The organism is Parabacteroides bouchesdurhonensis (genome assembly GCF_900186615.1).
GTDB classification, from domain to species: domain Bacteria; phylum Bacteroidota; class Bacteroidia; order Bacteroidales; family Tannerellaceae; genus Parabacteroides; species Parabacteroides bouchesdurhonensis.
Genome location: NZ_LT896588.1, coordinates 2,384,780 through 2,442,450 on the forward strand (window position 1 = coordinate 2,384,780; position 57,671 = coordinate 2,442,450).

Below are 57,671 nucleotides of genomic sequence, written 5' to 3' on the forward strand. Positions count from 1 at the left end.
GTGGCGGTGAACTCGTTTAATTGCTCAACGTCTTGCTTAAATACTTTTTCTATTTTTACTTTAACTTTCTCATCAATAGTTCCTGTTGCTTCACTTTTTTCTCCGGAACATGATATCAACATAGCCAATGCCATTATTGGCACATAGAGCTGTATTTTATTAGTATTCATATTTCAACTTGTTTTGTTTTTACATTTTAATTTAATAAGACTGTTGACCTAAAACTTTTTCGAGTTCGGATTTTGCAATTATGTAATTGTAGATAGCCTGATTGAAATTTAATTTAGCTTGAGTCATTGCTAATTCGGAATCGTTCATCTCCAATAAAGTGCCGGCTCCTGTATCGTAACGTTTCTGAGCTATTATGTACCCGCGTTCTGCCTGTTCTACTCCTTTTTGAGCAGCATCAAATTGTTTTATGCAGGTATTCATGTTATCCATATATTGTTTTATTGCAAGCTGGAGATTACGTTCGGTATCTTCTCGCTGTAATTTTAGTTGGTCTATGGAAACTTGAGTTTGTTTCACTTTGTAGTGTCTATTACCTCCTGTAAATAATGGTATAGATAATGTTACACCTATCATGGAATATGGATTCCATTGATAATCTTTAAATTTGAAATCATTATTCATCGCATTCCATTGATAAAGCCCGGTCATGGAAAGTGTTGGTAAGAAGTCAAATTTTTGCATTGTTAATGTTTTCTCCAATTGTTTATTTTGCAGATCAATTAATCGTAAATTAGTATTGTTTATTAAAGATGTATCTGTTGATAAAAAGTCACTGAACAATTCCGATTCGTAATCAATTAATTGCCCTTCACATTTAATGTTTATTTCCAAATCCATGCCAAGTAGGGCTTTTAACTGCCATTTGGCAAGTGTTAATGAGTTTAAGGCCTGGAGCATATTGGGCTCACTGTTCTTTACTGTAACATTGGCACGTATAAGGTCATATTCAGCAACAGTTCCTTGTTCAAACTTCTGTTTTATATCCAGATAGTTAGCCATCGCATTATCATAGCTTTCTTTAAAAACCTGATATGAATCATTGGCAAGTAACACTGCATAGTAAGCTTTTTTTACTTGATTAACCATATCTATTTTGGAAGAGCGGGCTTGTTCTATCGCTAATTCTACATCAACAGCTGAAATGCTTAAACTCTTCCATAAAGAAGCATTAACCAATGGCATGGATGCATTGAAGCCTGTACTCCAATTATTGTCACGACCAACTTCAATGCCATCTTTCATTCCTCCGACGTTTTCCATACCTGGAATTTGAGTTTCCCCTAAATCCATATCCATATACATCACCTGTTTTTTTAGAGTGCGGTTGTAATCGGCAGAAAAACTTATTTGCGGAAATAAAGAAGCATACGAACCTTTTTGGGCGTATTTCTTCTTTTGAATTTCTTGATTTGCTACTTTTATTGTTGGATTTTCACTCAATGCAATTTCTAATGCTTGTTTCATGTCCAGCCTTAGTGTGTCTTGCGAATAAGCTGAACTGTTAATAGATAGCAGCGTGACTAGTGCTACATAGGCTATCTTTTTTCTAATCAATAATCGTCTCATCTTTTTGCTTGGCTTTATAGGCTTGCTTCAATGCAAACCTGTTTAAAATAATTCGTCCTTTCTCTGTACTGATACCTCTCAAAAATGTTAATAATATTGTGCTGTAAACCTCCGTTATAGAATATTTTTCAAAAATCCTGGAAGGACGGAGCATTTTTGCTTGTTCTTTGGCTAGTAAAGCAACGATTCCATAGTTGATATTGGATAAAAACACTCCTTCTTTTGTTCCTCGTTCAAATAACGAAAGGCATTTTTTTGAAATAGCTTCTTTATTTATTTCTGTAAGTTTTAAAGCCCTAGGATATTTTTTTAAATCTTCATAAAATCTTTTACTATACCATCTTGGACTTTTTAAAAGCTCTTCGTAAAATAGAAGTATAACATCCAATACTGTATAGGGTTCTTTTTCCAATTGTTCTAAAAAAAGCTTTAAACGGTTGTTGTTAATTATTATCCCTTCAACCAATAGCATTTCTTTATCTTTAAAGGATTCATAAATGGTCCGTTTTGAAATACCCATTTTATGGGCAATATCATCCATACTTACACTTTTTACTCCATATTGTGAAAAGAGATCAAAAGCTGTAATCAAAATTTGATCTTTCAGCATCTTGTTTTTTAAATGATTTTTGATTGATATGATTTGTAAGTTTATGGGGGCAAAGATGTCCTATATATAGAAAACCGGAAAGGTTTATTCTGTTACATGATTGGTCGAAAACGAAACTTTGAATTGAACTTTGGTTAGAAAATCTATATTTAATGTGTGAATTGGTTAAAAACGAAACAAAAATAGTTTCTTCTCAAAAAATACTTATCTTTGCCAACAGAGTTAAATTCTATTTATCGAATATGGAAAATCTTCCTCTTATTGAAATTGCAGAGTTGAATGAGTCTATTGTAGACTGTGATAGTTTCCAAAATGATTTCTCTATAGCTGATGTGGATGGTAAAGATTCTACAATTTGCGAAAATGCAAATCCAGAGTATTCCACACCAATGCGTTTAAATGCTTTATTGATGGTATTGGTAACAAATGGTTCGGCTAAAATAAATATAGATTATATTCCTTATACAATAAAAACGAATAGTTTTATTACTATAATGCCTACGCATACCATCCAGCTTATTACTGTAAGTAAGGATTTTAAAGCGCGTATTCTAGTTGCTTCACGAGCCTTTTTAGAGGAGTGTAATCCAAATAAGAAAGGTGCTTCGATGGTGCATTATATGCAGATTCGTAAGAATCCGTGTTCTGAATTGCTGCCGGAAGAAGCCAGGCATCTGGAGGATTATATTCAATATGTAAGAGAGAAAACAAAATTACGGACTCACTTATTTCAGAAGGAAGTTATTCAAAATGCACTGATAGGTTTCTTTCTGGAACTGGCTAATATATTTATTGGTAAGAAGGAACATGTAACCCCGCCGGTATTGTCTAGAAAAGAAGAATTATTTGAGCAATTTCTTCAATTATTATTTGAGCATTGTAAAGAACAGCATGTAGTAACATTCTATGCGGAAAAGCTTTTTATAACCCCTCAATATTTATCGTTGATATTAAAAGAGCTGACAGGTAAATCTGCGAATAAGTGGATTGATGACGCACTTATTATAGAGGCCAAAATGCTTCTTAAAGCTCCTCAAGCGACTGTTCAGCAAGTTGCCGATACTTTGCATTTCTCCGATCAGTCTACATTTGGTAAGTTCTTCAAGAAGCACATGGGTATTTCCCCGATGGAATACCGGAAGTCTTGATTTTATCTTTTTAATCTTTACGGCGGAATTTATACCAATTTATCAGTTCAAAAGCTCCGTAGAAAATACTTGCAATACCAAAAATTACAAATGTATTAGCCGCCGCTCCGAACGGATAAGCCAAAATCATTATACCTGTAAGAAGGATTAATACAGGCATAATATAAAATCCCCAAGGTATAAAAGTCCATTTACGGGCGGCAATAAGCGACACTAATTGTTGTACTCCGGCAATTACCAATAATGCACCTAATATATACATTAATATATTGACAAAAAAGGCAGGCATAATAACCAGCCATGCGCCAAATAAAATACTTCCCGCACCTTCAAGGGGAAACATCGGAGCTAACTCTCCTTCTTTTGTGTCACGCGTAAAATAGGCCAGCAGTGAAATAATTCCCGGTATAATAAAAAATATACCGATGGTAATAACCAAATATGTGACGGCTGCTTCCGGCCATAGTACCAATACAAATCCTAAAATCATTGCGAAAGCACTGCGTAATAGTGCATTATTAATTTTTTTCATATTACAATAGTTGTTTTTAATATGTCCTTTTATATATAACAACAAATATACGGTATTTTCTTACAGTGTACTCTGAATTTATTGATCTTGTAGAATCGATATTTCAAAATCATCGGGATGAATATGAAAAGACTGTTATTTTCCTTTGTGAATTATCTATAGAGATTGCCCCCAACGTAATTTAAAATCTTATTTGTAAGGTGAAATTATTATTCTGGAAGTATTTAATGCCGGATAAAAGAAAATCAGGTAGTTATTCATAGAAATAACTACCTGATTATCAAAAGAGCGGTAGGCGAGGCTCGAACTCGTGACCCTCAGCTTGGGAAGCTGATGCTCTACCAACTGAGCTACTACCGCGTTGGATGCTGCAAAAGTATATAAATCTTTCTTTTTTTAGTAACTTTGGAGCAAAAATATTGGTACGGACAAAATATGGAAAAACTTATTTTGATAAAAGTGGGTGGGAAAATTGTTGAGGAAGAAAAAACGCTTCACAATTTGCTTCATGATTTTTCTACTATTGAAGGATATAAAGTGCTTGTCCATGGTGGTGGACGTTCTGCTACAAAACTGGCTGCTCAATTAGGTATTGAAAGTAAAATGGTAAACGGACGCCGTATTACGGATATGGAAACATTGAAGATTGTTACAATGGTATATGGCGGACTGGTAAATAAGAATATAGTGGCAGGACTACAAGCTCTTGGCATTAATGCCTTAGGACTGACTGGGGCGGATATGAATTTGATGAGATCGGATAAACGCCCGGTTGCAGAAGTTGACTACGGTTACGTGGGAGACGTAAAAGAAGTAAATGCAGATTTGTTAGCATCACTTATTCATCAAGGGGTTGTTCCTGTGCTGGCTCCTTTAACGCATGATAAACAAGGACACATGCTGAATACAAATGCGGATACCATTGCCGGTGAAGCTGCAAAGGCTTTGGCAAAGCATTTTGATGTAACATTGATGTTCTGTTTTGAAAAGAAAGGTGTCCTTTTGGATGAGAATGATGATGAAAGCGTAATTCCTGAGATAAACAGAGAGGCTTTTAAAAGATATGTTGAGCAAGGTGTTATCCAGGGAGGCATGATTCCTAAACTGGAAAATTCATTTCAGGCAATTGATGCCGGAGTAAAGCAGGTTGTTATTACACAAGCATCGGAAATACACAGAGGAACGGGTACGAAAATTAGCTGAATTACGCATAAAATTATGGAAAACCCCAAAATGATAGCCTGTATACAAAACGTCATTACCCGTTTGCCGGAATTACGTTTTATAGACCCTGTTAATTGGAAAATAGAAGAAGGGCAACAATGGGCTGTTATTGGTCCGAATGGTGCTGGTAAGACTTTACTTGTAGATATACTGCAGCGAAAATATGCGATTAAAGAAGGTGATGTGGTGTATGGTTGCGAGGGTAAAGTCAATGAGTTGATAAAAAGTATTGCTTTTAAAGATATCTATTCATTGGCCGATTGCCGTAATTCCTATTATCAGCAACGGTGGCATTCTACAGAGACAGAGGATATGCCAACTGTTGAAGATATCTTGCATGATTACGTTGGCACAGAAGAATTAATGGAAATATTGTCTCTTTTTGGCATAAAAGAGCTTCTTCCCAAGAAGATCATCTTTTTATCAAGTGGCGAATTGAGGAAATTCCTGATAGTACGTACTTTGTTGAGTAGACCTCGAATACTTATACTCGATAATCCTTTCATCGGCTTGGATGCACCGTCTCGTGATCTTTTGGTGGAAATGTTGCAACAAATGACAAAGTTGAAAAATGTACAGGTTGTATTACTATTATCTAATCCGGATGATATTCCGGAAATGGTAACGGATGTATTGCCTGTATATAATAAAACTTGCCTTGCTCCCATGTCACGAATCCAATTTCTGGAAGATTCGGAACTAATTGTGAAATTATTTCCTTTCGGAAGAAATTTGGATTTCTCTCGAGAGGAATTTGATTTTCTTCCGAAAGGGAGCAAAAAAGAACCCTCAAACCATGAGGTCACATTCCGTATGGAACATGTATCTATTAAATATGGAACGCGTGTTATATTACAGGATTTGGACTGGGAGGTGAAGAACGGAGAAAAGTGGGCTTTATTTGGTCCGAATGGAGCAGGAAAATCTACTTTGCTAAGTCTTGTTTACGCCGATAATCCGCAATCGTATGCAAATACATTGTATCTGTTTGACAGAAAACGGGGATCTGGTGAAAGTATTTGGGAGATAAAGAAACGCATAGGCTATGTTTCCCCGGAGATGCATTTATATTATATGGAAAATGTTCCGACATTGAATATTGTAGGTTCCGGTTTTTTCGACTCAATAGGTTTGTATCGCAAATGCAATGAAGAACAGCAGCATGTAGCATTGGAATGGATGCGCGTGTTTGGAATAGAAAATTTAAAAGACCGTCTGTTTCTCACACTTTCATCGGGAGAACAGCGTTTGGCTTTGCTGGCTCGTGCTTTTGTGAAAGATCCTGATTTGATTATTCTGGATGAACCGCTCCATGGTTTGGATATAAGCAATAAAAAGAAAGCGGCAGCTATTATAGAACAATTTTGTTCCCGTCCGGGGAAAACGTTGATATATGTCACTCATTATCCGCATGAGCTACCTGCTTGTGTAGATAAACAGTTCCGATTAGTAAAACATACTTAATGTTTGCATACCATGAAAAAATATAAAAGTTTGGCCTTAAATGTATTCGTGTTTCTGTTTCTGTTTGTCTTTTTAATGATATACAGTAAATTTCACTTTTTCTGTGTTGAACAGAATCAGTTATTCCAGCAGTCTTGGCCTTTTATCTCGGAAAAATTGGTGCAACCGGGAGGTTTTGCTCTGGTTGTTGCCGAATATCTTGTGCAATTCTTTATTATTCCGAATGCAGGCGCTTTAATAACGGCACTTTTACTCGTTCTGGTGGGCATGCTTACAAATGCAATAATGAAGAGGATTGATCCGGATAACCGTTGGTTTTTGTTTGCTTGTTTACCTATCTTGACTTTACTCTTTATCCATTTGGATTATAACTACATAATACAAGGCACAGTTGCTTTTATTATGATGCTGTCCGCTTTATATGCCGTATTAGGAATACGCAATATCAATTATAGACTAACGGCAAGTATTATTCTTACAGTTCTGTTGTTTGTTTTGGCAGGACCTGTTTTTTCATTATTTGCCGTGTCGGTCATACTATGTGAGGCGGTAAACCGGACTCCCAAGTGGTATTATTCCCTGGTAACGGGATTAGTAGCCTTGTTACTGGGTATTTGCAGCGTTTATTATTCTTTTATCGGCGAATATCGTTTTGCGTTTTTGCCTGATGGATATTACCATATACGTTTACAACCGGATAACGTTATCTATTATTCCTGGTTATCGTTGCTTTTGGCAATATTAGCTGCTTTTGTTTTTCGAGGACGGAAAGTTCTTTCCCGCAAAATGTTGGTATTGGCGGATATAGCGCAACTATTAATCCTTGTTGGCCTGTTTTGGAAAGGTATCGAATTATATGGGGATGCAAAGTCGTATCGTTTAAAGATAATGGATTATTATGCCCGTACGGAACAATGGGACAAGATACTTGATATGTGCAAGAAACCTATGACGAATTATCTATATATATGTCATGCCAATATGGCTTTAGCCCAAAAAGGTTTGTTGGCGGATAATGCGTTTAAGTATGACCAGCGTGGTTTGCAGGGATTGGCTGTTACATGGAATAAATCGGCGAATGTGTCTACTTTATTAAGCGATATTTATTTTACAATGGGAAATGTTGCTATTGCGCAGGAAATGGCTTTCGAGAGTAATATCGCTTCGTTGTGTGATGGGAATCCCCGTATGGTAAAGCGCCTTATACAAACAAATCTTATCTATGGAGCTTATCCCATAGCCGAGAAATATATCTCTATTTTAGAAAACACGGCCTTTTATAAAGACTGGGCCAAAGAGCAGCGAAAGTTTTTATATAATGATGTTGCGGTAGAAAGCGATCCGTTATTGGGAGGAATGCGCAAAGGTTTGCTGGCAAATAATACATTGTCCCAGATAGATGGTTTTGCCATGGAGTTGAAGCAAATGGTAGATCAGAATCCTTCTAATAAAACGGCATTCCAATATTTAGGCGTTTTTTATTTGTTGGGTAAAGATATGGATGGGTTTAAGCAGTTTATTGAGACCTATTACGGTACGGAACTTCTGCCTTCTTTGCCTGTCCCATATCAGGAAGCAATTATTACTTTATCTGAAAGAGAACCGGATTATTGGAAACGTTTTGGAGTTTCGGAATCAATTGTACAACGTTTTGCCGATTATAAACAACAGGTACTTGCCAACCGGAATAATGTAAATTCACTGCCGGGATTGATGAGCCGTTCGTATGGAGATACATATTGGTATTATTTTATGTTTAAATAAGAGAGGGGAAAATGAATAAAAAAGCTTTATATCTATGTCTGCTTGCCGGATTAATGGCATGTTCCGGGACTGTGCAGGTAAATAAGAATTTGGATGTCCTGCCCGAAATCTTCCCGGATTATGCAAGAGTAACCATTCCTGTTAATATTGCTCCGTTGAACTTTGAACTGAAAAACTCATGTGACGAGGCGCGTGCTTTATTCACGTGTGGTTCTGAAACAATTACTGTTCAGGCTAAAAAAGGCAGTTTTATGATTCCTGCGTCAAAATGGAAAAATCTTTTGCAATTGGCTGCCGGTAAGAAAATAACGGTAACTGTACAGGCAAAAGTGGATGGAGAATGGATGGGTTATGCACCTTTTCAGATGGATGTTGCTAATGAACCGGTAGATGCCTGGCTGGCTTACCGTTTAATAGAGCCTGGCTACGAATTGTGGAACCGTATGGGAATTTATCAGCGAAATTTGGAGAATTATACGGAGGATGCTATTATCGAGAATAAGGTAAGTGGAAATAATTGCGTAAACTGTCATTCTTTTTGTATGCATAATCCGGAGAAGATGCTTTTCCATATGCGCGAAACGTATCCTTGTACGATATTGATAGACGGCGACCGGGTTGAAAAACTCAATACGAAGACGGAACAAACTATTTCTCCGTTGGTTTATCCTTCCTGGCATCCTTCTGGAAAGTATATCGCTTTTTCCGTGAATCAGACAAAACAATCATTCCATATGAATGATAAGAATCGAATAGAGGTATTCGATTCTGCCTCTGATGTAGTAGTTTATGATGTGGAAAGGCATGAAATTGTAACCACGCCTTTATTGTCTTCCCGGGAAGCTTTTGAAACATTTCCAACATTTGCTCCGGATGGAAAAACGCTTTATTTCTGTACGGCGGAAGCTCGTCCGATGCCTAAAGAATACGATCAGGTGAAATATAGTTTATGTTCTGTTTCATTTGACCCTTCCACACGTAGTTTCGGGACAGAAATAGATACATTGTATAATGCGGTTTCGGATAAGAGAAGTGCCTCTTTCCCCCGTGTTTCTCCGGATGGCAACTATTTATTATATACTTTATCCGGATATGGTAACTTTTCTATCTGGCATAAGGATGCGGATTTATATATGGTAGATTTGGAAAGTAAACAGAGCTACCCGTTGGAGAATGTGAATAGCAACGATGTGGAAAGTTATCATAGCTGGAGTAGCAATAGCCGTTGGATCGTGTTTAGCAGCCGCAGGATAGACGGGCTGTATACACGTCCGTTCTTTGCCTATATTGATGAAAATGGCCAGGCTCATAAGCCATTTCTGCTTCCGCAAAAAGAAACGGATTTCTATTTTCGTTTTATGAAGTCTTATAATATCCCTGAATTTATTACCGGCAAGGTAAAAACAAAAGGACGTGTACTTGGCTTGAAAGCGAAAGAAGATAAAGGTATAAATGTGAAATTTGCGAATTAAATTGTGAGATTCGGATTCTTATGTAATCGTCATCGGCGGCTTTATGCAGGGCGATCCGAAAAGTTTCAAGCCCGTGGAACAAACGTTTCAAGCTGGGGGAACAAGTGTTTCATGCCGGTGGAACAAACGTTTCATCTTGATGGAACAAGTGTTTCATCCAGGTGAAACAAAAGTTTCAAGCTGATAAAACTGAATGGAACTGTCTGTTAACGTTTTTAGTTGACTATATTTTGTCTTATTAATAAAAGAGGTAGACTCGGTTTAAACTTATTAATAAAAAAGGTTGCCTTGCTTCTTGTTTATTCATGAACGGGATTCACCAGACCGGTTGATTAACCTTCAAAAATAATTAGAAAATCAATTCATTCCCAATGAATTGTGAAAAACCATCGTGGCAGTTAGCCATGCGGCGAGAGGCCGGCTTTTTTTGAGAACGGTTCATTTATTGTAATAAACTTTTGACAAACCTTTTCATAAACAAAAAACATATTGTTGTTTCGTCGTGTTTTTAATCTGATAATAATAGTATATTATGGAGAAAGTTATTTACAATTTGGTGTTTAACCGGAAAAAACAATTGAATGCGGAAGGTAAAGCCTTGATTCAAATAGAGGCTTATCTTAACAGGCAGAAAAAGTATTTTTCGACAAAAATCTATATTAAACCATACCAATGGGATAATAAGCGGAAAGTGATAAAGAACCATCCTAATGTGGATGCCTTAAATCAGTATCTTTATAATTATATATCAGAACTGGAACGTATAGAACTTGATGCTATATATAGCGGGAAATCCTTTTCGTTGGTGAACTTGAAAGAAAAACAACAGGAAGTTGTGCCTTCTTCCTTTTCTGCCTTTATGGAGAATGAAATAATGCACAGTAATTTGAAACCTTCAACGTTGAAAAACCATTTATCTACTCTGCATCTTCTGGCTTTTTATAAGAAAGATATTGCATTTGATGATCTGAACTTTAATTTCCTTTACGACTTTGAATATTATTTGCTGAAAAAGGGGTATCATCGGAATACGATAGCAAAGCATATGAAACATCTGAAGCGCTATATAAACCTGGCTATCAATAAGGATTTATTCGATTTGCAAAAGTATCCGTTTCGTAAATATAAAATCAAATACATGGAAACGAAACGGACGCATCTTACCCCTGAGGAATTAAGCAAACTGGAGAATTTAAACCTGGAAGGCAAAAGAAGCCTGCGGAGATGCCTGGATATGTTTTTGTTCAGTTGTTATACCGGTTTGCGTTTTTCGGATATCGTAAGTATTACGGATGCTAATTTCTTACATATAGAAGATAACCTCTGGTTGATATACTCATCGGTTAAAACGGATGTAAGTGTCCGCCTGCCATTGTTCTTGTTATTTGACGGAAAGTCTATCCCTATTTATGAACGGTATCACAGTAAAGCAAGAAAAACATTATTCAATGTACCTGTTTCGGCAAATTCGAATATAAATAAGCAATTACGCCGGATTTGCCAACTGGCGTCTATTGATAAAAAGATATCTTTTCATACGGCCAGGCATACAAACGCCACGTTGCTTTTGTATAATGGCGCTAATATTACAACGGTGCAGAAGCTGTTGGGGCATAAAAGTGTGAGAACCACTGAGATTTACAGCAATATAATGGATATGACTATCGTGAGGGATTTGGAAGAAATCAGGCATAAAAACGGTGTGGCCGGATAAAAAAAAGAGAACTGTTTATAATATAAAAAGGAGCCGTATCAAGTGATGCGGCTCCTTTTTTATGGTTTTTCCGATTAAACGTTAGGTATCGGATTGTTGTCTTCTTCGGAGATACCTTCGTTGTTCTGTATTTCAACACGAGGTATTCTTAAATTGAAGATTGGGTCTTCGGCCGGGAAATCATACAACGCATCGTCATTATGGTTTGTGCCGTCATATTTACGGATGATAGGTTTCTTTAGGCGTTTCAAATCGAACCATGCAAAACCTTCGCCCCATAACTCGATACGACGTTGAATCCAGATTTCATTTTGCATTTCTGCCGCACTGTTTGCCGTGCATTTGTAATCCGGTTGACGGGTCTGAACAAAATCTTCCAATATGGATTTTGCTTGAGCTAAATTACCGCTCATAGCGTAACCTTCGGCTGCAATCAATTGCATTTCTTCTGCACGCATGTAACATAAATCGTTGAAGTTGTTACCTTCCGTATCATAGTAACCGAATTTTAGATTCGCATATTTGGGTAATTCTGTCATACCTGCTCCAACAACGAATACTAAACTGTCGGATTTGCACCACCAGTCTTTACGGGCATCTGTGTCCGGAATTTTATTAAATAATTCGGAGCTGATGTTTTTATACATTTCACCGGCACTTGAATAACCGTAGGCTGTAGAACTGATATGCGATGTGAAATTAACGATACCTGTGATTGCTATTTCCGTTTGTGAAGTCACATCAGACCCCCACATCCAGGAGGGGTTGTTGTCCATATTAACAAAACCTTCTTTAAGCCCGGCTTTGTCCATTATAGGGAATCCTGCAACGGCCTCTTCTGCAGCTTCTGCAGCTTCTTTCCATTCTTCTTTACATAAGTGTACACGCGCTTCAAAACCTTTAGCTACTGCATAGTCAATATATACAATAGATGGTCTTTGCCAGCCTTTTAACAATTCGCATGCCTGTTTCAGATCACTTTCTATTTGTGCGTAAACTTCAGAAACCTTTTTGCGAGGATTATTATTTTGCTGTTCGGGAGTCATATCTTCTGTAACGACAGGAACTCCCGGTGCATCTTCATGACCTTTGTATGTATGTTGGTACATTTGAACCAACGTATGGTGTGCAAATGCTCTCATGGCATAGGCTTGTCCTCTGGCAGCGAGCATTTCAGGATCGTCTGTGTCTGCAACGATACCGATTAATACATCATTCGCGGTACGAATCAGTTTGTAGAAATAATTCCAGTGGAGTGCTGCATCTATAAATTCATATCCACGACTGGAAAAATCGTAATCGTTATAATACCAACCATAATTGGAGGTGTATTGAACCATATCATCGCCCCAAAGCTCCATAGAAAGAACTGTTGCCATATATCCGAAATCATTATCACGTTCTTCGCCGCTTTCCCTTCCTAATGCGTTGTATTGAACCATGAAAGCATTCATACCGTTAACCAAGGCATTCGGATTCGGATTTTCTTCTAATTGACCTTCTGTAACACGGTCTCCCGGATTTGCATCGAAGAAATCTTCGGAACAACTGCTGAATGAAAGCGTTGTTGCTGCAAATAATGTAAGTATATAATATTTTTTCTTCATTTTTTTATTTGTCTGAGATTATGGATTAAAATCTAACTTGCAAACCTCCCGAAATGGTACGGATTGCAGCATAATTATAGTTTGATTCGCCTGACCAGTTTTGACGAGGATCAAAACCTTTACGTTTAGATAATAATGCAACGTTATCTGCTACGAAATAAAAACGAACAGATTCAAGTTGAAGTACATTTATCCATGCTTTAGGTAAGGTATATCCTAATGTGATATTTTGTAAATTCAGATAAGATGTATTCGTGAAGAAACGGCTTGAAGCAGTATTTGCATATTTTTCAGCGTTCTGGACTTTTGGAACATTTGTTTCTTTATTCTCCGGAGTCCACGCTTTTAAGATGTCATTATGCCAGTTTTGTCCTTCACTGCCGGAACTCATTAAGTTTGCATAAATTCTGTCATACCCTTTACCACCTATCTGATAGCTTAAGTTTACAGAAAAGTCGATGCCATGGAATTGTACAGCCGTGTTGAAACCTCCGTAAATAGCCGGCAGGGCAGATCCTAGATTGTAATCTGTTGCATCACTGTATACTTTGGTTGTCGTTTTTCCTGTTACATTGCCGTTGGCATCAGTAACATCTTTGTACCACATTGCAGATCCGTCTTCCGGATCAACGCCTGCGTAATCTTTTAAATAGTAGTCGTAAATAGAACCACCTTCCATCATACGGAAATTTCCGCTGACAATACCAGTGTTCTTTCTTTCAGGAGGCAACGACAAAATTTTGTTTTTGTAATGGGTTGCATTAACTCCCATTGTCCATTTGAAATTATCTTTTTCCATCACAGTTCCGCTCAATTCGATTTCAAAACCGACGTTACGCATATCTCCGATGTTGTCTGGATAACTCTTATTTCCTGTGGAGTATGGTAATGGACGATAGAATAACAGGTCTTTTGCTGTTCTTGTAAATACATCGATACCTCCGTTCAAACGTCCCTGGAACAACATAAATTCGATACCAGTATTGAAATTATAGTTGGTTTCCCATTTGATGTCTTTATTTCCTTTGTAGTTTCTAACTACTGCAATTTGACCGGCACTGTTTACAACCTGAAAATGGTCCATATACGGATAAAGGATTTCTTCACCATTAAATAACAAACCGTCATTACCTTGAGAACCGTAGCTGATTTTGTATTTCAAATTATCAATCCATTTTACATCTTTTAAGAAGTTCTCTTGGTTTAATCTCCAAGATGCACCTAAAGACCAGAAATTACCCCAGCGATTGTCCGGATGGAATTTTGAAGAGGCATCGCGACGGTAGCTGGCAGAGAAATAATATTTGTCATTGTAGTTGTATTCAATACGTCCCAAATAACCTTCCGTGTTATATTCGTTTGTTCCGGATCCTGCATTCGGATTGCTGATAGCTTGGTCTAATTCACTGGAAGAAGGGAAAATGAAGTTGTTTTTAGAACCCCACAAATATTCGTATTTACGTTGATAGTTCTCGTGACCTAATAAAACATTAAAAGAATGCAGGCCATAAGTATGTTCCCATGTTAATGTTTCCAACATATTAAGACTCTGCGTCTTTTCGTTCTGTATTGTTGAAATACCATTTTGAGCTACAAATTGTCCGTACTGCCCGTTTTGATATATTAACTGACGCTTGCTGTAGTTTTCCATACCACCACGAACAGTCAATTTGAAATCTTTTAAGAAAGATATTTCAGCAAAAATATTTCCTGAAAAGTTTTCATTCTTAAATTGGTTCTGATCTAAGTTTTGTGTACCCAACGGATTAGACATTGATAAGACCGGACGTTTGTTTGTTCCGGTTCCGTAGTCATATACAGGACGACCGTTTTCTTCGTATAATCTGTTTCCTTCAGCATCGTATCCATAAATAGGATATATTGGAGCAATAATACGGGAAGCGTAGAACATGTTAACACCGGAAGTAGCATCAAAGTCCGGAGAATTCTGCTCTGATTGTGCATAAGCTAAATTACTTCCTACTTTAAACCAATTATTAACTTGTTGTTCCAAGCGAACACGGGTAGAAAAACGACTGAAATCAGAATTAACAATATAACCTTTATCATCCAGATATCCTAAAGATATATAATAGCTGGTTTTATCGTTGGCACCACTGATATTCAGGTTGTATTCCTGACGTAAGCTTGATTGGAATAATTCTTTTGCCCAGTCATCTTTGTACATGATCTTTGCATTCGGATTAAATTTACCAGTGGTAGGATCTACAACTTCTGTATTGGCTACATTGGTAATGTTATAACCTAACTTTCCTATCAGGTTATTGCTTGCATATTGTCCTGGATTTCCATTTCCTAAAGCAATAGCTTGATTTCTCAAAGCAGTCCAGTAAGTTTCGTAATATGTAACAGGGCTAGTCATGATGTCATATTCAGGAATAGCACGGGAGTTTGCTCCTAACTTCATGTCAAAAGAAACACGTGCTTTGCCGTTTTTACCTTTTTTAGTTGTAATCAAAACAACACCATTTGCACCACGTGCACCGTACAGGGCATTTGAAGCCGCATCTTTCAACACAGTCATGGATTCAACATCCTGCTGGCTGATAGAGTTCAGGTCTCCATCGTAAGGAACGCCATCAACAACGATTAGCGGATCACTGGAGGCATTGATAGAACCAATACCACGGATGCGGATTTTAGAACCTTCACCCGGCTGACCATTATTGTTGGTTAGCTGCACACCTGCAACCTGACCTTCCAAAGCTTTTGTAATATCAGAAGTTTGGATTTTTGCTAAATCTTCACTTTTTACAACAGAAGCAGAACCTGTAAATGAACTCTTTTTGGCTGTTCCGTATGCAACGACCATAACTTCATCCAAATTTTGTGAAGCTGTTTCCATTACAATATTCATTACCGGTTTAATGGCTTCTTCTTTAGTAGTCATACCTACATACGAAATTTCTATCGTTTTGGCAGAAGCAGGGACTGTAAGATTGAACTTACCGTCGAAATCAGTAACTGTACCAGTTGTGGTACCTTTCACTATTATGGATGCACCGATTATCGGTTCTCCATCTTCAGCAGAAATAACCGTACCGGAAATCTGCTTTGTTTGAGCGCTTGCAATACCTATACTCATAATTAAGCATAGTAGAGCAAAAGTCAACTTTTTCATCATAAACACACTCTTATTTATTAAACTTATATAGAAAATAATTTCTCTTAGAATTTTACCAGCCTTAGTTCTATCAGAACTAAGTTAATTTTTTAAGACTTTCTTGTTTAGTACCCTTTGTATTAAAAGTGGATGCAAAAGTACGAAATAACATCTATATAAACAACAAATTATTATATAATTGACAGTTTTACTTTTTGTCTTTAACTATATGCTTATCAAAATGTCATTTTTTCTATACGGAATCTTTTGCTAAAATGTTAAAACGATACTTTATTTAGCTTTAATCTTATATAAATTATTCCATTTTGACAGCTTTGCCAAGATGGTGATTTTGTTTATTTTTTTATTTTCGCTATATATCATGCTGCAAATGTTAAATAATCATTCTATTTATATATGTAGTATGTATATAGACAATACATGATATCAGCTTCAATTTATACTCTATAATATTCCCTCCTTCTACATTTAAGTTCTGATAGAACTGGTTGCCGCATCTCTTCTTATACTCTTCCAATGCACAAACATTCATAAACATAAAGGTCCTGATAGGACTAAGGCAAAATAAAGTTCTAAGAGAAATTATTTTCTATATAAGTTTAATAAATAAGAGTGTGTTTATGATGAAAAAGTTGACTTTTGCTCTACTATGCTTAATAATGAGTATGAGTATGGCGATGGCTCAGGTTACAAAAGTAACTGGACACGTTACATCTGCAGAAGATGGTGAACCCGTGATAGGAGCTTCGATTGTTGTTAAAGGAACAACGGTTGGAACGGTTACGGATTTTGATGGTAATTTTACGTTGGAAATACCGGACAACGGGAAAATATTGATTATCTCGTATATAGGTATGGCTACCCAAGAAGTAAAGGTAGCTCCGCGTATAACAGTTTCGTTGCAATCGGATACTCAGGATTTGGATGAGGTGATTGTAACAGGATATGGTGTTACAAAGAAAGCTGCTTTTACAGGTGCGGCTCAGGTTGTAAGTAGTGAAAACCTTGTAAAAAGAACCGATGCCAACTTTATGAAATCGTTGGAAGGTTCTGTCGCAGGTTTGCAAGTAAATAGCTTTACCGGGCAGCCGGGTGCATTCTCTTCTACTACGATACGCGGTATGGGGTCTGTTAATTCAGGAACAGAGCCATTGTATGTAGTTGACGGTATTGCCATTTATACAGATAAAATGGGAGGATACAGTAAAGCTGGTTCCGGAGATTTGGCAGCCAGTCCATTGGCAAATATTAATCCGAACGATATCGAGAGTGTTACCGTTTTGAAAGATGCTACGGCTACAGCTATTTATGGTGCTCGTGCTGCTAATGGGGTTATTGTTATTTCTACTAAAAAAGGTAACAAAGGAAAAGCCCGTTTTAATTTCAATGCTAAAGTAGGTTCCAGCCTTGTTGGTCGTTTGGATAATAATTACAAAACTGTAAATTTGGACAACTATAAAACAATCTGGGCCGAAGGGCTTGTAAATTCCGGCGATGCTGCTAATATGGAAGATGGTGCATCTTTATTGAATGACTATGTAAATGCTTATTACGGTGTTGACCTGTCAGAGAATGTTCAGAGTGTAGATTGGCTGGATGCTATCCTAAGCAACGGATTTACTCAGGAATACGATTTGAGTGTACAGGGCGGTAATGAATCTCTTCGTTATTATATCAGCGGCGGTTATTTNTGTATTAAAAGTGGATGCAAAAGTACGAAATAACATCTATATAAACAACAAATTATTATATAATTGACAGTTTTACTTTTTGTCTTTAACTATATGCTTATCAAAATGTCATTTTTTCTATACGGAATCTTTTGCTAAAATGTTAAAACGATACTTTATTTAGCTTTAATCTTATATAAATTATTCCATTTTGACAGCTTTGCCAAGATGGTGATTTTGTTTATTTTTTTATTTTCGCTATATATCATGCTGCAAATGTTAAATAATCATTCTATTTATATATGTAGTATGTATATAGACAATACATGATATCAGCTTCAATTTATACTCTATAATATTCCCTCCTTCTACATTTAAGTTCTGATAGAACTGGTTGCCGCATCTCTTCTTATACTCTTCCAATGCACAAACATTCATAAACATAAAGGTCCTGATAGGACTAAGGCAAAATAAAGTTCTAAGAGAAATTATTTTCTATATAAGTTTAATAAATAAGAGTGTGTTTATGATGAAAAAGTTGACTTTTGCTCTACTATGCTTAATAATGAGTATGAGTATGGCGATGGCTCAGGTTACAAAAGTAACTGGACACGTTACATCTGCAGAAGATGGTGAACCCGTGATAGGAGCTTCGATTGTTGTTAAAGGAACAACGGTTGGAACGGTTACGGATTTTGATGGTAATTTTACGTTGGAAATACCGGACAACGGGAAAATATTGATTATCTCGTATATAGGTATGGCTACCCAAGAAGTAAAGGTAGCTCCGCGTATAACAGTTTCGTTGCAATCGGATACTCAGGATTTGGATGAGGTGATTGTAACAGGATATGGTGTTACAAAGAAAGCTGCTTTTACAGGTGCGGCTCAGGTTGTAAGTAGTGAAAACCTTGTAAAAAGAACCGATGCCAACTTTATGAAATCGTTGGAAGGTTCTGTCGCAGGTTTGCAAGTAAATAGCTTTACCGGGCAGCCGGGTGCATTCTCTTCTACTACGATACGCGGTATGGGGTCTGTTAATTCAGGAACAGAGCCATTGTATGTAGTTGACGGTATTGCCATTTATACAGATAAAATGGGAGGATACAGTAAAGCTGGTTCCGGAGATTTGGCAGCCAGTCCATTGGCAAATATTAATCCGAACGATATCGAGAGTGTTACCGTTTTGAAAGATGCTACGGCTACAGCTATTTATGGTGCTCGTGCTGCTAATGGGGTTATTGTTATTTCTACTAAAAAAGGTAACAAAGGAAAAGCCCGTTTTAATTTCAATGCTAAAGTAGGTTCCAGCCTTGTTGGTCGTTTGGATAATAATTACAAAACTGTAAATTTGGACAACTATAAAACAATCTGGGCCGAAGGGCTTGTAAATTCCGGCGATGCTGCTAATATGGAAGATGGTGCATCTTTATTGAATGACTATGTAAATGCTTATTACGGTGTTGACCTGTCAGAGAATGTTCAGAGTGTAGATTGGCTGGATGCTATCCTAAGCAACGGATTTACTCAGGAATACGATTTGAGTGTACAGGGCGGTAATGAATCTCTTCGTTATTATATCAGCGGCGGTTATTTCCAGAATGACGGTATTGTTGTAGGTACTGGCATGAAGCGTTATTCAGGACGCTTTAACCTGGATGGCAATAGTGGACGCATCGGTTACGGACTATCCGTTAGCGGCGCTCTTTCCGATATTAATAATAGTATGACTGAAAGCCAATATACAAATCCTATTGTAGCTGTATATGACTTACGTCCGTTTGAACAAATTTATAATGCCGATGGCTCTTATAACCTGGATGCATTGTATAATCCAATAGCTTTGAATGATAAAGAGAAAGGGGATAAAAAGAATCAGAAACAGATTACTTTGGTAGTTAATCCTTATTTTACCTATAAGTTTATGGATGGATTAACCTGGAAAACAAATGCCGGTTTAAATATCATTGATCTAGACGAGTTCTTCTATAATTCTATTTATAACCCACAATATTCCGGCAGTGGTATGTTAGGGCAGCGTAATCAGGAACGGGCTACTACATTATCTATAACGAATACGATCAACTTTACCAGATCATTCAATGAATTACATAATATAAATGTATTGTTAGGCCAGGAAGCACAAAAAATTTCATTCAGAAATATATATGCTGCCGCAAGTGGTTATCCTAGCGACGCTGTGTTTGAATTGGATAATGCTTCAACTCCTACGGGCGCCGGTTCAATGTCTAAAGCCAGTACGTTGGCTTCATTCTTCTTCAATGGCGAATATAACTATAACAATAAGTATTACGGTTCCGCATCATTCCGTTACGACGGTTCTTCCCGATTCGGAGCAAATAACAAGTGGGCACCTTTCTGGTCAGTTGGTGCAAAGTACCGTATTTCTCAGGAAGATTTTATGGAAAATACGAAAGGTTGGTTAACAGACCTGACTGTTCGTGGTAGTTATGGTACTGTAGGTAATCAGGATATTGGTTATTTTGCAGCCATGGGATTATACAACTATGGTTATTCATATAATTCAGAACCGGGTGCTATCCCTTATCAGATTGCTAATCCGGATTTGAAATGGGAAACGGTTGGTAAAGCTGATATTGGAATTAGTGGTGTTCTTTTCGAACGCTTCTCTTTTGAACTTGATTATTATAACCAACGTACAAAAGATATGATCTTTGACGTTCCATTGTCTTATACTACCGGTTTTGCTTCTATATTGAAAAATATCGGAACAATGGAAAACCAGGGCTTTGAGTTCTTAATCAATGCATCAATCATCAATAATAAAGATTTCAGTTGGAGTGTAAATCTGACAGGAACTGCTAACCGCAATAAAATCATTAAACTTGCTACCGACAAACCTATCGAAGGAACAACCACTATCCGCAAAGTAGGTGAAGCTTATTATACATTTTATATGCCGGAATATGCAGGCGTTGATCCTGAAACGGGAGATCCTCTGTGGTATAAAGGTAAAGAAGGTAATGAAACCACTTCCAACATTAACGAAGCCGGACAGCGCATTGTGGGCTCTGCCGATCCTAAATTCTATGGTGGTTTTGGAATGAATTTCCGTTATAAAGGTTTCGATTTCTCTTTTGATGCCAGCTATACTTTAGGAAATAAAGTTTACAACAGCGGATTTGCTTATGATATGCAGGTTGGTCACTATTTCTTAGGCCCGGTATCTAATTATGTATATGAAAACCGTTGGCAGAAGCCGGGAGATGTAACAGATGTTCCTAAATTTATAGCAGGCTCTACATCTAATGCAAATGCCTATTCATCCCGTTTCTTAATGAACGGTTCATATTTGAGAATGAAATCGGTGGTATTGGGATATACATTGCCTCAAAGCATTCTGAAACCGTTGACGATCGATAATTTGAGAGTTTTCGTTTCTGCAGACAATTTGTTTACTATTACAGCTAAAGATTATATTGGCTTTGATCCGCAGACGCGTGCAAATGGTTCCCAGTCTTGGGCATATCCGGTACCTACAACTGTAATGTTTGGTCTGAATTTAGGATTCTGATCGGGCAAATAGAAGTAATAACAAATAAAAGTGATTTCAAATATGAAAAAAATATTTTCAATAGTATTAGCAGGATGTCTGATGTTGACAATAACCTCCTGTAACGATTTCCTGACAGAAGAACCAACGACATCCGTCCCCGATGATGCCGCATTCAATACTGCTCAGGATTATATCAATGCACTGAACGGTGTTTATTACACACTTGGTACTTACCGTTTCTTAGGCCGTGATGTTTTGGCTGTCGGTGATGCTGCTGCCGATTTAACAGCACATTCTGCCGCTACATCTCACTTCTATGATATTTATTCATACCAGATTTTGGAAACAAATGCTTATCTGGAAGAAATCTGGCGATATGGATACGCTGCTATAGACCGTTCTGCACGTATTATTCATGCAGGAACCTCAGCTACAGGCCTGACACCGTCGGATATGCTCACTGTAGACCAATGCATTGCCCAAGCCTATGGTACTCGCGCTTTGTCTACGTTTATCTTGACTAATATCTTTGGTTTGCCATACTCCGAACAAAATAAAAGTTCTTTGGGTATTGTAAATGTAGAAGCTCCGATAGCTGCTTTTGAGCAGGTACAACGTGTCTCGGTAGAGGATAATTATAAATTTATTCTTTCCGACATTGTGAAGGCAAAAGAATTTTACGCAAAAGAAGGTGTTGAAGATGTAGGTAATTTTTATATGAACAAAGCTGCCGTTTCTGCATTGGAAGCTCGCGTGAGGTTATATATGAAAGATTATGAAGGTGCTATAAATGCGGCAAAACAAGCTATCGAGTTACGCAAGGGAAGTATTGTTTCTACTACCGACGATTATAAGAAGATGTTTAAAGAGTTGACAATCTCTTCGGAAGATATTTTTGTGATTGCTAAATCGGAAACAGACTATCTTTCCGCAAACGCATTGAGCACATTATACGGAACTTACGGACTGTCTGTTAACCCGAATACCATTGCCGAATATGCTGCCGATGATATTCGCTTGTCATTGTTGAGCGGAGATTGGGCCGGTGGTAAAATGGGAGGTATCACTTCGAACGATCAGATCCAGAACCTGCCCGTGTTACGTTTGCCGGAACTGTATCTTACTATGGCGGAAGCCTATGCCGCAACAGGCAATTACAGTGCTGCCAAAGAAAGCCTGCTGGAGGTTGCTGCAAAACGTAATCCTTCTTTGGATGCTGCTTCAATAAAAGAAGATGCTACGATAATACCGGTTATCGCTAAAGAACGCAAGCTGGAATTGTGCCAGGAAGGACATCGTTTCTTTGATGCCCGACGTTTAAACGAAGTAATTAACGTAACGAATGGTTCCAATAAAAACTTTGATATAGCCAAGTTTGTATATCCTATTCCTTCAAAGGAAGTAAACTCTGGCTTTGGTGTTGTGCAAACAACAGGCTGGGATGCAAATCTTCCTAAATAATAGAAGATAACTTTCCTGTAAAATACGAGGGCGGAGGTTTATGACGAATCTCCGCCTTTTCTTTTTGCACGCGTATTTGAGAATAAAGATGTTGTAGAACATGTTTTGATTAAATAAAGTTAAAGTAATGTGATAAAACTTGTGAATATTATGCTGCATAACATAATATGTATATATTTGCACTGTGTTTTTCATGGTATTAGATTTAAGGTTAACAATGAAGATTGGTTGTCCGTGATGGATGACCTTTTCTTTTTTATAAACCTTCCGTTGCCAGACTATAATAGGCCGTAAAAAAGAAAGATGTATATTTGTACTGGATTATAAAGAATAAGTTATTCTGTTAGATATATAATTATGAAGAGAGTATTCTGTCCGAAATGTGATAATCAGTTGTCGTTTGACGAAACAAAATATCCCGAAGGAAAAATTATAGCATTCGTATGTCCTCAGTGCGGTTCACAGTTTAAGGTAAAATTGGGACGAAAGACTGTCCGGACTAAAACCGGAGAAGAGGAGGAAGTAAAAGAACCCGACTTTTCATGCGGCTATATTTCCGTGATAGAAAACGGATTTGCTTTCAAACAGGATTTGCCTCTTGTTATGGGTGATAACGTGATAGGTCGCCGGAATAAAGATACCGATGGAGTAGATGTGCCCATTATTACCAGTGATCCCAGTATGGGACGTAAGCATTGTGTTATAAATGTAAAGGAAGATAAACAAGGCCGGTTGATTTATACTCTACGTGATTTTCCCAGTCTTACCGGTACGTTCCTCAGAAGTGTTATTCTGGGAAAAAAGGAACAGGCGCGGATAGAAGACGGAGCTGTGGTTACTATCGGTGCTACTACTTTTATTTTGCATGTTCCGGAGGATCGTGTGGAATAGCAATAAAAATAAAAACTTCAAGTACTGCTCCCTCGTGAAACCAATCTGTAACATCGGGGTCGGAATGATGGCAGATAAGGGAGATTTTGGCGTTTGTTTTGGGAGTGATAGTTATAGACATCCTTCCATTTCGGGAGACAGTACTGAAGTTTATCATGTTTACACTATGTCATGCAATTCCAATTTAAATGTTCACACAAAAAACAATTAGAAACGGTTTTAGCTCAATATCATTAACATAAAGAATCGGAAAAAACACAAATAAGTGAGATAAGTGCATGTTGAACAATCCATCCTGAGCATCTGTTATACACCAAAACTTAACGCGTAAAACTAATTACTTATGAGCAATAATATAGTGGCCGTTTATGGTATGCTATTTCTGTCTCTGCTCCCTTTTTCTCTATCAGCTCAGGATGAGAAATTAGAATTAAGTCTGGAGCAGTCCATGGATTTACTTCATAAAGAAAATAAAAGCTTGAAAATAGCCGGTAAGGAAGTGGACATTGCCCGCAATGAACATCAGAAACTCAATTCTTTCTGGTATCCTTCGGTTAATGCAGGAGGAGCGTATGTTCATATGTCGAATCCGATGGAGGTAAAACAGCCTTTGGACCAATTTACCGGACCGGCAAAGGACTTTGTCCATTCTATTCTTCCGAACGATGAACTTATTTCCTCTATTCTGGATAAAATCGGTACAAACACGTTGACATTTCCTCTCGTATCCCAGAATCTAACTACGATTGATGCCAGCGTGACCTGGCCTGTATTTACCGGAGGGAAACGTATATATGCCAGTAAGATTGGAAAAGCAATGGTGGCTTTGGCTGAGGTAAATCGCAGTCAGGAGGACGCTACTCAGCAGACATTATTAATTACCACCTATTTCGGTTTACGGCTAGGGCAAAGAGTTGTAGACGTGAAAGAAGAAACCTTCCTCTCTTTAAAGACCCACTACGAGCAAGCTCTTAAACTTGAACAGAACGGCATGATAAATCGAGCTGAACGTCTTTTTGCCCAAGTTAGCATGGACGAAGCCAAACGGGAGCTGGAGTCGGCGCGTAAAGATTTAGGTGTCGCCCAACAAGCTTTGAAGGCACTTTTAAGTATGGAATCGGAAAAAAATATATATACAACCACTCCTTTATTCATCAATGAGATATTACCGCCTCTTCAGGATTTTAAGGACCGGATTCCTTCCGGAAATTATTTAGTAAATCAATTGAAGTTGCAAGAAAAGATGGCTCATGATGAATTACAGATAGGACGCTCTGCCTATGTACCGAATATAGCCTTATTCGGTAAACAGACGTTGTATTCTCATGGAGTTGATAAATACCTTATGCCCCGTACAATGGTAGGAGTGGGCTTTACATGGAATATTTTTGATGGATTGAATAGAGAAAAACGTATACGTCAGGCTAAACTAACCGGCCAATCTCTTACTTTGGGTAAAGAGAAGGCTGTAACCGATCTTGAAGTTGGTGTGGATAAATTCTACTCCCAGATACAAAATGCTCTTGATAATGTAAAAGCACTGAATACGACTATGGAGATGAGTGAAGAATTGGTTCGTATCCGTAAAAAGTCTTTTCAGGAAGGAATGGCTACATCAACGGATGTTGTTGATGCGGAAGTTATGTTGTCGAAAGTCCGTGTCGCTTTTCTTATGGCATATTATCAGTATGATGTCGCGCTGATTAATCTATTGGCGGTTTGTGGAACTCCTGAGTCTTTCCAACAATATCGTCTGGATGGAAAGACTGAGCATTTTATATTTCAGAACGAATAAAATCATATAAATTATGGATAAGACAAAGAAATATCTAAGTATCTCTTTTATTGTGGTACTTATTGTTGTTGTTATCATTTCTGTGGTTGGCATGCTGTTACTGGGGAAAAAACCGGTGATATTGCAAGGACAAATAGAGGCTACAGAAATACGGATTTCCGGTAAACTTCCCGGACGCGTGGACACTTTCCTTGTGCAAGAGGGGCAGTTTGTGAAACAAGGTGATACGCTAGTGGTGATCAATAGTCCTGAAGCGGAAGCAAAGTATCAACAAGCTAACGCGATGGAAGATGTTGCCATTTATCAAAACCAGAAGGTGGACGAGGGAACTCGTAAGCAGATTATTAATTCATTGTTCCAATTATGGAATAAAGCCAAGTCGGATCTTCAACTTGCCGGAACTACCTATAAACGTATTCAGGCATTATACCGGGATAGTGTCGTTACATCTCAGCGAATGGATGAGGTGAAAGCTCTTTACGATGCTGCTGTTGCTAATGAAAAGGCGGCGCATAGTCAATACCAGATGGCTGTAGAAGGGGCACAAGTGCAAGATAAAGAAAGTGCCCGTTCTCTTGTTCAGGCTGCTCGCGGAACGGTGCAGGAGGTAGAAGCTTTATTGCAAGATGCACGTCTTGTAGCTCCTGAATCCGGACAAATCTCTACTATTTTTCCAAAAAGGGGCGAATTGGTTGGAGCAGGAATGCCTATTATGAATTTAATTGTATTAGATGATACGCACGTAGTGTTAAATGTCCGTGAAGACCGTTTGCCTTCTTTTAAAATGGGAGGAATCTTTAAAGGGGATGTACCGGCTATCGGTAAGAAAGATATTAAGTTTAAAATATATTATATAAGTCCGCTTGGGAGTTTTGCTACCTGGAAGTCAACAAAACAAACCGGTAGTTATGATATGCGTACATTTCAGATCAAAGCGCAACCCGTCGATCCGATAGAGGGATTACGACCGGGAATGTCTGTATTGGTGGATTTTGATACGGATATAAACAATGAATGATAATAAACGACATAATGCTTTTTACTCCGTTTTCAGGCGTGAACTGCGTCGTATGGTATCGCGAAAACTGTATTTTGTCGTTTGTGTTGTATTGCCGTTGTTTTGCATCTTTTTTATGGCGACAATATTCGGCAATGGACAGATGGAAAATATTCCGGTTGGAATTGTGGATCAGGATCAGACATCAATGTCACGTGAAATAACGCGTCAGATAGATGCAGTGCCTACTTTTCGTGTTACCCGGCATTATGCTGATGCGGAGACAGCCCGTAAAGCGGTTCAATCAAAAGAAATATATGGCTTTCTTGTTATACCAGATCAGTTTGAAACGGATGTAACCGGAGGTCGAGAAGCTGTTTTGTCTTATTATTATCATTATGCACTGTTGAGTGTAGGAGGAGAAGTTCGTTCTGCTTTTGAGTCAACTCTACGGACATTATCTATGGCTCCAATCGTATTGCAGGCGGCTTCTATAGGAGTTGCTAAGGAAGACGTTACAACTTTTTTGTTACCAATTAAATCGAGTAACCATCCGCTTTTTAATCCGGATTTGAATTATTCGGTTTATTTGAGCCAACCTTTCTTTTATATATTTTTTCAGGTCATTGTTTTATTGGTGACGGTGTATGTAATAGGTCTGGAAATTAAATTCCGTACCGGTGATGAATGGCTTTCTATAGCAAGGGGGAATATGCTGATAGCTATACTTGGGAAATTATTACCATATACCATTATCTTTAGTATAATGGGTGTTTTTGCCAATTATATCTTATTTGGAGTGATAAATATTCCTTTCTCCTGTGGCTTTTGGCCGTTAAATCTGACAACCATTCTTTTTATTATAGCAACGCAGGCTTTGGCTGTTTTTATATTTTCTTTGTTCCCGGCTATAAGTATTATAATTAGTATAGTGTCGATGGTAGGATCACTTGGTGCAACTCTTTCAGGCGTTACATTTCCTGTAGCATCTATGTTTGTCCCTGTTTATTATACATCGTTTCTTTTTCCAGTAAGACATTTTGTTGTGATTTGCCAGAATTTGTTGTATGGTGATTATGGTTTTGCTTATACTTGGCAGAATTTTTCTTTGCTGTTTGTTTATGTTTTGTTGGCATTATTGCTATTGCCGCATTTGAAAAACGCTATTTTAAGTCGCAAATATGAAAATATTGAATAACATAAGAAAAGGTTTATCCGATGTAAGTGTAATTATACACAATGAGTTTCGGACCATTTTCACCAGTTTTGCTATTTTATTGGTGTTGATAGGAGGAATTTTTGTTTATGGCTTACTATATAATTATATGTATGCCCCTGATGTGGTCCGTAATGCACCGGTAGCCATTGTTGATTATTCCAAAAGCGAGCTTAGCAGGCAGTTTATCCGGTATCTTAATACGACTCCTCAAATTGAAGTGGTTACGGATGGAGTTGATTATTCGGAAGCTCAGGTTCTGATGAAAAATAATGAGGCGGTTGGAATCATTTATATTCCCGAAGATTTCGAAGATCGTGTTTCTCGTGGCGAACAGTCTATATTTATTGCCTACGAAACTACCAGTGCTTTTCTTTATTACATGTCGATGCAGGAAGCCTCTTCGGCGGCAATGCTAGCCTTGAATGAGAATTATCGCCCTAATATGATTGTGTTTTTGCCGTCAGGTTCGGCTACACAATTGGCTTCTGCACAGCCTGTCACTGTAGTTGGCACTGCGTTGTATAATTTTACGGAAGGGTATGGCACTTATCTTATTCCTGCCGTTCTGATCGTTATTATTTTCCAGACATTATTAATGTTGATAGGAATGATAAGCGGAAAGGAACGTGAAACCGGTTCTATTGCCTGTTATGCAACCGAGGGTATTTCTTTCGGGAGGGTCTCACGTATAATTGCTGCAAAAACATTTGTATATCTAGTATTGTATGCTGTTTTTTGTCTGTTTCTGTTAGGATTTATCACTTTATTGTTTGATATGCCGGACTTGGGAAATCCCTTTTATGTTATAGCTTTACTTGTTCCGTTCATTCTGGCTACCAGTTTTTGGGGATTAGGATTATTTGTCTTTTTTACAGACTCCGAAGCACCACTTTTATTTATTGCTTTTTTTTCTGTCGGATTTATTTTTCTGTCCGGAGTTTCTTATCCTATGGAATTGATGCCATGGTATTGGAAGGTGGCTCATTATATCGTACCGGCACCACCGGCTACATTAGGTTATGTACAGTTAAGCTCTATGGGGGCATCGCTTGAACAAATACGTATGGATTATATAACATTATGGATACAATGTATCGTTTATTTTGTTTTTGCATGTCTGTCTTACCAATACCAAATCAGAAAAGCGGCATACCAAAAGATAAAAACACAATAACGCGTATATTGTTGGATAATATCATTATTTTTGCGGCAGTGTCTAATAACATGGAAAAAAATGAAGCGAATACTATTATTTGTGTTGGTCTGTTGCTATGCTGTTACGCTGGCAGCACAAAAGAAAGCTCCCAAATGGATGGAGAAGGAAAAAAACGCTGTACTGACTGTTACTACGTATAAAAATGATAATACAGTATTGCACAAAGGAACCGGATTTTTTATAAGTGAAACCGGCGAAGCTCTTTCTGCTTATTCTCTTTTTAAAAATGCTCATAAAGCAACTGTAACTGATGCCGGAGGAAACACTATGCCGGTATCTCTTATTCTTGGAGCAGACGAATTATATGATGTTATTAAATTCCAGGTGTCTGCGCCGAAGAAGGTTACTTTTTTCCCTTTGGTATCTGTCCCTATACAAGTTGATGAAAAAGTATATTTGTTACCATATACAACAGGAAAAGTATCTTCTTTTGAAGAAGGGCAAGTTATAGAAGTTTCCAAATTAAAAGATAGTTATAATTACTATAAAGTTAGCTTTCCATTGGAAGCATCAGAAGTAAATTCTCCTTTGTTGAATGAAAAAGGGGAGGTTTTCGGATTGGCACAAGAGGATGCTTCTGGAAAAAAAGAAAACTCATACGCCGTATCTGCCGGTTATGCAAATAGTTTGGCTTTGACTTCTGCCGATGCATTTAATATAACTTATACAAATATCGGAATACGAAAAGCATGGCCGAAAGAGGTTGATCAGGCATTGGTGTCGCTCTATTTGCATTCCGGTACGCAAGATGCGAAAGAATATCTGAATACATTAAATGATTTTATTGCTCATTTCCCTAATACAGCAGATGGCTATCAGAATAGAGCATCGCATTATGCGCATTATCGGGCACAATTGGCATCAAGTCCTGCGGAGGAACAGAAATATCTTGATTTAGCTTTAGAAGACATAGCAACTGCCGGAAAGTTCATGGAGAGAAAGAGTGATATGTGGTTTAATAAAGCAAAACTTATTTACAGTGTATCGGCTGATACTACTTTAGCAAATGATAAATGGACAGTTAATGCCGCGCAGGAAGCACTTCAACAAGCTATTAAAGAAGATGATCAACCTTTATATCATCAATTAATGGGTGATATCTATTTTTCTCGTCAAAATTATGAGGAAGCTTATAATAATTATATGAAGGTAAATAATAGTAATCAGTCTTCCCCGTCATCTTTTTATATGGCGGCTAAAGCAAGAGAAAACATGCCGTCGGCCAATTTTGGTGAATTGATTATGTTGCTTGACAGTGCTGTTGCTAAATGTGGTACAACTCCGTCGCCGGAAGCTGCAACTTTTGTGTTGGAACGTGTTGATTTGCGAATGAGGTTAATGCAATATAAAGAAGCTATTGACGATTATAATCTTTATTTTAATCTGATGGGAGGCAAAGTTTCGGATTCTTTTTATTATTACCGGGAACAAGCCAAATTCCGTCAGGGTGATTTAGCGGGTGCTTTGGCTGATATTCAGATGGCGATTAAGATGAAGCCGCAAGACTCGAATTATTATGCAGAAGAAGCTTCTGTTTATGTCCGTATGCAGACATACGATAAAGCTCTTGAAAGTATTGATAAGGCTTTGAAGATTGCTCCGGATTTTGCTGCTTGTTATCGGTTGAAAGGTGTTTGCTTTATCCGTCAAGAGAAAAAGGCGGAGGCTTGTGAGGCTTTTCAAAAAGCAAAAGAATTAGGTGATCCTGTAGCTGATAAGTTGATTAAAGAACATTGCAAGTAGAATAGCAGATAGATGAAAATCCTCCAATAACCATTTTTAAGAGTGGTTATTGGAGGATTTTATTTTTGTCTTATGAATCTTTTAAATAGTTCAACCTTATCGTTCATAATGAGGCTTTCCGGAAATTCGGTAATATTGAGTAATTCGTAAATATGGTCATATCTGGCTATATCAAAAGAAATATGAGCATCACTGCCAAGTATAACCGGAACATTATACTGTTTACAAAGTCTTAGTATCTCCAGGTTATTCTCTCGGGCTAACGGTTTTTTACGTGCCGGATTCAACGAACTGTTGTTTATTTCCAGTAAAGTTTGACTTTTCTTTGCCGCCAAAACAATAGGCTCAAAATGAAGGAGCGCAGTTCCATCTCCCGGATGACTGATTATATTTACGTACGGGTTTTGAATCGCACCTATAATTGCGGAAGTATTATCATCTACTGTCCCCAGTGTGTAACAAAGAGAATGAATACCGGCAATCTTTATATCCAACAAAGGAAAATAACTTTCTGGTAGGTCTATTGTTCCTTTGTAGTCTATAATGTTCAATTCTGCTCCAAGTAACAGTTCTATTCCATACATCAGGCGAGGCACAACATGCAGATTGCGGAAATAAATAGGATCACAAGTGCCCGGAATGCCCGGAGAATGTTCTGTTATTCCGAGTATCTGTAACTTCTTTTCTGAGGCAGTCTGAGCCATTTCCTGTAATGAGCTAAAAGCATGTCCGCTGGCTAAAGTATGTGTATGTACATCTAGTAGGATATTCATATTTTTTTGTTTAACTGCTACAAAGGTATGAATTAATGTAATTCGATATAGGTGTCGGCAGCTCCTATCTCTTTAACGAATCGTGTGTCGTGTGAAACAACCAGTATAGTTCCTCGATATTCTTTGAAAACAGAAGTTATAATGTCTATATTCTGTATATCGAGATTATTTGTAGGTTCATCTAAAATAATGAGATCGGGAGTTTGATTGCTTATCATCAGACAACAGAGCATAAGACGCATTTTCTCTCCACCACTTAATAAGGCACAGCTTTTATTCCATGTATCATAAGGGAAAAGATAACGGTTTAGTATCATTTTTACTTCATGCTCCGGAAAATGACGAAGATTATACATTTGTGCCTGTTCATAAATGGAAAGCTCTTGCCGGATGATAGAGTATTCCTGATCAATATAAAGACTGCTGATTTCTGTTCGGTCAATAGAACCTTTATTTGGTTCTAATTGACCGGTTATTAATTTCAGAAGGGTGGTTTTCCCACTACCATTATTCCCAATGATAGACAGGCGATCACCACTCCTGATTCGGAAACTGAGAGGCTTTTCCCATATAAAATGGTTTCCATAGCGGAAGTTTATGTCATTTGCGGTTATCAATATTTTACCAATATGTAAATCCGAAGAATTGAAGTTTATTTTCATCATTTGTATGTCGGATATGGATGTACGCAATTCTGCAATGTTACCAGACAGAGAGGCTAGTTTTTCTTCATGTACTTCTTTAAGCTTTGAGGTACTTTTTTCTGCTTTATCTTGTAATGTATTCATTGCCATGCGGGAAATCCCTTTTTTAATATTGTTCTTTTTACCGCGTGAATCATGTTTTTGTTTCTTCTCTGCCATTGTTTGTGCTACTTTTCGAGCCAGTCGTAACTCTTTTTCTTTACTGTTTAATAGAGTCAGGAGAGAAGTCTGTTGCTGCTCTTTCTGTGCTTTATAAAAATCGTAATTTCCTCCATAGGCTGTAATTCCATTGTTTTCCAACTCATAAATATAGGAAAGCCGGTTTAATAATATACGATCGTGGCTGACTATTATGATTGTAGCAGATGATGTTGTTATAAGGTCATATAACTTATTCCGGCTTGGTTTATCTAAATGATTGGTCGGTTCATCCATCAAAAGGATTGCTGGAGCATGAATCTGAATGCCGGAAAGAAAAACTTTTGTTTTTTCTCCACCGCTTAATGTCTCCATCTTTTGATGTAGCGGAATGTGGCTTAATCCCCAGAAAGATAAGGCTGCCAAACTTTTTTCTTCTATGTTCCAATCTTCATTCAAGATCGAAAAATTCTCAGAAGTAACATCCCCGTTTAAGATAGAATGTAAAGCATTAATTTTGTCATCTACTTTTAATGCTTCAGCTACCGTTTGTTTGGAATATTGCTCAAAGTGCTGAGGTACATAGTAGGAGGGGGAAGACATAATAACTTCTCCTTCCTGCACATTTAGATACCTTTGCATTAAATATAATAGAGTAGATTTTCCTGAACCGTTATTTCCGATAAGTGCTACTTTCTCACCTTTATTGATGCTAAAGCTGATGTTTTTAAACAGAATGGTATTATCCGAATGCCTGTATGTCAAGTTTTTTACAACTATACTCATAATTGATTAATTAAGTTTTGAATATAATGATGAAGGCCGGGAGGAAATGGGCCGGAAACAGTTAAACAGGCATACAATTATGCTCGTGTCATACGAATTATATGTAAACTGATATCTGAATTAATTGTCGTATATGGAAATGAGCACCAAGTGAGACTGTTATGCTACCCGGCCGGACAATTAAAAACCCATTGTAGATTGGTTATTCAGATATTTTCATCGGAGTAATTCTGTAATTAGACGATGCAAAGGTAAAGATTATTTTGGAAAGATAAAAATGCTATTATTATCTGTCCACGTATTTCGGATATTTGAAAGCCGGAATTCCTAGTGCCATGATTGCATGTATTTTTCCATCTATTCCAAGCTTACGGGCCAGAGTGTCTTTTCCTTCTTGTTTGATGGCAGTTAAAACGAATCCCATGTATATCTGGCTTATACCCAGAGATTGTGCCATTAAAGAGGTATTCTGATAAGCCAGATTTGAGTCTTCACAGCCGAATCGGTTGGATTTGGGCGTATGGATAAACAATAGTGCCGTTGCGTTCCTCAGGATAGGATCGTTTCCTGCAAGGTGTTCTGTTTTCAGACGTTCAAAGGCTGGTACATATTTATAAACGCCTTTAATGAAAGGTTTAAGTATGCATTTTACTATCGGATTCAGTAAAACTTTGGCTAAAGAACTGAATACACCGATTGTATAATCGCTGACCCAGAGTAATTTTTCCGGATCAGTGATTATAGTAAAAGATACGGCCCGCGCATTAGAAGCTGTCGGCGCATAATTGGCAGCTTCTATAATCTGGTTCAATATCTCTTCAGGTATCGACTTCGATGTTAAAGACCGATTGGAACGACGTGATTTGATCAATAGCATAACCTGTTCAGGGGTAGGCATTTTAACATAATCAATTGTGTGTATCTTTTCAGATGGAAAATCACTGTGCTGTACTGAATCTGTAGGGCATACGTCTACACAATGCCCACAGACGATACAGGTGTTGATATGTATTAAGCCGATATTCTTTTTCGTCTTTTCTTGTGTAAATATACCTGATGGACATACTTTTACGCATTTTCCACATTTAATACAGGTGCTTTGATCAATGTTTAAAGTCATTATATCGATATATTAATAGGTTATGTTTTTTTGCCAGGTAATACCGCTTATATCAGTCAGAATCAGTTCATATTCGCCTTTGGTAATGTTGGCTATAGAACTGTCATCGATTGTTATACCAGCTTTACTTCCAAGTGGAATAACCAGACTGTATTTTCCCGGAGTTACTTTGGCTATATATTTGTTGTGAATACTGGATTCCGGAAAATGAGCTAAATCTTCGCTATCTTTATGTAATATGACATTTCCTTTTTGGTCTTTTAAAGTAATACCGATTAAGAAAGATCCGTATACATCTGCGCCTTCTACGCGATAAACAGAAAAGGATAATTTGCCGTTGTTAATAGTTGCATCCGATATTTCTATTTTGGGTTTAACCGATTTGTTATGTAGTTTGCCCCAAACGCCGTTATGGAATATCTGATTGGTTGCAAGCGTTAGGAACAATAAGGCAAATGCTCCTATTCCGGCAATTTTACTTAGTGTGTTTGTTTTTACAGGAAGAATGCCAGAAGTCAGCCATCTTGTCCATGAACGATTTTGTATAAATGGAATTTTAGGGATTAACAGGTAATCCAGCGAGTATTTTCCTCCTCCTGATAAGAATAAGGTAAAACCGGCAGTTGCTCCCAGTATTCCGATCTGCCATTCATCGAGACAAGTTGTTCCCAACCACCCGGAACCCAATAAAATACCGGTTGCCAATCCAAATATTCCAATGCTCATCAGTCTCGTGAGAAATCCCAACATGATTAATAATCCGACTATTCCTTCTATAATTGTAAAAATCACCATTGCCCACCATAAAATGTCAGGGTTGGTAACCATATATTCGATCATTGGTTTAATACCTAGAGCATTCGGTAGAAAATGATTGAATTTTTCTCCAACATAACCCGTTGCATCCGGTATTAATTTATTTTCTAAAATAAGGCGTCTCCAAAATGCAGAAAAATAAGTCCATCCAACTACTAATCGTAATGAAAGGGTAAATAAGCCGATCATGGAGTATGTATAAGACATCTCCTGTTTATTATGATTTATCATATTCTAAATGTATTTGTAAGTGAACTAATCTATTTAAGTTTTTTTGTCTATCGAGGGCTTTATTGTGACGCAATCTTAAATAATTAGTTTACGATAACAGATGAACAGTGAGGTTTGTATGAATGCATCTGTATTTCGCCTTACTTGTTCGGACCGGATTATTCGGATCGGAAGATAAATATGTGTGTCTGTTGAGAAAAAATCGGATAGAGATGTATATTGAATTTTATCCTGCTCTTTACAGGAAGAAGAAACTTCAAAGATACAGGTGTTGAGTGTATTATTGCAATTCTCGATATTGGTTGTCCGCACAGGTATATGCAACATCTGCTTGAATTCTCTCTTGGTAGGGCAGGAGAGTAGCAAGAAGAATATCATCGGAAACAAGATGAAGCCCGTCAAACATTTACCTGTTTTAGATGTCATTGCTTATCGTATTTGCATGTTTTGTGAAATAATTAAATCCCTGTTATAATTCCTTATGCGAATGAACTTTTTATTTGCTACCTGTTATTATAACAACTTTAGTTCTGTTTTGTTCTAAATCTTAGACCTTTTCAGATTGAAGCAAAGCTAATATTGAGCTATAGAAAACAAAAATCCCTGTAACTGAAAGGTTACAGGGATTTATATATAATGAAGTTTTTAATTACTTCTTCATAGCTTCTTCAATAGCAACTGCTACAGCAACACTGGCACCTACCATAGGGTTGTTACCCATTCCGAGGAATCCCATCATTTCTACGTGAGCAGGAACTGATGAAGAACCAGCGAACTGAGCGTCACCGTGCATACGGCCCATAGTATCTGTCATACCGTAAGATGCAGGACCTGCAGCCATATTATCCGGATGCAAGGTACGACCTGTACCACCACCGGAAGCAACAGAGAAGTATGGGTGACCATTTTCCATACATTCTTTCTTATAAGTACCTGCAACTGGATGTTGGAAACGAGTAGGATTTGTTGAGTTACCTGTGATAGATACATCAACACCTTCTTTGCGCATAATGGCAACACCTTCGCGAACATCGTCAGCACCGTAGCACTTAACTTTAGCACGCAAACCGGTTGAGTAGGCTTTCTCTTCGATTACGTTAACTTCTCCAGTCATATAATCGAACTGAGTTTGAACATAAGTGAAACCGTTGATACGGGAAATAATTTTAGCTGCGTCTTTACCTAAACCGTTCAGGATAACGCGCAATGGTTCTTTACGAACCTTGTTTGCCATTTCTGCAATCTTGATAGCACCTTCTGCTGCTGCAAAAGATTCGTGACCTGCAAGGAATGCGAAACATTTTGTTTCTTCGCGAAGCAAACGAGCTGCCAGATTACCATGTCCGATACCTACTTTACGATCATCAGCTACAGAGCCTTTAATACAGAATGCTTGCAGACCGATACCGATTGCTTCGGCAGCGTCAGCAGCATTTGTACAGCCTTTTTTAATAGCGATGGCAGCACCTACAACGTAAGCCCAGCAAGCATTTTCGAAACAAATAGGTTGTGTTTCCTTACACATTGTATAAGGATCGATACCTTTAGTGTCGCAGATAGCTTTTGCATCTTCGATACCGTTGATACCATATTCTTTTAAAACCGCGTTGATATGATCGATACGACGGTCATAACTTTCAAATAAAGCCATATTATTTTTACTTTTTTAAATTCTTATTTACCAGGAATAAAGATACTAGAAAGTTGAAAACAAGTACACCACCACAACAGGCCATATAAAACGCCATCCACGGTTTCTCAGGCTTCATTACGAAGTAAGCAATAACCGAAGCGATTGTTGTAATTATGATTAGCCCGATGAGGACGCGTGTCAATGTTTTCTTATTCATTACGAGGATCGATATATTTTACAGCTTCTTTGAAACGACCGTAAGAGCCTTTTGCTTTTTCCAGTGCTTCGTTAGCATCCATACCTTTCTTTACCATATCCATGAATTTACCAAGGTGGATAAATTCATAACCTATTACTTCGTCATCAGCATCCAATGCCATACGGGTACAATATCCTTCTGCCATTTCCAAATAACGGGTACCCTTAGCCAATGTTCCGTACATTGTACCAACTTGGCTACGAAGACCTTTACCTAAGTCTTCCAAACCTGCACCGATAGGCAGACCATCTTCTGAGAATGCAGACTGTGTACGACCATAAACGATCTGCAGGAATAACTCGCGCATTGCCGTGTTGATAGCGTCACAAACAAGGTCTGTGTTCAATGCTTCCAGCAGAGTTTTACCCGGAAGAATTTCTGATGCCATAGCAGCAGAATGAGTCATACCGGAACAACCGATTGTTTCTACAAGTGCTTCCTGGATAATTCCTTCTTTAACGTTCAATGTCAGCTTACATCCACCTTGCTTTGGTGCACACCAACCGATACCGTGAGTCAAACCAGAGATGTCAGAAATCTGAGTTGCTCTAACCCACTTTCCTTCTTCAGGAATCGGAGCACACTGGTGGTTAGCTCCCTTCTTTACAACACACATGTGTTGAACTTCATGTGAATAAATCATAATCGCTAATTTATTATATTAAAGAGTAATGAAATTTTATGCTAATATTATAGTACTATTACTTTCTTTAAAAACCGCACAAAGATAATTTTTTTAATTTAGCTCTGCAACGGCAAGATTTGTTATTTGTTCTCTTCGTTAAGATTAAGTAACGTATTGTTCAATATTATTTGCCAAGTCACCGGAGCTATTTTTTTCATCATAAGTGTTACGCCACAATATTTTTCTTGTGACAAACGGACTGCTTTTATTATTTTGTTGCTGTCGGCAGGATCGGCTGTGACGTGGTAAGTTACTTGAAAAGCTGTATATACCATTGGTATCCCATCTGATGTCTCTGCTGTTACATCAATAGATAGATTGTCGAAATGTATGCGCATCTTTCTGAAAAGAGGCGCTACATCCATGCCTGTACAACCTGCTAATGCTATTAACATAAGTGCCTTGGGGCGTGGCCCTTCATCGTTGCCTCCATTTTCTATGGATGTATCTATTGTAATGGGATGTCCATTCAGCTCTGTCTCAAATGTGGAATCTTTCTTCCATTTTAAAGTAATTTTAACGGACATAGAATTATTTAATTATTTCTTGTAGTTTAGCATCAATTGCCTCTCCGTGCAGGCCTTTGGCGATGATCGTTCCGTCTTTATCTACCAATACGGTATGAGGGATACTGTTTACTCCATAAAGCGCCGCTCCCGAGTTTTTCCAGCCTTGCAGGTCTGAAAGCTGTGTCCATGTGATGTTCAAGTCTTTTATACCTTTAGCCCAAGCCTCTGCTTTACTGTCCAGAGAGATACCTATGATATCGAATCCTTTGTTCTTATATTTCTTATAAGCAGCTACCAGATTTGGCATATCCCGGCGGCAAGGAGGACACCAGCTGGCCCAGAAATCGATCAATACTACATTCTTTCCATTGCCAACGAATTCTGAAAGTTTATGTATCTTTCCATCTGCATCGGGTAATTCGAAATCGACGAATTTCTTGCCTACGGCTACGGTATTCAATACGTCCAGATGAGCTATCAGCTTGTCAATATTCGGAACAGCTTTAAATGCGGCATCTGCTTTAGCAATGATCTCGTTTTGAGTAGCCTCATCCAAACTATAACGGAAATCGTACAATAATTTAGCGGCAGATTGTTTTGTCGGATTGTTTAAGATGTAGGCTTTAACGGCATCGGTTACTTTTTGGTCGATCTCGTCTGCTTTTTTCTCCGCAGCTTTAGCTATTTCCACATCGTCAGATTTCATCTCAGCGGAAAGCTGCTCAATGCCGGCACGTAAAGTCTTCATCTGTGCCTGTAAAGCTGTCAGTCCATCATTTTCGGGAGTACCGGATGTCGAGGAAACTTGGTCAAGGACTACTTGCAATTTCCCGTTTTCCAATACGAATGTGCTGGTGAAAGGAGCGTTTTCTCCATAAGCTGCACGTTTAGGCTCTACTACATCCTTAGCGAATGCTAATGTACGGAGAGCGGGAGCGTCCTGTGTTCCCTTTAATGTGAATGTACCGTTTTGCACTAAAGCGCTGTCTAACGGCGCGGAATCATTCATGCCATATTCATACATATAAACGTATTTGCCGTTTAGATCGGCATTTGTTACTGTACCGGCAATCTCATAACCTGGCTTTTCGTTACATGCAGCCAAAAATAGGGCTGATGTTACAAGAATAAAATATTTATTCATCTTGTTTGTTTGTTTAAGTAATTAAGTTCTAGAGATAATTCTACAAAGATACAAAGAGTTTGTAAATATCAGTTGGTTGTGGCAGTAAGTTAATCATAAAAACAAATACTTTTAATTTTTAATAGCGCATCATCTAGCAAAAAATATCCGCACTTTTATTCTTTTGACCAGGCTCGAAATCAATTTTGCCCTAGCTCAAAATCAATTTCGACCTGGCTCAAAAACAATTTTGACCTAGGTCAAAAGAATAAAAATGCGGGATCTTTTCCATAAAATGTCAGGAGAATGGATTTAATAAGTGGGGAGAAACCAATTAGTTTTCAGGCACAAAAAAACAATTAGCCCGGACTTTTGGAATAAAGCCCGGGCTAATTGTCTGTCTATTCTTAGAAAATTTTTATTCTTTGAGGCGGATGCCGTCTTTTTCTAATGTGATAAGATGCTGTTTATACAAAGCTCCTATTGCTTGTTTGAATGCTTTTTTACTGCAACGAAACAGGGAATAAATAACATCGGGGTCGCTTTTATCATGTACCGGAATATAACCTCCCTGAACCTTTAAAGCTTCCAATATAACATCGGTAATACCTTCTACCTTTTTATACCCTAGAGGTCTAAGGCTGACATCTATTTTTTCATCATCGCGAACCTCTTTTATATATCCTTTCAGGTGTTCCCCTTTTTCCAACCGGCGGAATACTTCGTTATGATAAACCAATCCTCCGTGCAGATTATTTATGATGACTTTATATCCTATATCCGTTTCATCAGCAATGAGTAAATCCACTTCCTGGTTATATTCATACAAAGGAGGTGTGTTGTTCAAAAACTTCTCGATACGGGCTGAAGCCATAATTCGTCCCGTAACATGATCTAAACGTACATATACCAAATACCACTTGCCTTCTTGCATAGGCATTTTTTGTTCTTTAAAGGGGACAAGTAAATCTTTCATTATGCCCCAGTTTAAAAAAGCTCCGGTATTGTTTACCGACTTAACTTCCATGTATTTAAATTCTCCTACAATGGCAAATGGTTTGGCTGTCGTAGCAATAATGCGTCCTTCGTTGTCGTGATAAATGAATACTTCCACATCGTCACCCGGCTTTACATTCTTAGGGACATATCGGGCAGGCAGAAGTATTTCCAGACCGTTTCCTCCGTCCAGATAAACGCCGAAATCTAAATCTTTTACTATTTTGAGCGTGTTATATTTTCCAATTTCAACCATGAATCAATTTGTTTTGTGGCAAACTTACGCAATAATTCAGGAATAAGCTGTAAAAGCATTGATAATTTTGGTTGCTTGTGCAGCAATATATCAAGTATTGCATCGTTATTAATGTAACTTTAAATTTCGGAACACTTATTGATGTTCTCCGCTAGTTTAAAAGTAGTATATTTGCACCTTATTTGAAGAATACTAAAATTTATGAGAGTGAAATTATTATCAGTAGTAGTGCTTGCCTTGTTATTAGGGGCGTGCGGAACGCCAAAAGATGTCGTTTATTTTCAGGGGATTGATTCATTAACACCCGAGCAAATAGAAGCAATGAATCAATCTTATAATACAAAAATAGTTCCGGATGATTTGTTGAACATCACTGTTACTGCATGGGATCCTTCTGTGGTTACCCCGTTTAATCCTCCTACCTATGCCTATCCGCAGCAAGGAGATCAACCTGTTTTTGCATCTCAATCATTATATAATTATCTGGTGGATAAAGAGGGAATGATTAATTTCCCGGTACTGGGAATGTTGCATGTTGCAGGCCTGACAAAACAGGAATTGAGCAAAATGTTGGAAGAAAGAATTTCCAAATACGTGAAAGACCCTTTGGTGAATGTCCAGATTTCAAACTTTAAAGTTACTCTGATGGGTGAAGTTAACCGGCCAGGGTCATTAAATGCACGTAATGACCGTTTGTCTATTCTGGATGCTATTGGACAATCGGGAGATTTGACTATTAATGCAAACCGAAAGAATATTCTGGTAATAAGGGATGAGAATGGAAAAAAGGAAATGGCACGTTTGGATTTGACAGATCCGGCAGTCTTTGCTTCTCCTTATTATTATCTGCATCAGAATGATGTTGTTTATGTGGAACCCAATAAGGCAAAAAAGAAAAATTCACGTTATAGTCAGGCTCAACAGTACAGTATCACAGTCTTTTCTTCTGTGATCAGTGCCGTATCAATTATAACATCAATGGTTATTACGATTATTAATACTTCAAAGAAATAAGTTATGAGCAATAAAGTTGTTGATAATGAAACTGTGGAATTGAAAAACATTATTGTTTACTATATACATCAGTGGAAATATTTTGTATGTGCTTTTGTTGTATCTATTATTTTGGCAATACTCTATTTGTTACTATATCCGAAAACCTATGAAATGTATGCCAGTGTGCAACTGCAGGAAAATAAAGATTTGGTGGGCGGTGGTATTTCGATGGGGGAAGCTTCCGGACTAATGAAATCTTTTGGGTTAAGTACCGGTGGTAGCGGAGGAATTAATATAGATGATGAAATTATGGCTTTTTCATCAAATGCACTTTTTACTAAGATGATTTTGGAGTTGGGTATAAATGTAGCGTATACCAAACCTTTTTCATGGCATAAGCTATATACCAATTCCCCATTGATAGTTACAGCCGATTCTGCAACAATGATGTCATTGGAGGATAGATTTGCACTAAAAGTTTCTGTTGACGCCAAAGGCAATATAACAGTAAAGTCTCCTAAAAGAAAAGATACTTTTTCTTCTTTGCCTGCCCGGTTGGAATTGCCGCAAGGAGTATTTACGCTGGATTTTAGAAACGGGCCAAAGACATCATTTGATTTGGATATTTTGATACAACCTGTGCGTTGGGTCGCTGAAAATATGATAAATAGCTTTACGATAGAAGAAGTATCTAAGCTTTCAAATATGTTGGAATTTACTTGCGATGATCATGAAAAGCAACGGGGAATAGATATTCTGACTACATTGGTTAGAATATATAATGAACAGTCTGATAGTTATAATAAGGCTGAGGCAAGGAAAATGATCACGTTTTTAGATTCTCGTATTGCAGCTGTCATTGACGATCTGAATAAAACGGAAAGGGCTATTGAAGAATATAAATTGAAGAATAAAATGACTGCTATAGAATATGATGTTCAGATGTATTCGGAGCAGATGAAAGAACTTCAATCGAAAATTATAGAAATGGAGGCAGAGTCTCAGGTGGTTAATTTGATGGATGCTTATGTGAAGAAACCGGAGAATAAATATAATCTGGTACCGCTGATGTTGTCTCAAGACGCGGAAGGAAGCCCTCTGATTGTCTATAATGATGCTTTGCTGGAAAGAAATAAGATATTGCAAAACTCGAGTGCTGACAACCCTCTGGTCTTGCAAATGAATGAAAAATTAGACAGGTTGAGAGAAAATGTCTTTCTGACCATAGCAAACGCTAGGGCTGGAATGGTTTCTACATTAACGGACTTAAGAAATAAAGAACAACAGCTATTAAATAGGATGGGAGCTGTTCCTGTGCAAGAACGTGTTTATGTTGAATTTAAAAGACAGCAAGAAATAACGCAAGCCGTTTATCTTTTGTTATTGCAAAAAAGAGAAGAACAGGCGTTATCTATGGGATTGGATCAAACGAAGGCTAAACTGATAGATGAGGCGTTTGTAAAGCAATATCCGGTAGGTCCTAGAAAGTTGTATGCCGGATTGTTTATCATTGTATTTACATTGATTGTTCCGGTTGGCGTGTTGTTCTTGCGTGATCGTTTAAAAGAATTGATAAGTGCTTATAAACAATCTGTTTAATGTTTGTTGTTCATTTGATTTGCTCATTTACGACAGGAGGTGCGGAGACAATGTTGGTTGATATTGCCAATCAACAAGTAGCTGAAGGAAATCGTGTCGCATTGATTATAATAAATGATTTGATAGATGAGCGTTTGTTGCAATCTTTAGATAAAAAGATACAGGTTGTGCGTATTGGCAGAAATCCCGGTAGCAGAAATCCTTTCTTTCTTATCTATTTGAATAGTATACTTTTCGGATTACATGCCGATATTTTGCATTGCCATGACCATGTAATAGGCGGTATGTTATTACCTCTTTTCAAGAAAAAGTTATGTCTGACAGTCCATACGGTAGGCGTGGATGGTAAGTATTTTTCTTGTTTTAATAAGATTATAGCAATTTCTGATTCTGTAAAACAAGATATAATAAACCGCACTTCTTTTCATCCGGAATTAATATGGAATGGCATACATACAGATCGTATAAAAAGGAAAGAATGTTTTACCGCATCTTCTCCTTTTCGTTTGGTAATGGTAAGTCGTCTGGATCATTTAGTGAAAGGACAACATATTTTACTGGAAGCTCTTGAATTATTGGTATATGAGTATAACAGATATGTATCGCTGGATTTTATAGGTGAAGGCGAGTCCGAAAACTATTTAAGATCCTTAGTTGAAAAATATCGGTTACAAGGCAATGTGAATTTTCTGGGGTTGAAAGATAGAAATTATATTTATGCGCATTTACATGAATATGATTTGTTTGTTCAGCCGTCTATTTACGAAGGTTTTGGTTTAACTGTGGTAGAAGCAATGATTGCGAGAATTCCCGTTTTGGTTTCCGGTGATGGTCCAACGGAAGTCGTTGAACGAGGAAAATATGGATATTGTTTCGAGAAAGAAAATGCCAAAGATTGTGCTAAAAAGATGGATTGTATTATAAAGGATTATTCAAATTTGGGTAATCTTACAGATATGGCTTCTGCATATGCGGAAAATCAGTATTCAATACAAGCAACGGTTTATTCTTATTTGCGTTTGTATGAATCAATGATGGGCGGTAAAGCAAAGTGAAACAGATAATGAAACAAAATAAGAAAATAGGTTTAATATCATATCATTCAGGCCATAATTATGGTACTATGTTGCAAGCTTATGCTCTCCAATTTTGTATTGAAAAGATGGGGCATGATGCTGTTGAATATATAAATTATGTAGATGGGAAGCCTTTTAAAGAGGCCTCTTTTCGAGTTAAATTGAAGAAAATTAAAGATAAGCTTAACTCCGGCATAATACCGTTATTATATAATTGTCTTTATAAGAAAGATTTTTTGACAACAAGAGACCGGTTTAACCGCTTTTATTCTGCTTACATAAAAACGTCTTCTGTTCTATATTCTTCGTTGGCTGAGTTGAAAGAGAATCCTCCTGTTTATGATATTTACATTGTAGGGAGTGACCAGACATGGAATCCTACGTTTCTGAAAGATAACGGAGCCTATTTCCTGACGTTTGCAGCAGAGGATGCTAATAAAAATTCGTATGCTTCGAGTTTGGGAGTTGCTTTGTTGAGCGATGAAGTAAAAAAAACATATGCTGATTATTTGCGATCTTTTAATCATATTTCTTGTCGGGAAAGCTATGGTTGTGAAATGCTTTCGGACGTTCTTAAGAGAGAAGTTGAGCATGTGCTGGATCCGACTTTATTATTAACTCCGGACGACTGGAGCAAGATAGAGTCTTCAAAAATTATAGCCGAGCCTTATGTGTTATGTTATTGTTTGGGATATAAGAAAAGTGTTCGTGACTTTGCGAAGAAATTGGGGAAAGCTCATAATATGAAAGTATATTATATTGTTTCTAATTATTTGGATATACAAGAAAAGAATCATCTGTTTGGAATAGGTCCCGACGATTTTATTTCATTAATAAGATATGCTTCGTATGTCTGTACTGATTCTTTTCATGGAACAATATTTTCAATTAATTATGGCCGTAATTTTTATAGTTTTTGTAAACGTGACGGAAATATAGAAAAAGGGGATAATAGTCGGATTCCGACTTTATTAAGGGAGTTTTCGTTGGAAAACAGATTGAAGTCGGACGTATTTGAAGAAGAATCAGATATAGATTATGAAACAGTAAGCGCTCACTTGAATGATGAAAGACAACGATCTATAGATTTTTTAAATAAGATTTTAAAATGAAGAATCTTCCGGATCATACAAATTGTGTGGGATGCGGTATTTGTTTGGAGGTTTGTCCAACTAACTGCTTGTCATTCTATGAGGATGCAGAAGGATTTCGGCAAATAAATGCCGATAAAGATCTATGTATCGGATGCAATAAATGTGAACGATCCTGTCCTGTTCTGTGTGATGAGAAATTCAATAATTATAACAGACAAGATATTAATGTATATGCTTGCCAGCATATAGATAAGGACATATTAAATAGAAGTTCTTCCGGAGGCTTTTTTTCCGCTTTGTGTGAGACTTTGTTTAATTTATATCCGGGAAAGGTTACTATATATGGTGCTTCTCTGCAAAAAGATTTATCGGTGAAGCATATAGGTGTTTCTTCTATAGAAGAATTAGCATTAATAAGAGGCTCGAAATATTTGCAGAGTGATATTACACCTATACTTGCTTCATTGAAAGAAAAGCTAAGGAAAGAAGAATTTGTTTTGTTTTCGGGTACACCTTGTCAAATAGCGGCTTTATATTCTTTCTTGAAAGATACATATCCTACACTATATACGTGTGAAGTGATTTGCCATGGGATTCCGTCTTCTCTTCATTTCCGGAAGCAGAATGAATATTTGGAGAAGAAGGAAAAAGCGAAGGTTTCGGATGTTAATTTCAGATCGAAGTCTATTTGTTGGACGATTCCCACAACTCAGTATCGCTTTATAGATGGGAAAGTCCGTTATTATAGAGCTTTAGAAAATAACTTTATGAGTTCTTTTTACGGCGGAACGAATTTACGCTTATCTTGCTATGGATGCAAATACGCAAGAATTCCTCGCATGGCTGATATTACAATGGGAGATTTCTGGAAGATCGGGAAGTCTGCTTGTTTTTCTTTTATGGATAAGGAAAAGGGCATTTCTTTGGTTTTATGTAATAATGACAAGGGAAAGTTCCTGTTTGAATCGGCAAAATATTTGTTGAAGTTTGAACCCCGTAAAATAGAAGAAGCTATTCGAGGCAATGTACATTTGATTCAACCTGTAAAAAATAAGAACATTCAGCGAGAACGCCTGTTGTCTGATATAAAATTATCGGCGATGGATAAAATAGTAAGAAAATATGATAAACTTTCGTTTCGTAAACGTTTGAGTATTATTATGGGACGTCGTGGAATGAAAACGTATTATTATTTAAAGAATATTAGACATATCAGATGAGTGATAAAAAACTTTTGATAAGGAATTCTTTAAGTGGAGTTTTACAATTGTTTATAACAGCTGTATTGACATTCCTCTGTGTTCCGGTTTTAATATCAAAACTGGGATTGGAGGTATATGGGGTTTTTGCTGTTTTATCTGTTGTCTCTAATTTGAGTACATTAGCCGATTTGGGAATGGATAGAGCTTTGATTGTATACTTATCGAATCAAGGGAAATCTAAAGAGTCTAATTTTGATATTTTTGTAGCTTTAAGTATTAAACTGTCATTACTCTGTGTATTGATTGCCATTTTATTAGGTATAGAGAAGATCGTCTTATTAAATGTCTTGAATATTCCAATTCACTATTACGACGAAGCTGTTATTTTCTTTCGTTGCATATTGTTCTCTAATGCATTTATGATATTGGGAATGTCTTTTGCTTCCATATTAGACTCTTTACAAAAAGTATATGTAAATAGTCTTACGCGGTTAATCTATAGTATAATATATTGGTTTGGTTTGTTGTTTGTCGTCATAAAAGGCTATGGTCTAACCGGAATTGGTGTAGTCTCTGTCATAGCCTCTCTGTTATGGTTTGTAATGACAGTGGGTATTGCCTTTAAATTATGGGGAACATTTCATCTTGGCGGCATAAAAAAGCATTGGAAACGTATATTTTATAAACAAATCGTTTATAGTTCAAAGATATTTTCGGCTAGTGTGTTGAATTGGTTTTTTGAGCCTCTTTCTAAAATACTGCTTTCTAAATTTATCGGATTAAATGCAGTTGCTTTGTTTGATGTGGCGTTACGAATACGTGGACAAATTGCCAGTTTGTTTAGTAAGGCAATTTATCCTTTAGGTCCATACATTGCTAATTCAAAAGATTCGAAGCATTTATATGAAGTGGTTGCAGATATGACTAAAAAAATACATTTAGTAGTTATACCTTTTTCTTTGATCTTTGTATTTATATCGAAAATATTGATATATCTGTGGATGGGAGGTGAAAATCTGGGAGATTTATCTTTGTTTGTGGCGGTTTTATGTGGTGGCTTTTTGTTATTGGTTCCTCCTACATATCCTATATATCAATATTTGTATACAAAATCTTTGGCCGGAAAAACAGTATGGATACAATGCACAAATGTAGTGGTTAATGTATTGGTGTTTTTCTGTTTATATAATTCGTGTGGTTTATATACAATACTTTTTTCGAATAGTATTGCTTATTTCTGCTCTTATTTGTTGTCTGATTTTTATTTAAGAAAATATATTTTATCAGAACTACAAAGCGAGTATTCTTTTTATTTTAAAATGTTCTTGTTATTTATAGCCTTGCTGATTGTTGGAGGTTGTATTAGAATATTACTCCCATTCTCTATTATGGATCTGATATTATATCCGATAGTATTGTTGGCTGTATATGTTGTTTTTGTACGTTTATTCAAATTGATCGTACTGAAAGATATAATTCGCTATTTTGGTACTTTTCCTTTGCTGGAAAAGATTTTGTTGTTTATTTTGGGAATGAGGAAAGAAAGTTTATGAACAAAAAAAATGTTTTGATTATAACGCCGTCTTTGAATCCTAAGGATAATATTAGCGGAATATCTTCAGTTACACGTTTATTGTTGGAACACAATAAAGGGATTAATTATGTGCCTTTTCTGCAAGGGAAAAAAGATGCGGAGCATAGAGGCCTCAAATGGTTGCTGAAACAGATAATGACGCCGTTTCATTTGTTAAAGTGTTTATCAAAGAATTCGATTGATATTGCTCATTTTAATATTGGTTTTGAACCGTTTTCATTGATACGTGATATTATTATTTATTATTTGTTGATTGTTAAATCTTATCCTGTTATATTACATATTCATGGAGGGCGTTTTGTAAAAACGAAACCTACAAATAAACTGTTAAGATATATCATTTATTATTTCCTTAAATATGCTGATGAGATTTTGGTATTAAGCGAGTTGGAGAAGTCTTTCCTTTGTAATTTATACAATGTTCAGCAAAACAATGTCTATGTTTTGCCGAATGCGGTTCAACCTTCAAATATTTCTTTTTCCGATAAGCCAATCGACGCGAGATTTTCAATTTTATATTTGGGACGAATAGATAAAAATAAGGGCTTGTCTGAAATATTGGTATCTTTGTCTGAATTAAAGGCTTTAGGAGAAGACTTTGAGTTCAATTTGTGTGGAGTTGGTAATGACAGGGATTGGTTTGTTGAAGAATGCCGGAAACGAATAGGGGACAGACTGATAGATAATGGATTAGTTTATGGAGATGAAAAATTGAAAATCTTAAAATGTTCTCATGTATTTTTATTGCCTTCTTATTTTGAAGGTTTACCGATGGCTATGCTGGAAAGTATGAATAATTTCGTTGTGCCGGTGGTAACGTCAGTTGGCTCTATTCCTGAAGTTATAAAGTCAGGAGAGAATGGATTTCTTGTTTCTTCAACAGCTGATATTACCGATGTATTGTTAAAATTGATAAAAGACAGAGCTTTATTAGGTAAGCTATCGGTTGCTGCAAAAGAAACAATTAACCGGTCTTATTCATTGAATTCATATTTAGAGAAACTGAATGATCTTTATATGACATTGAAAAAATAATGATAAGCTAGATGAAAGAGCATGTCTATTTAAATATGATATCCAGAAGTCCGCACACCAGTGCAATAATAACAGGTCTGGTATTGTTGGAAAAAAAAGGATTGATTGATCTATCTGTAAATTTATGCTATGACCGGCTATCTTCATATCCTCATCCTCATATGGTAGAGATAAAGATATCTGATAAAATAATCGCATTTGATTTGCTGGATGGCTATAATTGGGATTTAAATAAAGTGGAGGCTTATCTGAATAATGTGGATTTTTACTTTAAACGTAGTTTTTCTAAAGAAAAAAATCTGATGATTTCTGAGAAAAACCGGTATAAATTAAATCCTTTGGGATTTAATTACCATGTAACATGTCCGGGAAATCCGATAGATATCTCTGATCATTGTTCATTAAAAGATTATTTAAAACGTTTATTAGGAGTAAGACCATCTACTTATTTTGTGCCTTCTGTATTTGAGGCTTCTCCTAAATATAAAAAAGATAATTTGAAAATTCTTTTTTTTACGAGACTGTGGGAAATCAATGAAAGCCAAACAGTTGAATTTAATGGAGAAATAGAGTATATTAATAATATGCGTATTCAAATAATCAGAGAATTAAGGAAATTATATCCTCATAATTTTATTGGAGGAATACAACTTTCTGATTTGGCAAAACAGTGTTGTAATGATTTAATTATGTCTCGTCGGTATACTATTCGGAATAATTATTTGAAATTGATGAAATTGTCTGATATTTGTATTGGTTCTATGGGGCTTCATGAATCTATTGGGTGGAAGACCGGTGAATATGTTGCTGCAAGTAGGGCTATTGTAAATGAAAAATTTCATTATGATGTTGTTGGCCCATTTGAAGAAGGGAGAAACTATTTGTCCTTTGGTACGGTGAAAGAATGTGTTGGACATGTTACTTATTTGATGGAACATCCGGAAGTTGTATATGCAATGCAACAGGAAAATGAGAAATATTACAATGAATATCTCAAACCTGATAAGCTTGTGCTTAATGCAATAAATAAGGCTTTCGGCAGAAGTGAATAATTTATGAAAATTAAAGAAGACATATGATTCAAGATTTTGTAAATAAACATTTTTATAGCTTCTTTATCGCATCTCTTATCTTTTGCGTTTTATTATATAACGTAATTGGTTTTAAAAGTGCGGATGAACTTTTAGGCTTGCTACTTCTTGTTTTTTATATATTCTTTGTTAGCCGATGCAAAACCTGGCCGTTTAATAAAGCGTTCTTTATTACGATTGGGTGCTTTGCTTTTTATACAGCATACTCTTTTTATATAAAAAGTAATACGCCTGCGGGAATTTTGACGGATTTAATTATTCAAATGAAACCTTATTTGGCTTTTTTTGCTGTATACCAAATGATGCCCCGGTTTTCTGAAAATCAGAAGAAGTTATTAAAAATATTTTGTCTGATTGTTTGGATATTGTTAGTCCCTATAGGAATATATAGTTTGGCTAATCCTCTTATTTTTAAGGCTCTAATGGAGCATCCAACGAATTACGCGGCATCTGCGGTTTGTTTATCTTTGGTTTATTTATTTTGCAGTAAATATACAACAAGAGATAAATTTATATTTGTATTAATGCTTTCTATCGGTTTATTTTCGGGGCGTTCCAAATTTTATGGTTTTTTTGTGTTAGCTACATGTTTCGTTTTTTATTTTAATGATGTAAGCCGGATAGGGTTAAATTTTAAAACAATTATAATTTCAATTCTGATTTTGCTTGGGATATGTTGGGTTGCAAAAGAAAAACTGGAGCTTTATTTTATTCAGACTTTGACGGGTGAAGAGAAAGATTTGTTAGCACGTTTTGTTTTATATTCTACTTCAATTAATATATTTACAGACTATTTTCCATTTGGTTCGGGGTTGGCTAGTTTTGCGACTCATGCTTCCGGACTTTATTATTCTGATATTTACACAAAGTATGGACTTGATGGAGTGTGGGGGTTGACCCGTGGCGGCTGGTATTTTGTTGCCGATACATACTATCCTTCTCTTGCACAATTTGGAATTGTAGGAGTTTGTCTGTTTATTTTATTTTGGATTTATCTTTTTCAGAAATCTTTTGTTTTTTTGAATAAGACAAATATAATACAGTATTTCGTGATATTTGTATTATCTGCAGGTTTCTTATTTATAGAAAATGTTGCTGATGCTTCGTTTACCAGTAATAGAGGTTTCTTTATTATGATGTTTTTAGGAGTGTTGTTGAGTACTCAAAAAGCCAAGTATCAGGAATTAGTAGCAGAACAGAATGAAAAAGAATAGGAAGAGATTGACTTATGAAGAAGTATTTTAATGTTTTTCTGGAGTTTGATAAGGAGAAAGTACACCAAATCATTAAAAATGCGATTAAAGAGAATAAGAACGGTTATGTTTGCGCAATAGAAAGTAATAATCTTGCTGTTGCTAATAAGGATAAAGCCTTTAATGAGGTTGTGAATAAATCGTTAGTAAATGTGTGTGACGGCTCTAATATTGCGTGGTTATTGGGCAAAATACATAAGAAGAATTTTAGTTCATATACAGGTAGTGATCTTTTTTGCCATTTTATAGAATTGAGACAATATAAGCAGTATTTTATAGGAAATACAGATGATATATTAGATAAATTACGATATGAGCTTTCTTTGATAGATGTTACTATCGTAGATATGCCTTTTAAAAGTTTGCCGTTTAGAAAGGTTGAAGATTTTAATTATAAAGAGATTGCTGAAGATATAAACCAATATGCTCCTGATATAATATGGGTATCGTTGGGTGCACCAAAGCAAGAGTTTTTTATGGCAAACTTATCTCCTTATATAACAAAAGGGGTGATGTTTGGAGTTGGAGCTGCGTTTAATTTTATGGCGAAGACCGGTTCTGTAAGGCGTGCTCCTAAGTGGATGAGAGATTTGAGATTGGAATGGTTATACAGAGCCTTTGAAGAACCTCGGAAAAATGTACCTCGTTACTGGAATTTTATCAAGCTATTACCAAAATTGGTTTATAATGAATGTGTAAGTAGGTGATATATCTTTTTGTAGGTTCAATTAATCTCTTTCTTCTTTACTTCTTCTTTCAGACTACATCCATTACATCCGCAGCAAGGATTGTTCGGATTTCTTTTAGTTGTAAAGGATTTATAGCATTTTAAGCTGACGTATACGATAATTGCTATTCCTATTATAATAATTGCTATTTCTTGCCACATAATTTATTACCTCCTTTTTACAATAAAAGAGAATATTCATAAGTTTCTTTCATGAATATCAATTAAATAATCCAATAAAGAAATTACCAGTTTGATAAACAATGAAAGATACAATCCATGCCAGTACACACGTATATACAATTACAAGTATTCCCCATTTCCATGAACCAGATTCGTTGACGATTGCGGATACTGTTGCAATACACGGAAAATAGATTAAAACGAATAGCATTAAGCTTAGAGCGACTAAAGGCGTGAACACAAGTTTTCCTTCGGCATTCCGGTCCTGTTTTAGACGCTCGGATAGTATTTGGCTATCATCGGCATCTCCTGTGTATAATACACTTAATGTGCTTACTACTACTTCCTTTGCTGCCATTCCGGTAAGTAAACTTACACTCATTTTCCAATCGAACCCTAATGGTTGCAGAACTGGCTGAATTGCCCGGCCTATGTGTCCGATATATGAGTTCTGCTGATGATCTATAGCTTTTAAACGCTCTATTTCTGCGATTGTTTCTTCTTTTTCTTTTGAATTAAGTTCTGTGTTTTCTATATCTGCAATTTGTTGATCAAATACATTTGTCTCTTCCGTATGACGGGGAAAATAGCCCAGAAACCAAATGATAATGGATGCAACAAGGATTACTCCTCCCATCTTATGCAAATATTGTTTCGCTTTTTCCCACATATGGATCATGATGGATTTACCGGTAGGCATCCGGTAAGGAGGAAGTTCCATTACAAAGGGAACATCCTCTTCATTGAAAAGGAAACGCTTAAACAGGCGTGCCATAACAACGGCTAAAAGTATGCCTGTAACATATAACGATAGCAGGACCAAACTTGCATTGTTTGGGAAAAATGCTCCGGTCAATAAAACATAGACAGGAAGCCGGGCGCTACAGCTCATTAAAGGATTTACCAACATTGTAATCATCCGGCTGTTTCGGCTTTCGATGGTACGGGAAGCCATGATTGCAGGTACATTGCATCCGAATCCCATGACTAACGGGATGAATGATTTACCATGTAATCCCATTTTGTGCATGATCTTATCCATAATAAAAGCGGCACGTGCCATATATCCGGAATCTTCCATAAATGAAATGAACAGATATAAAATGAGAATATTTGGTAAGAATACGATAACGCCTCCTACACCACCTATTATACCATCTACTATTAAATCTTTCAAAGGGCCTTCCGCCATATAGTTACGAACGAAGTTTCCGATAGTTCCAACTAACGATTCTATCCATTGCATGGGATATTCACCCAAACGGAATGTTGCTTCAAACATTATCCACATGAACAGGATGAAGATTGGGAAACCTAGCACTTTATGCGTAACGAATAGGTCTATGATCTGCGTGCTGGTGGCTTCATGTATTTTATTTTGTTCAAAAGTCTCCCGTAAAGCTCCGGAGATAAAACCGTAGCGGGCGTTCGTAAACGCCGTCTCGCAATCTTCTTGTAATAGATTTTCTATTTGTGTAACATTGCGATCCCGTTCTTGCAGGATTGTTGTAGAATCCGGCAATGTTTTTACGAAAGATTCTATTTCGCGGTCGCCTTCCAGCAACTTGATGGATAAATATCGTTTGGATATACTTTTAGTAATATTACCATTCGCTTTTAATGCTTTTCTAACGTTGGAAATCCCCTTTTCCAATACCTCTCCGTAATTAATGTGGATATGGCGAAGAACGGGGTCTTCATCTTCATAGACTTTAATAACACGATTGAAAAGATCTTCTATACCGAAACCTGTTTTACTGATAGTTGGAACGATGGGAGCGCCAATCATGCGCGCCAGCGATTCATGGTCGAATTTGTTACCTCTCTTCTCCAAGTCATCGTACATATTGAGGGCGATAACCATACGGACGTCCATGTCGATTAACTGGCAGGTCAGATATAAATTTCGTTCAAGGTTAGATGCGTCGACAATATTGATTACTACATCCGGTTGTTCTTCATTCAGATGTTTTCGTACATATAATTCTTCGGGAGTATATGCGGAAAGGGAATAAGTACCAGGCAAATCAACGATACGGAATGTATATCCGTTTTGTTGAAATGTTCCTTCTTTGGCATCGACAGTTACCCCACTATAATTCCCAACATGTTCATGAGCTCCAGATGCGAAGTTAAATAATGAAGTTTTGCCACAATTAGGATTACCAACAAGTGCTACATTTATGGTCTTACCTTTGTTTAAGGCAATAGCTTTCAGGTGGTCACTTAAAGGTGTAATATATGAGTCTGCCGTACGATTTTCATTTTCTGTATTGGAATGATCTTTTTCAAATTCTTTGGCACTGACTACTTCTATAAATGCTGCATCATTACGACGAAGAGACACGTCGTAACCCATTATCCGGTAATGAATAGGATCTTTTAACGGTGCATTTTGAATAACATCAACCTCTTTCCCTTTGATAAATCCCATCTCTATAATGCGTTTACGGAAAGCTCCGCGCCCCATTACTTTGACGATTACTCCTTTTTCTCCCGTACGAAGTTCTGATAATCTCATAGTCTACTAAATCTTGTACAAAGGTACGTCAAAACTCAGTACGTTCAATACCTATATGTAGGTATTTTTGTACTCGCCTTATTCGTTAAAAGACAAGGATTATATATTTTATTTTTAGTAGTTTTGCAGATAAATCAATAGAAGGTGATATGTTGAATAAAGTTTTGGTAAGTCTTGGCTCTAATTTCAATAGAGAAGAAAATATACAGAGTGCAGCCCGGCAGTTATCATCTTTATTTCCAATAATATATTTTTCTCCGGCAGTATATACAGAGCCGGTTGGTAGTCCGCAATCTTCTATATTTATGAATCAGGTTGCAATAGTTTACAGTCCTTATTCTATTGAAGAGTTGAAGTCTATTTTTAAACGTATAGAAAAGAGGCTGGGGCGAAGACCCGAAGATAAAATGCTCGGTTTGGTTCCTATTGATATTGACTTGTTGAAATGGAATGATCAGATATTGAAACCGGAAGATATGGAACGAAGTTATATTATATCAGGTATTCATTCTATTTTTACTACAAGACAATATAATGAATGGTGCCAGAATAAATCCGAAAGCTCCGGTGCTACGGATCAGACTGTTAATACAACTACAGATAAAAGATAAAACCGGATTCCCTCTATCTGTATTATAAAAGCCTTTTTCTACTTTTATTTTATAATGATATTTTACTAACAGAGATTGATAATCTGCTATAGATAAAATACGTTCGGTCCAGTTTCCTGTTGACGGATCGCATGTGTTGTAATGGTCTTTGCACGTTGGATATTTACCTTCATTGATCGCCTTTTCTATATCGGAATATATAAGTCCTCTTGTATGAAAACTCCATTTTGATATTTCATTTTCTGATAATGATGGATAATTCTTCCTTATATATTGGTATCTCATTGAGTAATAGTTGGGCGATATTAATGTTCCGGATTCACATCCTTTCATGGCTTTACGTAATTTTCTTTTTACATAAGGATTGAAAGGAGTGGAGGCTGTAGTAAAAATCATGTAAATGGAATTATTAATCCCGATCAGATCGGAAAAGAAGCTGTCTAAATTATATACATGTTCTATTAAATCAGTTGCTATTAATAATTCGGGAGTAACACTGTTTTCATTACACCATTTAGCTAAAGACCCGGAATCTCCTTGTAGAATGATATCCGGTCCGATTCCCGTTTCTTGTTTTAATAAGCGGACAGTCTCAACAGAAAGGGGATTCAAGTCAATGTAAATAACTTTTCCGATGCCTATCTCTTTTGCCAACATGCTAAGAAATCCACTTCCTCCTCCATAATCTATAAAAGTGATATTAGAGAGTTTAAGTCCGGTTGCTTCTATACCCTTGCAAAGACAATCGGTATAGATTTTCATATAATAACCGAGGGCAGGTTTTAAATTGCGGATGTATCGTTTGTTATACTCACTGATAGGTAATTTATCATAGTCAATAACTTGTAAACGTTTTGCCAAATCAAAAGCTATATGTTTTTGCTTATTCTTCATAAATCATTTTGTATAGACGTGAACCTTGATATTTGTTGGAGAAAAAGGGTTCCAGTAACTTCCGTCTTTGGATAATAGCACTTTCATCTAATGGAACATTCATTAAATTGTTACATGCGTGAATCATTTCCTCAGGTGTATCGGCGATGCAACAGAGAGAATCCAGTCCGCTACCTGCTAACATTAAGCGGTTTACAACAGTATGTCGACCTGCAAACAGGCTATTTAATAGTTTTAGCTTAAGTCCTGTATCCTGAAAAGTTATCAACATATTGATTTGTGCTTCATGAATTAAAAAATCCATTCTTTCATCGGAAGGGTTTGCCTCGATGGTGATATTTGGATAAATGGCAGCAGCAGCCAGTAATTTTTGAGATGGATTCATCCCTGCCAGGATACATGGATTACTCAATTTACAGAAAACATTATGAATTAAATATAAAGCGGCCCGTTCATTTTCTACAACCGATAGTTTTCCATGATATAGGATAAAGTCAGATTTCCCCGGTCGGGCGGTTATCTGTTCGTTTGCATGAAAGCAAGGTATAAACTCGATATGATTTCCGGAAAATTCCTTTTGTAAGTAATTTGCATCCGTTGTTGAAACGGATATGATCAAGTCTGCATTGGAAATGACCATTTGATAAGTCTTAAATCTCCATGCTTCAATTAAAAAGAAACATTTTTTGATAAGTTGATGCTCCGATTTATATAAATGATAATAATAATCATGCTCTATATTACATTCGCGAAAAATCTTCATCCGGTTTTTTAATAAAGGATTATTGATGTAATAACATGAATGTAATCCTTCGAATAGGATAGGATAATCATTTTTTAATAAATTGGTAAGTAATGCCGGATCTTTGCGACTATATACGTTATATGGCAATAATGTAATATTGGATAAAATTCCGGTACGTCGTTTGTAATAATATACCTTTTCACAAACGTGCTCTAGTTCTTTTGCCCGTGGAC

The 57,671-nt window shown here is 36.8% G+C and carries 45 protein-coding genes and 1 tRNA gene (2 of these 46 running past the window's edge); 26 read left to right on the forward strand and 20 right to left on the reverse strand.

Annotated features, from left to right (window positions below; all coding sequences use genetic code 11):
* The 3 genes in view from C1721_RS10320 to C1721_RS10330 are tightly spaced (at most 31 nt apart) and all read right to left on the reverse strand, a layout consistent with a single transcriptional unit that may run on beyond the window.
* Positions 1–170: the start of an efflux RND transporter periplasmic adaptor subunit gene (locus tag C1721_RS10320; RefSeq protein WP_102408265.1), read on the reverse strand. 850 nt of this gene lie to the left of the window's left edge; only the first 170 of its 1,020 coding nucleotides appear in the window; its start codon is at positions 168–170; its stop codon lies off the left edge, out of view.
* 31 nt (positions 171–201) lie between these two features.
* On the reverse strand, positions 202–1,578 hold the full coding sequence (locus C1721_RS10325; protein WP_102408266.1) for a TolC family protein: 1,377 nt from the start codon (positions 1,576–1,578) through the stop codon (positions 202–204).
* Positions 1,559–2,188: a TetR/AcrR family transcriptional regulator gene (locus C1721_RS10330; protein ID WP_102408267.1), complete on the reverse strand. Its 630-nt coding sequence runs from the start codon at positions 2,186–2,188 to the stop codon at positions 1,559–1,561. The genes C1721_RS10325 and C1721_RS10330 overlap by 20 nt, the downstream gene beginning before the upstream one ends.
* 152 nt (positions 2,189–2,340) lie before the next feature.
* Between C1721_RS10330 and C1721_RS10335 the strand changes: the two genes are divergently transcribed.
* Complete coding sequence (locus C1721_RS10335) at positions 2,341–3,336, forward strand: helix-turn-helix domain-containing protein (protein WP_234347412.1); 996 nt, start codon at positions 2,341–2,343, stop codon at positions 3,334–3,336.
* Positions 3,337–3,346: 10 nt separating this feature from the next.
* Here C1721_RS10335 and C1721_RS10340 read toward each other — a convergent pair whose 3' ends face one another.
* Both C1721_RS10340 and C1721_RS10345 read right to left on the reverse strand, forming a co-directional pair.
* A complete protein-coding gene (locus C1721_RS10340; protein WP_102408268.1) occupies positions 3,347–3,868 on the reverse strand; it encodes an HdeD family acid-resistance protein in 522 nt (173 codons plus the stop codon).
* A 287-nt stretch (positions 3,869–4,155) separates the two neighbouring features.
* Positions 4,156–4,228, reverse strand: a tRNA-Gly gene (locus tag C1721_RS10345).
* Between the two features lie 75 nt (positions 4,229–4,303).
* On the opposite strand from C1721_RS10345, the gene argB reads away from it, so the two are divergent.
* The 5 genes from argB to C1721_RS10370 all read left to right on the forward strand — a co-directional run bounded on the left by argB (position 4,304) and on the right by C1721_RS10370 (position 11,506).
* A complete protein-coding gene (gene argB / locus C1721_RS10350; RefSeq protein WP_102408269.1) occupies positions 4,304–5,071 on the forward strand; it encodes an acetylglutamate kinase in 768 nt (255 codons plus the stop codon).
* Positions 5,072–5,086: 15 nt separating this feature from the next.
* Positions 5,087–6,556: an ATP-binding cassette domain-containing protein gene (locus C1721_RS10355; protein WP_102408270.1), complete on the forward strand. Its 1,470-nt coding sequence runs from the start codon at positions 5,087–5,089 to the stop codon at positions 6,554–6,556.
* Between the two features lie 12 nt (positions 6,557–6,568).
* The gene (locus C1721_RS10360; RefSeq protein ID WP_102408271.1) at positions 6,569–8,320 is read left to right on the forward strand and encodes a DUF6057 family protein; all 1,752 of its coding nucleotides are present in this window, start codon (positions 6,569–6,571) and stop codon (positions 8,318–8,320) included.
* 11 nt (positions 8,321–8,331) lie between these two features.
* Positions 8,332–9,792, forward strand: coding sequence for a TolB family protein (locus tag C1721_RS10365; RefSeq protein ID WP_102408272.1), 1,461 nt, complete (start codon positions 8,332–8,334; stop codon positions 9,790–9,792).
* 532 nt (positions 9,793–10,324) lie between these two features.
* On the forward strand, positions 10,325–11,506 hold the full coding sequence (locus C1721_RS10370; RefSeq protein WP_102408273.1) for a site-specific integrase: 1,182 nt from the start codon (positions 10,325–10,327) through the stop codon (positions 11,504–11,506).
* A 74-nt stretch (positions 11,507–11,580) separates the two neighbouring features.
* On the opposite strand, the gene C1721_RS10375 is transcribed toward C1721_RS10370, so the two are convergent.
* Both C1721_RS10375 and C1721_RS10380 read right to left on the reverse strand, forming a co-directional pair.
* The gene (locus tag C1721_RS10375) at positions 11,581–13,113 is read right to left on the reverse strand and encodes a RagB/SusD family nutrient uptake outer membrane protein (RefSeq protein ID WP_102408274.1); all 1,533 of its coding nucleotides are present in this window, start codon (positions 13,111–13,113) and stop codon (positions 11,581–11,583) included.
* 25 nt (positions 13,114–13,138) lie between these two features.
* The gene (locus C1721_RS10380) at positions 13,139–16,219 is read right to left on the reverse strand and encodes a SusC/RagA family TonB-linked outer membrane protein (RefSeq protein ID WP_102408275.1); all 3,081 of its coding nucleotides are present in this window, start codon (positions 16,217–16,219) and stop codon (positions 13,139–13,141) included.
* A gap of 716 nt (positions 16,220–16,935) precedes the next feature.
* Between C1721_RS10380 and C1721_RS10385 the strand changes: the two genes are divergently transcribed.
* The 9 genes from C1721_RS10385 (at position 16,936) to C1721_RS10425 (ending at position 30,788) form a co-directional block, all read left to right on the forward strand.
* On the forward strand, positions 16,936–17,982 hold the full coding sequence (locus tag C1721_RS10385) for a TonB-dependent receptor plug domain-containing protein (protein WP_477612407.1): 1,047 nt from the start codon (positions 16,936–16,938) through the stop codon (positions 17,980–17,982).
* 472 nt (positions 17,983–18,454) lie between these two features.
* Positions 18,455–21,484, forward strand: a complete 3,030-nt coding sequence (locus tag C1721_RS10390; RefSeq protein WP_102408277.1) for a SusC/RagA family TonB-linked outer membrane protein — start codon at positions 18,455–18,457, stop codon at positions 21,482–21,484.
* A 42-nt stretch (positions 21,485–21,526) separates the two neighbouring features.
* Entirely contained in the window at positions 21,527–22,927 is a 1,401-nt protein-coding gene (locus tag C1721_RS10395) for a RagB/SusD family nutrient uptake outer membrane protein (protein WP_102408278.1), read from the forward strand.
* Between the two features lie 357 nt (positions 22,928–23,284).
* Complete coding sequence (locus tag C1721_RS10400; protein ID WP_102408279.1) at positions 23,285–23,818, forward strand: FHA domain-containing protein; 534 nt, start codon at positions 23,285–23,287, stop codon at positions 23,816–23,818.
* Positions 23,819–24,161: 343 nt separating this feature from the next.
* Entirely contained in the window at positions 24,162–25,613 is a 1,452-nt protein-coding gene (locus C1721_RS10405) for a TolC family protein (RefSeq protein WP_102408280.1), read from the forward strand.
* A 13-nt stretch (positions 25,614–25,626) separates the two neighbouring features.
* Positions 25,627–26,631, forward strand: a complete 1,005-nt coding sequence (locus tag C1721_RS10410; protein WP_102408281.1) for an HlyD family secretion protein — start codon at positions 25,627–25,629, stop codon at positions 26,629–26,631.
* Positions 26,624–27,808, forward strand: a complete 1,185-nt coding sequence (locus C1721_RS10415) for an ABC transporter permease (RefSeq protein ID WP_102408282.1) — start codon at positions 26,624–26,626, stop codon at positions 27,806–27,808. The genes C1721_RS10410 and C1721_RS10415 overlap by 8 nt, the downstream gene beginning before the upstream one ends.
* Positions 27,792–29,003 (forward strand): ABC transporter permease, encoded by a 1,212-nt coding sequence (locus tag C1721_RS10420; RefSeq protein WP_102408283.1) that lies wholly within the window; start codon positions 27,792–27,794, stop codon positions 29,001–29,003. Before C1721_RS10415 ends, C1721_RS10420 begins: the two co-directional genes overlap by 17 nt.
* 60 nt (positions 29,004–29,063) lie before the next feature.
* A complete protein-coding gene (locus C1721_RS10425; protein ID WP_102408284.1) occupies positions 29,064–30,788 on the forward strand; it encodes a S1 family peptidase in 1,725 nt (574 codons plus the stop codon).
* A gap of 59 nt (positions 30,789–30,847) precedes the next feature.
* Here C1721_RS10425 and C1721_RS10430 read toward each other — a convergent pair whose 3' ends face one another.
* From C1721_RS10430 to C1721_RS10475, 10 genes are all read right to left on the reverse strand, one after another.
* Positions 30,848–31,561 carry a phosphatase gene (locus C1721_RS10430; protein WP_102408285.1) on the reverse strand — a complete coding sequence of 238 codons (714 nt, stop codon included), beginning with the start codon at positions 31,559–31,561 and terminating at the stop codon, positions 30,848–30,850.
* A gap of 32 nt (positions 31,562–31,593) precedes the next feature.
* The gene (locus C1721_RS10435) at positions 31,594–33,189 is read right to left on the reverse strand and encodes an ABC-F family ATP-binding cassette domain-containing protein (protein WP_102408286.1); all 1,596 of its coding nucleotides are present in this window, start codon (positions 33,187–33,189) and stop codon (positions 31,594–31,596) included.
* A gap of 286 nt (positions 33,190–33,475) precedes the next feature.
* Entirely contained in the window at positions 33,476–34,309 is an 834-nt protein-coding gene (locus C1721_RS10440; protein WP_102408287.1) for a nitroreductase family protein, read from the reverse strand.
* A gap of 12 nt (positions 34,310–34,321) precedes the next feature.
* A complete protein-coding gene (locus C1721_RS10445; protein WP_102408288.1) occupies positions 34,322–35,356 on the reverse strand; it encodes a TQO small subunit DoxD in 1,035 nt (344 codons plus the stop codon).
* A 649-nt stretch (positions 35,357–36,005) separates the two neighbouring features.
* The gene (locus C1721_RS10450) at positions 36,006–37,007 is read right to left on the reverse strand and encodes a GGGtGRT protein (RefSeq protein ID WP_102408289.1); all 1,002 of its coding nucleotides are present in this window, start codon (positions 37,005–37,007) and stop codon (positions 36,006–36,008) included.
* 7 nt (positions 37,008–37,014) lie between these two features.
* Positions 37,015–37,206 (reverse strand): hypothetical protein, encoded by a 192-nt coding sequence (locus tag C1721_RS10455; protein WP_102408290.1) that lies wholly within the window; start codon positions 37,204–37,206, stop codon positions 37,015–37,017.
* Positions 37,199–37,891 (reverse strand): iron-sulfur cluster assembly scaffold protein, encoded by a 693-nt coding sequence (locus tag C1721_RS10460; protein ID WP_102408291.1) that lies wholly within the window; start codon positions 37,889–37,891, stop codon positions 37,199–37,201. The genes C1721_RS10455 and C1721_RS10460 overlap by 8 nt, the downstream gene beginning before the upstream one ends.
* Before the next feature lie 122 nt (positions 37,892–38,013).
* Positions 38,014–38,460: an OsmC family protein gene (locus C1721_RS10465; protein ID WP_102408292.1), complete on the reverse strand. Its 447-nt coding sequence runs from the start codon at positions 38,458–38,460 to the stop codon at positions 38,014–38,016.
* A 4-nt stretch (positions 38,461–38,464) separates the two neighbouring features.
* Positions 38,465–39,586: a TlpA disulfide reductase family protein gene (locus tag C1721_RS10470; RefSeq protein WP_102408293.1), complete on the reverse strand. Its 1,122-nt coding sequence runs from the start codon at positions 39,584–39,586 to the stop codon at positions 38,465–38,467.
* A 397-nt stretch (positions 39,587–39,983) separates the two neighbouring features.
* Complete coding sequence (locus C1721_RS10475) at positions 39,984–40,817, reverse strand: CvfB family protein (RefSeq protein WP_102408294.1); 834 nt, start codon at positions 40,815–40,817, stop codon at positions 39,984–39,986.
* 201 nt (positions 40,818–41,018) lie between these two features.
* Here C1721_RS10475 and C1721_RS10480 point away from each other — a divergent pair, with 201 nt between their 5' ends.
* Genes C1721_RS10480 through C1721_RS10525 form a run of 10 tightly spaced genes read left to right on the forward strand, consistent with a single transcriptional unit; the run spans position 41,019 to position 52,464 of the window.
* Positions 41,019–41,831 carry a polysaccharide biosynthesis/export family protein gene (locus C1721_RS10480; protein ID WP_102408295.1) on the forward strand — a complete coding sequence of 271 codons (813 nt, stop codon included), beginning with the start codon at positions 41,019–41,021 and terminating at the stop codon, positions 41,829–41,831.
* A 3-nt stretch (positions 41,832–41,834) separates the two neighbouring features.
* Positions 41,835–43,412, forward strand: a complete 1,578-nt coding sequence (locus C1721_RS10485; RefSeq protein ID WP_102408296.1) for a GumC family protein — start codon at positions 41,835–41,837, stop codon at positions 43,410–43,412.
* Positions 43,412–44,467, forward strand: a complete 1,056-nt coding sequence (locus C1721_RS10490) for a glycosyltransferase family 4 protein (RefSeq protein ID WP_102408297.1) — start codon at positions 43,412–43,414, stop codon at positions 44,465–44,467. Before C1721_RS10485 ends, C1721_RS10490 begins: the two co-directional genes overlap by 1 nt.
* Before the next feature lie 8 nt (positions 44,468–44,475).
* Positions 44,476–45,600 (forward strand): polysaccharide pyruvyl transferase family protein, encoded by a 1,125-nt coding sequence (locus C1721_RS10495; protein ID WP_147399575.1) that lies wholly within the window; start codon positions 44,476–44,478, stop codon positions 45,598–45,600.
* Positions 45,597–46,802, forward strand: a complete 1,206-nt coding sequence (locus tag C1721_RS10500) for a Coenzyme F420 hydrogenase/dehydrogenase, beta subunit C-terminal domain (RefSeq protein ID WP_102408299.1) — start codon at positions 45,597–45,599, stop codon at positions 46,800–46,802. Before C1721_RS10495 ends, C1721_RS10500 begins: the two co-directional genes overlap by 4 nt.
* The gene (locus C1721_RS10505) at positions 46,799–48,337 is read left to right on the forward strand and encodes an oligosaccharide flippase family protein (RefSeq protein ID WP_102408300.1); all 1,539 of its coding nucleotides are present in this window, start codon (positions 46,799–46,801) and stop codon (positions 48,335–48,337) included. Before C1721_RS10500 ends, C1721_RS10505 begins: the two co-directional genes overlap by 4 nt.
* Positions 48,334–49,413: a glycosyltransferase family 4 protein gene (locus tag C1721_RS10510; protein ID WP_102408301.1), complete on the forward strand. Its 1,080-nt coding sequence runs from the start codon at positions 48,334–48,336 to the stop codon at positions 49,411–49,413. The genes C1721_RS10505 and C1721_RS10510 overlap by 4 nt, the downstream gene beginning before the upstream one ends.
* Before the next feature lie 11 nt (positions 49,414–49,424).
* A complete protein-coding gene (locus C1721_RS10515) occupies positions 49,425–50,465 on the forward strand; it encodes a hypothetical protein (protein ID WP_102408302.1) in 1,041 nt (346 codons plus the stop codon).
* 23 nt (positions 50,466–50,488) lie between these two features.
* Entirely contained in the window at positions 50,489–51,718 is a 1,230-nt protein-coding gene (locus C1721_RS10520; protein ID WP_102408303.1) for a hypothetical protein, read from the forward strand.
* Between the two features lie 14 nt (positions 51,719–51,732).
* Positions 51,733–52,464, forward strand: coding sequence for a WecB/TagA/CpsF family glycosyltransferase (locus C1721_RS10525; RefSeq protein WP_102408304.1), 732 nt, complete (start codon positions 51,733–51,735; stop codon positions 52,462–52,464).
* A 240-nt stretch (positions 52,465–52,704) separates the two neighbouring features.
* On the opposite strand, the gene feoB is transcribed toward C1721_RS10525, so the two are convergent.
* The gene (gene feoB, locus C1721_RS10535; RefSeq protein ID WP_102408306.1) at positions 52,705–55,188 is read right to left on the reverse strand and encodes a ferrous iron transport protein B; all 2,484 of its coding nucleotides are present in this window, start codon (positions 55,186–55,188) and stop codon (positions 52,705–52,707) included.
* A 149-nt stretch (positions 55,189–55,337) separates the two neighbouring features.
* Here feoB and C1721_RS10540 point away from each other — a divergent pair, with 149 nt between their 5' ends.
* Positions 55,338–55,799 (forward strand): 2-amino-4-hydroxy-6-hydroxymethyldihydropteridine diphosphokinase, encoded by a 462-nt coding sequence (locus C1721_RS10540; RefSeq protein WP_102408307.1) that lies wholly within the window; start codon positions 55,338–55,340, stop codon positions 55,797–55,799.
* Here the strand turns inward: C1721_RS10540 and C1721_RS10545 are convergent.
* Both C1721_RS10545 and C1721_RS10550 read right to left on the reverse strand, forming a co-directional pair.
* Complete coding sequence (locus tag C1721_RS10545; protein WP_102408308.1) at positions 55,686–56,693, reverse strand: class I SAM-dependent methyltransferase; 1,008 nt, start codon at positions 56,691–56,693, stop codon at positions 55,686–55,688. The two genes, C1721_RS10540 and C1721_RS10545, sit on opposite strands and share 114 nt — an antisense overlap.
* Positions 56,683–57,671 carry the 3' portion of a mannosyltransferase gene (locus tag C1721_RS10550; RefSeq protein ID WP_102408309.1) on the reverse strand. It continues 139 nt past the right edge of the window, so 989 of the gene's 1,128 nt are visible here — the last part of the coding sequence; its start codon lies beyond the right edge, outside the window; it ends in the stop codon at positions 56,683–56,685. The genes C1721_RS10545 and C1721_RS10550 overlap by 11 nt, the downstream gene beginning before the upstream one ends.

Excerpts from the sequence above, each read along its gene's own strand:
- C1721_RS10325 (WP_102408266.1), bottom strand. The coding sequence starts at position 1,578 with ATGAGACGATTATTGATTAGAAAAAAGATAGCCTATGTAGCACTAGTC.
- C1721_RS10330 (WP_102408267.1), bottom strand. The coding sequence starts at position 2,188 with ATGCTGAAAGATCAAATTTTGATTACAGCTTTTGATCTCTTTTCACAA.
- C1721_RS10335 (WP_234347412.1), top strand. The coding sequence starts at position 2,341 with ATGTGTGAATTGGTTAAAAACGAAACAAAAATAGTTTCTTCTCAAAAA.
- C1721_RS10340 (WP_102408268.1), bottom strand. The coding sequence starts at position 3,868 with ATGAAAAAAATTAATAATGCACTATTACGCAGTGCTTTCGCAATGATT.
- argB (WP_102408269.1), top strand. The coding sequence starts at position 4,304 with ATGGAAAAACTTATTTTGATAAAAGTGGGTGGGAAAATTGTTGAGGAA.
- C1721_RS10355 (WP_102408270.1), top strand. The coding sequence starts at position 5,087 with ATGGAAAACCCCAAAATGATAGCCTGTATACAAAACGTCATTACCCGT.
- C1721_RS10360 (WP_102408271.1), top strand. The coding sequence starts at position 6,569 with ATGAAAAAATATAAAAGTTTGGCCTTAAATGTATTCGTGTTTCTGTTT.
- C1721_RS10365 (WP_102408272.1), top strand. The coding sequence starts at position 8,332 with ATGAATAAAAAAGCTTTATATCTATGTCTGCTTGCCGGATTAATGGCA.
- C1721_RS10370 (WP_102408273.1), top strand. The coding sequence starts at position 10,325 with ATGGAGAAAGTTATTTACAATTTGGTGTTTAACCGGAAAAAACAATTG.
- C1721_RS10375 (WP_102408274.1), bottom strand. The coding sequence starts at position 13,113 with ATGAAGAAAAAATATTATATACTTACATTATTTGCAGCAACAACGCTT.
- C1721_RS10380 (WP_102408275.1), bottom strand. The coding sequence starts at position 16,219 with ATGAGTATAGGTATTGCAAGCGCTCAAACAAAGCAGATTTCCGGTACG.
- C1721_RS10390 (WP_102408277.1), top strand. The coding sequence starts at position 18,455 with ATGATGAAAAAGTTGACTTTTGCTCTACTATGCTTAATAATGAGTATG.
- C1721_RS10395 (WP_102408278.1), top strand. The coding sequence starts at position 21,527 with ATGAAAAAAATATTTTCAATAGTATTAGCAGGATGTCTGATGTTGACA.
- C1721_RS10400 (WP_102408279.1), top strand. The coding sequence starts at position 23,285 with ATGAAGAGAGTATTCTGTCCGAAATGTGATAATCAGTTGTCGTTTGAC.
- C1721_RS10405 (WP_102408280.1), top strand. The coding sequence starts at position 24,162 with ATGAGCAATAATATAGTGGCCGTTTATGGTATGCTATTTCTGTCTCTG.
- C1721_RS10410 (WP_102408281.1), top strand. The coding sequence starts at position 25,627 with ATGGATAAGACAAAGAAATATCTAAGTATCTCTTTTATTGTGGTACTT.
- C1721_RS10415 (WP_102408282.1), top strand. The coding sequence starts at position 26,624 with ATGAATGATAATAAACGACATAATGCTTTTTACTCCGTTTTCAGGCGT.
- C1721_RS10420 (WP_102408283.1), top strand. The coding sequence starts at position 27,792 with ATGAAAATATTGAATAACATAAGAAAAGGTTTATCCGATGTAAGTGTA.
- C1721_RS10425 (WP_102408284.1), top strand. The coding sequence starts at position 29,064 with ATGAAGCGAATACTATTATTTGTGTTGGTCTGTTGCTATGCTGTTACG.
- C1721_RS10430 (WP_102408285.1), bottom strand. The coding sequence starts at position 31,561 with ATGAATATCCTACTAGATGTACATACACATACTTTAGCCAGCGGACAT.
- C1721_RS10435 (WP_102408286.1), bottom strand. The coding sequence starts at position 33,189 with ATGAGTATAGTTGTAAAAAACTTGACATACAGGCATTCGGATAATACC.
- C1721_RS10440 (WP_102408287.1), bottom strand. The coding sequence starts at position 34,309 with ATGACTTTAAACATTGATCAAAGCACCTGTATTAAATGTGGAAAATGC.
- C1721_RS10445 (WP_102408288.1), bottom strand. The coding sequence starts at position 35,356 with ATGATAAATCATAATAAACAGGAGATGTCTTATACATACTCCATGATC.
- C1721_RS10450 (WP_102408289.1), bottom strand. The coding sequence starts at position 37,007 with ATGGCTTTATTTGAAAGTTATGACCGTCGTATCGATCATATCAACGCG.
- C1721_RS10455 (WP_102408290.1), bottom strand. The coding sequence starts at position 37,206 with ATGAATAAGAAAACATTGACACGCGTCCTCATCGGGCTAATCATAATT.
- C1721_RS10460 (WP_102408291.1), bottom strand. The coding sequence starts at position 37,891 with ATGATTTATTCACATGAAGTTCAACACATGTGTGTTGTAAAGAAGGGA.
- C1721_RS10465 (WP_102408292.1), bottom strand. The coding sequence starts at position 38,460 with ATGTCCGTTAAAATTACTTTAAAATGGAAGAAAGATTCCACATTTGAG.
- C1721_RS10470 (WP_102408293.1), bottom strand. The coding sequence starts at position 39,586 with ATGAATAAATATTTTATTCTTGTAACATCAGCCCTATTTTTGGCTGCA.
- C1721_RS10475 (WP_102408294.1), bottom strand. The coding sequence starts at position 40,817 with ATGGTTGAAATTGGAAAATATAACACGCTCAAAATAGTAAAAGATTTA.
- C1721_RS10480 (WP_102408295.1), top strand. The coding sequence starts at position 41,019 with ATGAGAGTGAAATTATTATCAGTAGTAGTGCTTGCCTTGTTATTAGGG.
- C1721_RS10485 (WP_102408296.1), top strand. The coding sequence starts at position 41,835 with ATGAGCAATAAAGTTGTTGATAATGAAACTGTGGAATTGAAAAACATT.
- C1721_RS10490 (WP_102408297.1), top strand. The coding sequence starts at position 43,412 with ATGTTTGTTGTTCATTTGATTTGCTCATTTACGACAGGAGGTGCGGAG.
- C1721_RS10495 (WP_147399575.1), top strand. The coding sequence starts at position 44,476 with ATGAAACAAAATAAGAAAATAGGTTTAATATCATATCATTCAGGCCAT.
- C1721_RS10500 (WP_102408299.1), top strand. The coding sequence starts at position 45,597 with ATGAAGAATCTTCCGGATCATACAAATTGTGTGGGATGCGGTATTTGT.
- C1721_RS10505 (WP_102408300.1), top strand. The coding sequence starts at position 46,799 with ATGAGTGATAAAAAACTTTTGATAAGGAATTCTTTAAGTGGAGTTTTA.
- C1721_RS10510 (WP_102408301.1), top strand. The coding sequence starts at position 48,334 with ATGAACAAAAAAAATGTTTTGATTATAACGCCGTCTTTGAATCCTAAG.
- C1721_RS10515 (WP_102408302.1), top strand. The coding sequence starts at position 49,425 with ATGAAAGAGCATGTCTATTTAAATATGATATCCAGAAGTCCGCACACC.
- C1721_RS10520 (WP_102408303.1), top strand. The coding sequence starts at position 50,489 with ATGATTCAAGATTTTGTAAATAAACATTTTTATAGCTTCTTTATCGCA.
- C1721_RS10525 (WP_102408304.1), top strand. The coding sequence starts at position 51,733 with ATGAAGAAGTATTTTAATGTTTTTCTGGAGTTTGATAAGGAGAAAGTA.
- feoB (WP_102408306.1), bottom strand. The coding sequence starts at position 55,188 with ATGAGATTATCAGAACTTCGTACGGGAGAAAAAGGAGTAATCGTCAAA.
- C1721_RS10540 (WP_102408307.1), top strand. The coding sequence starts at position 55,338 with ATGTTGAATAAAGTTTTGGTAAGTCTTGGCTCTAATTTCAATAGAGAA.
- C1721_RS10545 (WP_102408308.1), bottom strand. The coding sequence starts at position 56,693 with ATGAAGAATAAGCAAAAACATATAGCTTTTGATTTGGCAAAACGTTTA.